General features: G+C 43.9%; 37 protein-coding genes and 1 riboswitch (1 of these 38 only partly in view). Of the genes, 22 read left to right on the forward strand and 15 right to left on the reverse strand.

Annotated elements, in window-relative coordinates; translation table 11 throughout:
- From hinT to umoD, 6 genes are all read left to right on the forward strand, one after another.
- Positions 1-166, forward strand: the 3' portion of a protein-coding gene (hinT, locus tag Xbed_RS10780) for a purine nucleoside phosphoramidase (protein ID WP_086112931.1). The gene continues 185 nt to the left of window position 1, outside the view; the window shows 166 of its 351 coding nt (coding positions 186-351); the start codon falls outside the window, past its left edge; it ends in the stop codon at positions 164-166.
- Between the two features lie 50 nt (positions 167-216).
- On the forward strand, positions 217-786 hold the full coding sequence (lpoB, locus tag Xbed_RS10785) for a penicillin-binding protein activator LpoB (protein ID WP_086112932.1): 570 nt from the start codon (positions 217-219) through the stop codon (positions 784-786).
- A complete protein-coding gene (locus tag Xbed_RS10790) occupies positions 749-1,636 on the forward strand; it encodes a phosphotransferase (protein ID WP_244182467.1) in 888 nt (295 codons plus the stop codon). Before lpoB ends, Xbed_RS10790 begins: the two co-directional genes overlap by 38 nt.
- Positions 1,637-1,725: 89 nt before the next feature.
- Positions 1,726-2,760: a beta-N-acetylhexosaminidase gene (gene nagZ, locus Xbed_RS10795; protein ID WP_086112934.1), complete on the forward strand. Its 1,035-nt coding sequence runs from the start codon at positions 1,726-1,728 to the stop codon at positions 2,758-2,760.
- 430 nt (positions 2,761-3,190) lie between these two features.
- Positions 3,191-4,495 (forward strand): NAD(P)/FAD-dependent oxidoreductase, encoded by a 1,305-nt coding sequence (locus tag Xbed_RS10800; protein WP_086112935.1) that lies wholly within the window; start codon positions 3,191-3,193, stop codon positions 4,493-4,495.
- A 1,041-nt stretch (positions 4,496-5,536) separates the two neighbouring features.
- A complete protein-coding gene (gene umoD, locus Xbed_RS10805) occupies positions 5,537-6,007 on the forward strand; it encodes a UmoD family flagellar biogenesis regulator (RefSeq protein WP_086112967.1) in 471 nt (156 codons plus the stop codon).
- Between the two features lie 161 nt (positions 6,008-6,168).
- Here the strand turns inward: umoD and mfd are convergent, their stop codons facing one another.
- Positions 6,169-9,615 (reverse strand): transcription-repair coupling factor, encoded by a 3,447-nt coding sequence (mfd, locus tag Xbed_RS10810; RefSeq protein WP_086112936.1) that lies wholly within the window; start codon positions 9,613-9,615, stop codon positions 6,169-6,171.
- Between the two features lie 398 nt (positions 9,616-10,013).
- Here mfd and lolC point away from each other — a divergent pair, with 398 nt between their 5' ends.
- The 5 genes from lolC (at position 10,014) to pepT (ending at position 15,307) form a co-directional block, all read left to right on the forward strand.
- Positions 10,014-11,216, forward strand: a complete 1,203-nt coding sequence (gene lolC, locus Xbed_RS10815; RefSeq protein WP_086112937.1) for a lipoprotein-releasing ABC transporter permease subunit LolC — start codon at positions 10,014-10,016, stop codon at positions 11,214-11,216.
- Positions 11,209-11,946 (forward strand): lipoprotein-releasing ABC transporter ATP-binding protein LolD, encoded by a 738-nt coding sequence (gene lolD / locus Xbed_RS10820; RefSeq protein ID WP_086112938.1) that lies wholly within the window; start codon positions 11,209-11,211, stop codon positions 11,944-11,946. Before lolC ends, lolD begins: the two co-directional genes overlap by 8 nt.
- Positions 11,946-13,193, forward strand: a complete 1,248-nt coding sequence (lolE, locus tag Xbed_RS10825) for a lipoprotein-releasing ABC transporter permease subunit LolE (RefSeq protein ID WP_086112939.1) — start codon at positions 11,946-11,948, stop codon at positions 13,191-13,193. Before lolD ends, lolE begins: the two co-directional genes overlap by 1 nt.
- A 76-nt stretch (positions 13,194-13,269) precedes the next feature.
- Positions 13,270-14,007, forward strand: coding sequence for a Sir2 family NAD+-dependent deacetylase (gene cobB, locus Xbed_RS10830; RefSeq protein ID WP_244182468.1), 738 nt, complete (start codon positions 13,270-13,272; stop codon positions 14,005-14,007).
- A gap of 64 nt (positions 14,008-14,071) precedes the next feature.
- Positions 14,072-15,307 carry a peptidase T gene (gene pepT, locus Xbed_RS10835; RefSeq protein WP_086112941.1) on the forward strand — a complete coding sequence of 412 codons (1,236 nt, stop codon included), beginning with the start codon at positions 14,072-14,074 and terminating at the stop codon, positions 15,305-15,307.
- Positions 15,308-15,348: 41 nt separating this feature from the next.
- Here the strand turns inward: pepT and Xbed_RS10840 are convergent, their stop codons facing one another.
- The 9 genes from Xbed_RS10840 to rluE all read right to left on the reverse strand — a co-directional run bounded on the left by Xbed_RS10840 (position 15,349) and on the right by rluE (position 25,879).
- A complete protein-coding gene (locus Xbed_RS10840) occupies positions 15,349-17,451 on the reverse strand; it encodes a family 20 glycosylhydrolase (RefSeq protein WP_167371898.1) in 2,103 nt (700 codons plus the stop codon).
- 135 nt (positions 17,452-17,586) lie between these two features.
- Positions 17,587-18,708, reverse strand: a complete 1,122-nt coding sequence (locus Xbed_RS10845; RefSeq protein WP_086112943.1) for a ribosomal protein uL16 3-hydroxylase — start codon at positions 18,706-18,708, stop codon at positions 17,587-17,589.
- Between the two features lie 104 nt (positions 18,709-18,812).
- Positions 18,813-20,276 (reverse strand): two-component system sensor histidine kinase PhoQ, encoded by a 1,464-nt coding sequence (gene phoQ, locus Xbed_RS10850; RefSeq protein WP_086112944.1) that lies wholly within the window; start codon positions 20,274-20,276, stop codon positions 18,813-18,815.
- A complete protein-coding gene (gene phoP, locus Xbed_RS10855; RefSeq protein ID WP_086112945.1) occupies positions 20,276-20,953 on the reverse strand; it encodes a two-component system response regulator PhoP in 678 nt (225 codons plus the stop codon). The genes phoQ and phoP overlap by 1 nt, the downstream gene beginning before the upstream one ends.
- 545 nt (positions 20,954-21,498) lie before the next feature.
- A complete protein-coding gene (gene purB / locus Xbed_RS10860) occupies positions 21,499-22,869 on the reverse strand; it encodes an adenylosuccinate lyase (protein WP_086112946.1) in 1,371 nt (456 codons plus the stop codon).
- A gap of 79 nt (positions 22,870-22,948) precedes the next feature.
- Positions 22,949-23,575, reverse strand: a complete 627-nt coding sequence (gene hflD, locus Xbed_RS10865) for a high frequency lysogenization protein HflD (RefSeq protein WP_086112947.1) — start codon at positions 23,573-23,575, stop codon at positions 22,949-22,951.
- Between the two features lie 2 nt (positions 23,576-23,577).
- Positions 23,578-24,681, reverse strand: a complete 1,104-nt coding sequence (gene mnmA / locus Xbed_RS10870; protein WP_086112948.1) for a tRNA 2-thiouridine(34) synthase MnmA — start codon at positions 24,679-24,681, stop codon at positions 23,578-23,580.
- Positions 24,682-24,777: 96 nt separating this feature from the next.
- The gene (locus Xbed_RS10875; RefSeq protein ID WP_086112949.1) at positions 24,778-25,257 is read right to left on the reverse strand and encodes an NUDIX hydrolase; all 480 of its coding nucleotides are present in this window, start codon (positions 25,255-25,257) and stop codon (positions 24,778-24,780) included.
- Complete coding sequence (gene rluE, locus Xbed_RS10880) at positions 25,250-25,879, reverse strand: 23S rRNA pseudouridine(2457) synthase RluE (protein WP_086112950.1); 630 nt, start codon at positions 25,877-25,879, stop codon at positions 25,250-25,252. The genes Xbed_RS10875 and rluE overlap by 8 nt, the downstream gene beginning before the upstream one ends.
- Positions 25,880-26,019: 140 nt before the next feature.
- Between rluE and icd the strand changes: the two genes are divergently transcribed.
- From icd to prfH, 5 genes are all read left to right on the forward strand, one after another.
- Complete coding sequence (gene icd, locus Xbed_RS10885) at positions 26,020-27,273, forward strand: NADP-dependent isocitrate dehydrogenase (protein ID WP_086112951.1); 1,254 nt, start codon at positions 26,020-26,022, stop codon at positions 27,271-27,273.
- A 112-nt stretch (positions 27,274-27,385) separates the two neighbouring features.
- A complete protein-coding gene (locus tag Xbed_RS10890; protein WP_086112952.1) occupies positions 27,386-27,730 on the forward strand; it encodes a hypothetical protein in 345 nt (114 codons plus the stop codon).
- A 279-nt stretch (positions 27,731-28,009) separates the two neighbouring features.
- Positions 28,010-28,411: a putative signal transducing protein gene (locus tag Xbed_RS10895; RefSeq protein WP_086112953.1), complete on the forward strand. Its 402-nt coding sequence runs from the start codon at positions 28,010-28,012 to the stop codon at positions 28,409-28,411.
- A 403-nt stretch (positions 28,412-28,814) separates the two neighbouring features.
- Positions 28,815-29,936: an RNA ligase RtcB family protein gene (locus Xbed_RS10900; protein WP_086112954.1), complete on the forward strand. Its 1,122-nt coding sequence runs from the start codon at positions 28,815-28,817 to the stop codon at positions 29,934-29,936.
- On the forward strand, positions 29,933-30,550 hold the full coding sequence (gene prfH / locus Xbed_RS10905; protein WP_086112955.1) for a peptide chain release factor H: 618 nt from the start codon (positions 29,933-29,935) through the stop codon (positions 30,548-30,550). The genes Xbed_RS10900 and prfH overlap by 4 nt, the downstream gene beginning before the upstream one ends.
- A 123-nt stretch (positions 30,551-30,673) precedes the next feature.
- On the opposite strand, the gene Xbed_RS10910 is transcribed toward prfH, so the two are convergent.
- Positions 30,674-31,045: a hypothetical protein gene (locus Xbed_RS10910; protein ID WP_086112956.1), complete on the reverse strand. Its 372-nt coding sequence runs from the start codon at positions 31,043-31,045 to the stop codon at positions 30,674-30,676.
- Between the two features lie 111 nt (positions 31,046-31,156).
- The gene (locus Xbed_RS10915; protein WP_086112957.1) at positions 31,157-31,639 is read right to left on the reverse strand and encodes a PliI family lysozyme inhibitor of I-type lysozyme; all 483 of its coding nucleotides are present in this window, start codon (positions 31,637-31,639) and stop codon (positions 31,157-31,159) included.
- A gap of 1,316 nt (positions 31,640-32,955) precedes the next feature.
- Here Xbed_RS10915 and Xbed_RS10920 point away from each other — a divergent pair.
- Both Xbed_RS10920 and Xbed_RS10925 read left to right on the forward strand, forming a co-directional pair.
- Entirely contained in the window at positions 32,956-34,410 is a 1,455-nt protein-coding gene (locus tag Xbed_RS10920) for an alanine/glycine:cation symporter family protein (protein WP_086112958.1), read from the forward strand.
- Positions 34,411-34,928: 518 nt separating this feature from the next.
- Positions 34,929-35,759, forward strand: coding sequence for an N-acetylmuramoyl-L-alanine amidase (locus Xbed_RS10925; RefSeq protein ID WP_244182470.1), 831 nt, complete (start codon positions 34,929-34,931; stop codon positions 35,757-35,759).
- A 125-nt stretch (positions 35,760-35,884) separates the two neighbouring features.
- On the opposite strand, the gene Xbed_RS10930 is transcribed toward Xbed_RS10925, so the two are convergent.
- Positions 35,885-36,271, reverse strand: coding sequence for a helix-turn-helix domain-containing protein (locus Xbed_RS10930; protein ID WP_086112968.1), 387 nt, complete (start codon positions 36,269-36,271; stop codon positions 35,885-35,887).
- A 187-nt stretch (positions 36,272-36,458) separates the two neighbouring features.
- Between Xbed_RS10930 and mgrB the strand changes: the two genes are divergently transcribed.
- The 4 genes from mgrB (at position 36,459) to thiD (ending at position 40,299) form a co-directional block, all read left to right on the forward strand.
- Positions 36,459-36,599 (forward strand): PhoP/PhoQ regulatory lipoprotein MgrB, encoded by a 141-nt coding sequence (mgrB, locus tag Xbed_RS10935; RefSeq protein WP_086112960.1) that lies wholly within the window; start codon positions 36,459-36,461, stop codon positions 36,597-36,599.
- Between the two features lie 288 nt (positions 36,600-36,887).
- Entirely contained in the window at positions 36,888-38,255 is a 1,368-nt protein-coding gene (locus Xbed_RS10940) for an amino acid permease (RefSeq protein WP_086112961.1), read from the forward strand.
- A gap of 716 nt (positions 38,256-38,971) precedes the next feature.
- Complete coding sequence (cspE, locus tag Xbed_RS10945) at positions 38,972-39,181, forward strand: transcription antiterminator/RNA stability regulator CspE (RefSeq protein WP_086112962.1); 210 nt, start codon at positions 38,972-38,974, stop codon at positions 39,179-39,181.
- 183 nt (positions 39,182-39,364) lie between these two features.
- Positions 39,365-39,457: riboswitch (TPP riboswitch) on the forward strand.
- Positions 39,458-39,498: 41 nt separating this feature from the next.
- Positions 39,499-40,299, forward strand: coding sequence for a bifunctional hydroxymethylpyrimidine kinase/phosphomethylpyrimidine kinase (gene thiD / locus Xbed_RS10950; protein WP_208612230.1), 801 nt, complete (start codon positions 39,499-39,501; stop codon positions 40,297-40,299).
- 112 nt (positions 40,300-40,411) lie between these two features.
- Here the strand turns inward: thiD and fbaB are convergent, their stop codons facing one another.
- Entirely contained in the window at positions 40,412-41,461 is a 1,050-nt protein-coding gene (fbaB, locus tag Xbed_RS10955) for a class I fructose-bisphosphate aldolase (RefSeq protein WP_086112964.1), read from the reverse strand.
- 598 nt (positions 41,462-42,059) lie between these two features.
- On the reverse strand, positions 42,060-43,454 hold the full coding sequence (gene trhP, locus Xbed_RS10960) for a prephenate-dependent tRNA uridine(34) hydroxylase TrhP (RefSeq protein ID WP_086112969.1): 1,395 nt from the start codon (positions 43,452-43,454) through the stop codon (positions 42,060-42,062).
- Between the last annotated feature and the right edge of the window lie 261 nt (positions 43,455-43,715).

Consider the following 43,715-nt stretch of genomic DNA (forward strand, 5'->3'; position numbering starts at 1 on the left):
GGGTCGTTTGTTTACGGTTGCCGCAAAGATAGCAAAAGATGAAGGCATTGCAGAAGAGGGCTATCGTTTGATTATGAACTGCAATCGCCACTCTGGGCAGGTCGTTTTCCATATTCATATGCATTTGGTGGGTGGACGTCCATTGGGTCCACTTTTGGTAAAATAATATTATTCATGCATATCGATATAAGATAACGATGTAACCGGAGTAGTTTAATGAAAAGAATTCTCTTTGTTATATTATCAGCCCTGTTGCTGGCAAGTTGTGTCACTGAAGAAACACAACAGCCTGCTCCTGTTACCCCCGTAGAACCAAAGAAAAAACAGGAACCGCCAGTGGAACCCTCGGAAAAAGTTCCCCAGCCTCCCAAGATCCAGTCTATTAATTGGAATAGTATCGTTCAGCCGCTGGTTGAACAGATGGCTACCGCCAATGGTGTGGAAACGGGAAAAGTATTACTGGTTGATTCTGTCAAAAATAACACGAATGGCTCATTGCGCACCCTGAAAGCGACAGATGCGATCACGGATGCCATCAGTCGCAAACAGATCTTTCAGGTTGTCGCGAAATCTCAGGTTCATACCGCCCGGCAGGCACTGGGGTTGTCATCGGAAGATAGCCTGGGGCTGCGCAGTAAATCTATTGGGCTGGCGCGTTATCTGAATGCCGATTATGTTCTTTATTCCGTGATTACTAACAATAATGGTCAGCGTGACATAGAAATGCAGTTAATGCTGGTCAAAACCGGTGAGATACTCTGGTCTGGTCGTGGTGACGTCAACTAACGATAGCCCTTTGTTAAGGATGCTGTGTCAGCAATGGCCTGACATTCCGGCAGGGTCTTGGGAAATCAGGCCATTAACGGGTCTGACACAGACCAGTTACTTTATCACGGATGGTGTGCGTCAGATGGTTGGGCGCGCACAAACATCATACAGTAAAACGTTGGGTGTCAACCGCCAGCGGGAAAATCAGATCTTACGTCGATTATCTTCCTCCCGCATTGCGCCTAACGTGATGGCGATGAACGGAACCTGGCTATTGCTGGAATGGCTAACGGGAACAAAAGTAGATGCGGATTCATTGGGCCAGCCAGCGCTACAGCAATCATTGGCTCAAACGTTGGCGACCCTTCACCGTCATTCCCCATTGGGCTACCCCCTTAAACTCAAACAGCAAATTGCATACCAGTGGCAACAAATCGATCGCAGACGTCTGTCTCCCCGCTGGTTGCGTCTGCATAAATCTTTTATGGCTGCCAGAATGCCCAGCGCCTTAAAAATCGCACCAGCTCATATGGATGTTCACCCCGATAATCTGCTAATGACAGAAGAAGGGCTAAAATTGATTGATTGGGAATATGCCGCTGATGTTGATATTGGTTTCTCATTGGCTGTTCTCTTTAAAGGAAATCAATGGGATGAGAGACAGCAACACACTTTTTTGGCTTATTATTGTCTCCAGGCATCGGGGTATTCCGATAGTCAATTATTACAGCGGCAGATAAAGCGATGGGAGCCGTGGGGGAGATACATGATGATGATGTGGTATGAAGTACGCTGGCAGCAGACAGGGGAAGCGCAATTTTTATCACTGGCGTGTCCTTTGCGCCACAGTTTTAACTTGTCAAAATAAATTTAAACTGGCGCAATGCGCCGGTGGAATGAACCTCAATTAACGATAAATAATTATATGGCAACCAATAAAAAGAAGTGGGGAATGCTATGGGTCCAGTAATGTTAGATGTTGTAGGCTATGAATTGGATAATGAAGAACGCGAAATTCTACAGCATCCATTTGTAGGTGGTTTAATTTTGTTTGCCCGCAATTTCCACGATACAAAGCAATTACGTGAATTAGTTCGCCAAATTCGTGCGGCTTCCCATCACCGTTTGGTGATTGCGGTTGATCAGGAAGGCGGGCGTGTCCAGCGGTTTCATGAAGGTTTCACCCGCTTACCTGCTGCGCAGTCTTTTGCTTGTGTGCACGATCTGCTTATGGGCGCCCATTTGGCAGAAGAATCGGGTTGGCTGATGGCATCAGAAATGATCGCCATGGATATTGATATCAGTTTTGCGCCGGTGTTGGATTTAGGGCATAAGTGTACAGCAATTGGCGAACGTTCATTCCACGAAAATCCTGAGCCTGCCATGGTAATGGCAGAAAAATTCATCAAGGGTATGCATTCCGCAGGAATGAGGTCAACAGGTAAACATTTTCCGGGACATGGGGCAGTAACGGCAGATTCTCATAAAGAAACACCGAGGGATAACCGTTCAATGGATGCCATTAGTTGTCATGATATGGTGATATTCCGCGATTTTATCCAACGTAATTTGCTGGATGCGATCATGCCGGCCCATGTTATTTATCTTCAGGTCGATCACCGTCCTGCCAGTGGTTCACCGTATTGGCTGAAATCTGTATTGCGTGAGCAACTGGGATTTGAAGGCGTCATTTTCTCTGATGATTTATCAATGGAAGGTGCCACCGTGATGGGAAGTTATGCCGAGCGTGCGAAAGCCTCACTGGATGCGGGTTGCGACATGATTTTGGTGTGCAATAATCGGAAAGGGGCGGTCAGTGTGCTGGATAACCTTCCGGCTATTGATCCAAATAAAGTCGATTCAAATAAAATCACCCGATTATATCATCAGGGCAAACAATTTAGTCTGGAAGAATTACAAAAATCCGACCGTTGGCAACAGGCGAACAGGGCCTTGCAGGGTCTGTGCGAACAATGGCTAAGATGTGAATAATGCTTGAATAATATAGGTGTTTCAATAAAGTCGGGAATAGGTTCATCACAACTGATCTTATTCCTTTTTCTCCTCAACTCGGCAGTCCTCTGTATTTTTCTCTGAACGGGGGATTTATTGCCTTTCGGGTCCTGCATTCACACAATATTAACATTGTAAATATTGATTACGCATAAATCTGACTTAAGTCAGATTTATGCGTAATCATCATGCAAATTTTGTGATTGTTGTCTAATTAATCAAAAGAATTTGATTGTGGCTATTTTTGGTATGACCAACTGGCCTGCCATGATATTCTGGCGATATTTGATATTTGCAGTATGAAACTTGTTTGGCATGGTGTTATTTAAGGGCGTTATTTAAGTTTTCATTCAAAAAATGCGTTTAATACTCTTACATAACATTATGGTGTATTTTCAGTGGGGTAGTCATGACAACGCCAAAGACAAGAATTGTCATCATTGGTGGGGGCGCGGGTGGTTTAGAGCTGGCAACGCGTTTGGGACATAAGCTGGGTCGTAAGCAAAAAGCCGAAGTTACTTTGGTGGATCGCAACAACAGCCACTTATGGAAGCCATTATTACATGAAGTCGCAACGGGTTCTCTTGATGATGGTGTTGACGCACTAAGCTATTTAGCTCATGCCAGTAATCATTATTTCAATTTTCAGCTAGGTACACTCACGAATATTAATCGTGAAGAAAAGAAAATCACTTTGGCTGCGATCTGTGATGAAAGCAGTGATTTGCTGGTACCAGAGCGTGAGCTGGCTTACGACATTCTTGTCATGGCATTGGGCAGTCAGTCAAATGATTTTGGGACGGCAGGTGTTAAGGACAACTGTATTTTCCTTGATAATCCTCAGCAGGCACATCGTTTCCACAATGAAATGTTAAATTTATTCCTGAAATATTCTGCAAATCAATGTGCGGGAGAAAAAGTGAATATCGCAATTGTTGGTGGCGGTGCAACAGGGGTGGAGCTTTCAGCGGAGCTGTATAATGCGGTTAAACAGCTTCACAGTTATGGTTTTGAAAGCCTGAATACAGAGGCTTTAAATGTGACTTTGGTTGAAGCGGGTGAACGGATTTTGCCAGCATTGCCAACCCGTATTTCCAGCGCAGCACATCAAGAATTGACTAAACTTGGCGTCAAAGTCTTAACCAAGACCATGGTGACCAGTGCTGATGAGCATGGACTGAATACTAAAGATGGAGAGCAGATCAAAGCCTCCCTGATGGTTTGGGCTGCGGGGATCAAGGCACCAGACTTTATGAAAGATATCGGTGGATTGGAAACAAACCGCATTAATCAATTAGTGGTGAAGCCAACGTTGCAAACGACACGGGATGATCGTGTTTTCGCTATCGGGGATTGCGCATCATGCCCGAAAAAAGAAGGGGGTTTTGTTCCTCCACGGGCCCAGTCCGCTCACCAAATGGCAAGCCGTTGTTATGACAATATCCTGGCATTACTGAATGAAAAACCATTAAAAGAATATGTGTATAAAGATCACGGTTCATTGGTTTCATTATCTAAATTCAGTACGGTGGGTAGCTTAATGGGGAACCTGATGCGTGGATCAATGATGGTGGAAGGCCGTATTGCGCGTGTGGTTTATATCTCTTTGTATCGTATGCACCAAGTCGCCCTGCATGGATATATTAAAACCGGCTTGATGATGTTGGTGGGCGGAATTAACCGTGTCATTCGCCCACGGTTGAAATTGCACTAATTGGCTAAAATAATTGGCTGAAAATGGCTCATCTGGGTGTGATTAACTCAGATGAGCGATTTACCCGCTTGCCCGCCTATTTATCCGTTTATCCGTCATACTTCAAGCGGCCTCTTTGTTGGTTACGCTCACTCACCCCGATCACTGTTCTTATAAACATCGCATTATCTATGCTCCCAGTTCACTCCCTTACCGCGCGATGTAACTCGAATTATTTTGGGTATATATTTGTTGTTATACATATAACAATTATTCTTCTCTAAACTTATTGAAATTATTTATTATAATAAATAAAACTGCATTCAATATAAATTCAGTCATCCGTTTTACTTAACTCATTATTGTTATATATAAAATATTCTTAAATAATGGAGTTGGCATCACGTTGATACGCCGAAAGAAAAAATCCAACGGATTTAGTGGCGCATATGTGACTTGCAGAGGAATTAAATAGTTTATCTGTATATTTAATTTATCGTTGTAATAAGGCCCGTTTTAGTTAGGTTACTATGGTATCACTACTTTGATCTGGCTGTTAGGATGAAGGGCATTCGAAATGATATATGTCCCTCATTTTTCGAGTGACTGCTTTATTGGTTTTATTGGCGAACGGCCATCGTATCGTTGTATAACCTATAGATATTAGGGGCATCTATTTTCTGGATTTTCTTGTTTCCTGCTATGTTACAGGGATCTTGAAACATAGGTATTGAAACAGAAGGTATTGAAACAGAAGGTTTTTAAACAGGGGAAAGAGAGGAGAATATAGAATTAAGGGTTATCTTATCGGAAAGTTTTATTTATCATTTTTAATTCAGGTTGTGAACAGATAAAAGTGATAGAGTTTGCACGTGCTTTAGTGTTTTTCTGAGGGAGAGCGTAGAGAATTAAATATCACTATTAGCTCTTAATAATATTAGATTAATGAAATAGGATTTTTCTTAAATAACAGATTCAGCGCATTTTTAGCTTACATCAAATATTGGGGAAATATTTTCCAACCAAAATGTTTGGAAAATGATTGATATATTAAGGTGTTATGTGGTTAAACTAAAGAGAAGACAGTATATAATTTGTTCCATAATTATTATTGCCATTATTGGTGCTGCCGCCACGTTTTTTTTTGAAACCCCACTCCCCAGCGTTGCGCAAGTCACATCTTCGAAGCCTATCAGATCAATTGTTGCTGTTCATCAACCCTATTGTCATATCGCAGTATTTCCCATTCCTGTTACGGTAGGATCTATTATGACTACGCGTTTTCCTCAACATGAATATCATATATTAACGCTTCTTGATAATCTAAAAATCAAGAGAGAATATCCTGCCTTGAACTCTTCGGTACTAAAAAATTGCATCATGGTTGATTTTAAACAAGTGCGTGTTGTGGGGTACGATGTCACTTATATGATTGGAAATAATCCGGGAAAAGTCAGAATGCCCTATAATCCAGAAGAAATTATTCCTTTAAATAAGAAAGGTAAATTAATTATACAGACACGGTCAGAATAATAAATTATTTATACTCTTTGGTGGCAAGCCGACTAGAGGATTACACTGTTTCGTCATTGATCCACATGAAATTACATTAGTTCACATGAAATTACAGGGGTGAACTCTATGAACAAAACAGTGCAATCATAAAATCAATTTCTCATCTTTCAGTTTACAGATTAGTGAGGATTCTGGTGTTGCTCAAAGGTTTCCAGTAGTTGCTGGATGAAAGACAAGCGAGTAGCCCGCTCTGTTAATTCAGTCATAAATTTCAGTTTAGACGAGCCATCCAGCCGATAAATATGGGGCTGGGTTTGTAATAAACCGATCAAATAATTAGGGTCAACTTTATTATCATGGCTGAAATCAATGAAGCCGCCTTTTTCATGTGCCTCAATACGTTTGATACCTAACTTACGGGCTATCAGGCGGATGGAGGCCGATTGTAACAACTGGCGTGCTGGATCTGGCAATAAACCAAACCGGTCAATAAGTTCGATTTTCAGTTCATCCAGTTCGGTATTGTCCTGTGCGCTGGCTATGCGTTTATAGAAAGACAGGCGTATGTTGACGTCCGGGATATAATCATCAGGTAAAAGTACCGGCATGCGCAGCTCTATGTCTGTCTGGTTATTGGTGAGATCTTCAAGTGAAGGCTCACGCCCATTTTTGAGAGCATCAACCGCACTTTCCAGCAATTCCATATAGAGGGTAAAACCGATGCTGGTCATCTGCCCGCTTTGATCTTCACCGAGTAATTCACCGGCTCCCCTGATTTCCAGATCGTGAGTCGCCAAGGCAAAACCCGCCCCTAAATCCTCAAGAGAGGCGATGGCCTCCAGCCGTTTTTTAGCATCACGGGTCATGGCCTTTGGCGGTGGTGTCAGCAAATAAGCATAGGCTTGATGATGAGAACGCCCGACACGCCCGCGTAATTGGTGTAATTGTGCCAATCCGAAATGGTCGGCGCGTTCAATGATAATGGTATTGGCACTGGGGATATCAATACCCGTTTCAATAATGGTGGTACACACCAAAACATTAAAACGTTGGTGATGGAAATCGGTCATGACACGTTCCAAATCACGTTCACGCATCTGGCCATGACCAACAACAATTCTGGCTTCGGGAACGAGTTCTTCCAGCCGGGCTTTTGTTTTCTCAATGTTTTCAACATCGTTATACAGATAATAAACCTGCCCGCCACGCAAGATTTCACGCAGGATGGACTCCCGAACCACGAGGCTGTCATATTCCCGCACAAAGGTTTTCACAGCCAAACGACGGGCGGGGGGCGTTGCGATAATGGACAGATCGCGCATACCACTCATCGCCATATTAAGGGTGCGGGGGATCGGGGTCGCGGTCAGGGTGAGGACATCAACATCCGCACGGATCGCTTTGATCCGTTCTTTATGGCGAACCCCGAAGCGATGTTCTTCATCAACGACCAATAACCCGAGGTCTTTCCAGCGCAGACCATTTTGCAGAAGTTTATGGGTGCCAATGATAATGTCCACTTTTCCTTCTGCTGCCATATCAATGACTTGCTGTTGTTCTTTTGCACTGCGAAAGCGTGACATCACTTCAATATGTACCGGCCAATTAGCAAAGCGATCACGAAAATTATCATAATGCTGCTGCGCCAGCAGGGTGGTCGGCACCAGTACGGCGACTTGTTTGTTATTGGTGATGGACAGAAATGCAGCCCGCATCGCGACTTCTGTTTTTCCAAATCCAACATCGCCACATACCAGTCGATCCATCGCAATGGGCTGGCACATATCACCAAGGACAGCGTTGATCGTTTGTTCCTGATCCGGCGTCGTATCAAATGGAAAACTTTGGCAGAATAGCTGGTATTGTTCGCGATCTTGCCTGAAGGCAAAACCCGGCTTCACGGTACGCTGGGCGTAAATATCCAATAATTCGGCGGCAACATCACGGACTTTTTCGGCTGCTTTCTGGCGCGCCTTGCTCCAGGCTTCTCCACCCAGTTTATGCAGCGGTGCACTTTCTTCTGCCCCACCGGCATAACGGCTGATAAGATGCAGGGAGGAGACGGGGACATACAATTTGTCTTCTCCTGCGTAGATAAGGATCAGATACTCCGTTTTAATACCGCCCGCTTCCAGCGTTGTCAGCCCCTGATAACGCCCAACCCCATGTTCAAGGTGTACGACAGGTTGACCATGCCGTAGCTCCGCAAGGTTGCGGATCAGTGTATCGGTATTGATAGTACGCCGATTATCCTGCCGGCGACGGCTGACCCGTTCGCCGAGCATGTCACTTTCACAGATCAGCGCGAGTTTATTGTCTTCATCAATAAAACCGTGCTCTGATGCGCCAATCATCAAGAAATGGCCGGGTTCATCGGCCTCTGTTAGCTGACTTATTTTTATCGGCTTGACCTTGATGCGCGATAACAGTTCTTGCACTGATTCCCGGCGTCCCTCACTTTCCACCGAGAACACGATCTTACCGCTAAACTGCTCCATAAAACGGCGTAATTTATCCAAAGGCGCTTTTTGTTGCGCCGCAACCGAGAGATCAGGCAGAGCCTGATAAGCCAGATTGGTATTTCCGGATTTTTGCGAAAGCGCTTCGTTATCAACCTGAATGCGAGGCCAGTTTTTTAATGCTGAGAATAGATGATTGACTGGCAGCCAGATCCGCTCAGGGGGGAGTAGCGGACGCATGGGGTCAACTTTGCGGCTTTCAAACCGATGCTGGGTATCTTGCCAGAAACGCTCCGCAGCACCGACCAAATTCTGCGTGATGAGCAGTGTGTTTTCGGGCAGATAGTCAAAGATAGTCGGCAAGGTTTGTTCAAAAAATAGCGGCTGCCAATATTCGATGCCGGCGGGTAACACTTTCTTACTGACTTGTTGATAAATATGTTCCGCATCGCGGCGGACTTCAAACTGTTCGCGCCATTGGCTGCGAAACAGTTCAATCGCATCCTGGTCAGTTGGGAACTCATGGGCTGGCAATAAACTGATGTTTTCCACTTCTGCCAGCGTTCGTTGGGTATCTACATCAAAGGTACGCAGACTATCGATCTCGTCATCAAAAAAATCAATACGATAAGGATACTCACTGCCCATGGGAAACAGGTCAAACAAGGCGCCACGCGTAGCAAATTCACCATGTTCAAGCACCTGTTCAACGCTGCGATAACCCGCCTGCTCCAATTCTGCCCGCAGTTTATCACGGGAAAAACGTTGCCCCTTGTGCATGACCAAAGCATGTCCCTTGAGATATTCATGTGGGCAGACACGTTGCATCAAGGTATTGACGGGCAGGATTAAAGCCCCTTTCGTCATGAAAGGTAAGTGATAAAGTGTGGACAGGCGATTGGAGATGATTTCTTGATGAGGAGAGAAACTGTCATAGGGCAAAGTTTCCCAATCTGACATCATATTTATCGGTGCGTGGGTGAATTGTTGAATTTCATCACGCAATCGAAAGGCATTCTGCATATCTTTTGTGACCAGCAGTATTGGCCCAGAGTGACGTTCAATGATCGCGGCGCACTCAACAGCACAGGCGGCACCAGTTAAATGACCCAGTTGGCGGGTATCCCCGCGACGTTCAGGAAGTTGATAACGGTATTTTGCGGACATAAGCGTTTGATGTGTTCTCTAAGATTCAGTCCATTCCCAACACATTTCTGACCCAATAAATACGCTGGCAGGTTGAGATAAAGTAAAAAAACAGAACCGAGATGTGAATGGCTCCATTCGTATTGCTACCCTTTATTATCCCTGAACACTTTGCTTTGGCAACAGGAGAGTCGCAGATGCAAAAGATTTAGTCGGCAAACAGGAATGACACTGTTTTTTATCTTCAACTTAAAGGGATGGCAAGCCAATTTCTATAAAACGGTGATAGTATGTCGTTAATGAAGTTAACTAAACCGATTTCAGCTTATACATAACGGGCGTTCATATATAGAGATAGAATATGGAATTTCTTACTAATCTATTGTTTCTAAATAAACTTCTTTGATACGGCGGATTTCATGTTCCAATCTGTCTCATTATTCATAGGATTGCGCTATATGCGCGGGCGAGCGGTCGATAAATTTGGCCGTTTTGTTTCATGGTTATCCGCGATCGGCATTACGTTGGGGGTCGCGGCACTGATTACCGTGCTGTCAGTGATGAATGGTTTTGAACGCTCACTGGAAAATAGCATTTTAGGCTTTATGCCACAGGCTATTGTGACATCGGAAAAAGGTTCTATTAATCCGGTTGAACATTCGAGTGAGCAACTGCAAGGACTAAAAGGGGTGAACCGCATTACTTCCCTTGTGCAAGGAGATGTCGTACTGCAAAGTCCCAGTAATGTTGGTGTGGGTGTCATGCTGGGCATTACCCAAGATGAGTATTCGCCACTGGTGAAACATATTGTCGATGCAGATCGCAGTCAGTTACAACCAGGGCAATATCTGGTCATTCTGGGAGAAAAACTGGCGGCACGGTTGAACGTTAAACGTGGCGATAAAATCCGCGTTATTGTGCCCAGTGCCAGTCAATTAACCCCGATGGGAAGGATACCTAGCCAGCGACTATTCACCGTCGCCGGCACATTTTTTGCCAATAGTGAAGTGGATGACACGGAAATTCTGGTTAACCAACAGGATGCGTCGAGGTTATTGCGTTACCCGATTGGCAATATCACCGGTTGGCGCCTGTATCTCAATCAACCTTTGTTGGTTGATGAACTGAGCCAGCAGGCTTTGCCGGAAGGTTTGATTTGGAAAGATTGGCGCGAACGCAAGGGCGAATTTTTTCAGGCAGTCCGCATGGAAAAAAACATGATGGGCTTATTATTGAGCCTGATTATCGCGGTCGCTGCCTTTAACATTATTACGTCTCTCTCCTTGTTAGTGATGGAAAAACAGGGGGAAATTGCTATTTTGCAGACACAAGGGCTGACCCGCCGTCAAGTCATGGCAATCTTCATGATCCAAGGTGCAGGCGCGGGCATCATTGGCGCTTTACTGGGAACGGGTTTGGGCGTGCTGCTCTCCAGCCAGTTAAATAGCCTAATGCCGGTTGTGGGGTTACTGACAGAAGACATTCAATTGCCGGTTGCTATTGATAGCCTGCAAGTCGTGACGATTGCTTTTAGTGCAATGCTGATATCCCTATTAGCCACTTTATATCCTTCCTGGCGCGCGGCTGCCATTCAACCTGCTGAGGCTTTACGTTATGAGTAATCACCCCTTATTACTATGTCATCATTTATGCAAAAAATATCAGGAAGGGAAGGTTTCTACAGAAGTGTTGAAAAATGTCACTTTTTCTCTACGACAAGGTGAAATGATGGCGATTGTGGGGAGTTCGGGTTCCGGTAAAAGTACACTTCTGCATTTATTGGGGGGGTTAGATTCTCCCACGTCTGGTGAAGTGCTTTTCAACGGGCGATCAATGAATGAAATGTCTGCCTCGGCACGGGCGGAACTGCGTAACAGTGAAATTGGTTTTATCTACCAGTTTCATCATCTATTGCCGGATTTCAATGCGCTGGAAAATGTCGCCATGCCATTGTTGATTGGTGGTAACAAGTTGATTGGTGGTCAAAAATTGATTGGCGGCAAAAAGCGTCAGGCTCAACAAAAAGCACTGGATATGCTGGCGGCGGTCGGGTTGGCACAGCGGGCACATCACCGGCCTTCTGAATTGTCAGGAGGAGAGCGTCAGCGGGTTGCCATTGCCCGGGCATTAGTGAATGAACCCTCATTGGTGCTGGCGGATGAACCGACAGGTAATCTTGACCAGCGCAATGCTGACAGTATTTTTGAACTCCTGAAAGACTTAAACCAGCGACAAGGAACCGCATTTCTGGTCGTTACTCATGATCTGAAACTCGCTAACCGACTGACACGTCAGGTAGAAATGCGTGATGGCTATTTACAGGATGAATCAACCCTGGCGGGGGGAATGTAATGGCGAATCTGCCTCTTGCATTGCTGACTGCATTACGGTTCAGCCGGGGTCGCCGCCGTTCAGGCATGGTATCGCTGGTTTCTGTTATTTCGACACTGGGCATTATGTTGGGTGTTGCCGTATTGATTATTGGTCTGAGTGCCATGAATGGTTTTGAACGGGAATTGAAAAACCGGGTACTTTCCGTGGTTCCGCATGGGCAGATTTATACGGTGGAGCAGCCTTTTCAGGATTGGGAACAGGCGCTTGAGCGAGTAAGACAGACATCGGGCATTGTGGGAGCGTCTCCGTATATTACGTTTACGGGTTTGATGGAACGTGGCGAGAAACTCCATGCAGTACAGGTGCGGGGCGTGGATTTGGCCACGGAATCGAAAGTCAGTACCTTACCTCAATTTGTGCGCGATGCCGCATGGAAAACCTTCAGGGCGGGTAAACATCAGGTGATTTTGGGGCAGGGCGTAGCCAATTCACTGAATGTAAAACAAGGTGACTGGCTGACAGTTATGCTCCCCAATACGGATCCGAGCCTGAAGCTCTTGCAGCCTAAACGAATTCGTTTACAGGTTGCCGGTATTTTCCAATTGGGAGGGATGCTGGATCACAGCTTTGCCCTGGTTCCCTTATCTGATGCCCAGCAATATTTAGATTATGGTGATGCCATCACAGGGATTGCCATCAAAGCCGACAATGTTTTTGCCGCAGAGCAGCGGGTCTTGGATGCAGGTAATGCGACTGAGAAATACGTTTATATCAGTAGCTGGTTAAAAGATTACGGCTATATGTACAACGATATTCAGATGATACGTGGCATTATGTATCTGGCTATGGTTCTGGTGATCGGTGTCGCTTGCTTTAATATTATTTCAACGCTGGTAATGGCCGTGAAAGATAAAAGCAGTGATATCGCGATCCTGCGCACATTGGGAGCCAAAGACAGTCATATCAGGGCGATCTTTTTGTGGTATGGATTATTGGCGGGTATGATTGGCAGCCTTATCGGCGTGGTGGTTGGAATTTTCACCTCATTAAATTTGACGGCAATCATTAAGGGATTGGAAACGCTGCTTGGGCACCCATTCTTGTCAGGAGATATCTATTTTATTGATTTTTTGCCGTCAGAGTTACATATCGTTGATGTTGTTTATGTTTTGATAACGACATTGGTATTGAGCCTGTTGGCGAGTTGGTATCCTGCTCGTCGGGCCAGTAAACTTGATCCAGCGCGGATTTTGAGCGGTCAGTAATATCCCAATGGATTTCAAGATGCCGCCAACAAAGCGGCAATGATGACATAGACAAAATTTTTACAGGGATATTCGATTGGCTAATAAAATAGAAAAACCCCATGTGGTGGTGCTGACGGGGGCAGGGATCTCTGCTGAGTCAGGCATTCAAACATTTCGTTCTTCCGATGGCCTGTGGGAAGAACATCGTGTTGAAGATGTTGCTACACCAGAAGGCTTCCAGCGTGATCCCGATTTGGTGCAAGCCTTTTACAATGCACGTCGGGAGCAACTCCAACAACCCAAAATTCAACCTAATGCAGCGCATTATGCCTTGGCAGAACTTGAGCAGGAACTTGGCGACCGTTTTCTGTTGGTGACGCAAAATATTGATAATCTGCATGAACGCGCAGGGAGCCAGCGCGTGTTGCATATGCATGGTGAATTGCTGAAAGTGCGTTGTTGCCAATCAGGGCAGGTGATTGAATGGAAGACCCATCTCATGATGGAAGATCGCTGCCATTGTTGCCAGTTTCCATCTCCGTTACGTCCCCATGTGGTGTGGTTTGGAGAAATGCCCTTGGGAATGGAGCAAATCTATTCTGCTCTGGCTGATGCCGACATCTTTATTGCCATCGGCACATCCGGCCACGTTTACCCCGCAGCCGGTTTTGTGCATGAAGCAAAATTATCCGGGGCACAGACTGTTGAACTGAACCTGGAACCCAGTCAGGTTGAAAGCCTGTTCGATGAAAAACATTATGGTCATGCCAGTGAAATTGTGACGCAATATGTCCGGTCTTTAATTCAGCAGATGAAGGCAGATGAAAGCTGATTTGACGCAATATTTATTCTGTTCATCTTCTTCATAATAAATTCACATGAATGAGGGGGAGAAGATGGATAGATTATTAGCGCGTTTCTTTAACTATGTTGCATTTAATACCCAATCAAAATCATCGGCTAAAACCATTCCCAGCAGTGACGGTCAACGGCAACTTGCCAGAGCCTTGTTTGATGAACTGAACCAACTCGGTTTTTCCGACACAGCCTTAACTGAGCACGGATGCGTGATGGCGACATTACCATCAAATATGACCCGGCCTGTGCCGGTGATTGGTTTTATCGCGCATCTTGATACCTCACCCGATTTTTCTGGCAAGCAGGTTAATCCTCAGATTCTGGAAAATTACCGTGGCGGTGATATCGCATTGGGAATGGGAGATGAGGTGTTGTCGCCAGTCATGTTTCCGGTATTGCATCATTTGCTGGGAAAAACATTGATTACGACGGATGGAAAAACCCTGTTAGGCGCCGATGATAAGGCGGGCATCGCTGAAATCATCACGGCAATGGTGCGTTTACAGCAGAACAATATTCCACATGGCGAAATTCGGATTGCATTCACCCCTGATGAAGAAATTGGTAAAGGAGCCGATTATTTCGATGTGGCGGCTTTTGGGGCGGCATGGGCCTACACCGTTGATGGCGGCGGGGTGGGGGAATTGGAGTTTGAAAATTTTAATGCTGCATCCGTGTTCATCAAGATAGCGGGTAATGTGTCTCATCCGGGCAGTGCCAAAGGCGTGATGGTTAATGCCTTGTCTTTGGCAATGCGTATTCACCATGAATTGCCTGCCGAAGAGACACCGGAGCATACAGCCGATCGCGCAGGTTTTTATCACCTAGAAAGCATGAAAGGCACGGTAGAGCGTGCTGACATGCACTATCTCATCCGGGATTTTGACCGGGCGAATTTTGAAAAGCGCAAAAAAACATTACTTGCCATTGCCGAAAAAATCGGAAAAGGGCTACATCCGGGTTGTTATATTGAACTGACGGTGGATGATGAATATTACAATATGCACAGTGAGATCATTAAACATCCGCATGTCATTGCACTGGCTAAACAGGCTATGTTGGATTGTGGTATTGAGCCGATCATCCAACCGATCCGTGGCGGTACTGATGGAGCACAGCTATCTTATCGTGGGTTGCCATGCCCCAATATTTTCACAGGTGGATATAACTATCACAGTAAGCACGAATTTATTTCGTTGGAAGGTATGGAGCAGGCAGTTAGCGTTATCATGCGGATTGCTGAATTGGCGGCAAGTCATGAGAATGATTTGTGATAGGGGCTAAGGCCACAAGGGAACGGCCCTGACCGCCGTCGCTACGGCTGCCGTATCGGTGTACCAATCCCCGCTATATTGCCCATCGCAGTCGTGCTGGAGAATTTGATGCTATTGGTGCCTGCCTGTAGGGTTACGAATGTTCCCATCTCCGCGACCTGATCGAGACTGCCACCAGTAGCAGGATAAGTTATGGTGACGGGGGCGGCGTTGTTGATTGTGAGCTGGCCGTTGAAGGGGTTATTGCTGCCGGAAACGTAGTAGACAGGTAGCAGGTAGCTGCCTGTGATCGCCACCGGAACCTTAATGGTTACGGTTCCACTGCCGTTATTGTAAGTGCCCAGACCGCCGACTTCTCCTGCGCCACAACTCTTGCAGTCGTACTTCGTCGCCAGTCCGGTTAACACGCCCTTTTGCGCGGGATAGGCGGGTGTGATGCTGTAGACGGGCGGGTTGGTGAACTTCGGCAGTGTGCCCGACAGAGGATATTGTGCGAACATCGGTACTTGGTCAGTACCCGGACCGAATTGGAATAGCGCCACGCTCGCTCTCAAAGTCGAATATGGCACCAGATTGCCGGATGCATCCTTCTTCTGGCCGTTCCACCAAATCTGACCCGCCGCAGGGATGGCATCCGAGAAAAGATAGTGCGATAACTCCTCGAACGTGTACGGATGGTGGAACAGCAGGTCATTCCAGAGTGAGATCTGCCCGCCAATCGGTGCATAGCCGTTTGATCCCTGAAGCCTCGCTACGTTACCGAACCAATCCCAGGTTTCGCCACCGGGATGGGAAATTCCCAGCGCGCTGTCATTTGCATAGAAGCTGTCGCCGGCAAAACCCTGCGATTCTTCATACGGCGCCCCATTATTTGGGTTGACGTAGAACGACCCACTCGAATTGATCCAAGCGAACTGGGGCGAGCTCCACGGGAGCGGGCCAGAGGTCCGCCAGTTTTGTATCACAATGTTTGCGTGGTAATTCGAGTTTCCGCTGACCGAGTCCTGCCACATCTGGACAGTCTTGCCCTTGCCCTGAAGATAGGTCGCGACGTTGTTCAGGAACGTCTGAGTCGTAACCGAATTGTCGCCCTCATCGCCGCCAATATGCACCCTGTTCGAGCGGAACCACGGAAGAAACTGATCCCATACGCGCTTTACATAAGGAAGGGTATCCGGATCCGACAAATCGAGGCTTTCGCTCGTGCTCTTGGGATCGATGGCACGCGCCATTGATTGGGAATGGGCGGGGACATTGATTTCCGGGACAATCGAAATGCCGTATGCCGCTGCCACATCCTCAAGCTCGTCCCAGTCCGCCCTTGAGTAATACAGCCCGTCCGTTGACAGTGGCGGATCTTTGAAGGTTGAATCGAAGAGCCGAAAGTTCGCATTGGCGACGGTATTCGGTCCGGGGGTACGATTCAGCAGGTCGCCGGTCAGTGCGAGGTGCAGCCTGTTGAGCTTATACCAGCCCATGAATTTCATATAAGCCTTCAGGGATTCTTTTTTTACAAATCCCCTGCCAACGTCGATCAGAACCGCGCGCTCCGCGTAGAGCGGGATGTCGATGGCGTCTCCCTGAGGGATCGATTTGTGTTGCCCCTTGGCCTGACCGTCCAGCTCCAGCATCTGGAGCAACGTTCGGGTGCCATAGAAAAGGCCGTTGGTGTTGTTGCCGATCCCCTGTGTCAGGTTGGCTCGCAGGATCACGTTATCCCGGGCGGACAACGTATAGCCTTCATTGCCGATCTGTTTTGCGATGGCAGGGTTGCAGGGGGTCAGGCTGAGCGCAATGTCGCCGGGTTGCACGGTCGAGTCCGCTACGATGGAAGCGCTGATGCCGGTGATTTCCTGCAAGTCGAGCTGTAACCGCTTCGCCACTGGCTGCAACACGGCCATATTGGCTTGCTCGACGACGATCCGGCTCGTGGGGACTATTTGGAATGAACCGGCTCCGCCTGTCCAGACATGCAGGCCGGGTACGACTGCTGGTGCGGCATTCCCGTTGGCGACGGTTGATATGGCGTTCCGGGTTCCGCACGAGAACGTCCGGTCGGTCGCGCTGTTAATCGGATTGCCTGACGCGGGGCTGGTAGCCGCCAGAGAAACGAACAACAATAACGGAATATTTCTTCTCGTCATGATGTGTTCTCCTAAAATATTTCGCCATACAACGACTGAATGACACATCCGTGACTTTCGTTATGAAACCGTCACTGAATCTTTCCTGTTCGGAGGCAGATGATTGAGTGACGGCTTACACAAGGCTCAGATTAATTAATCATTAAAATACCAATAGCCGCTATTGACCAACGCGGTAAGCAGGCTGATAAATTGAACATCGTCGATAGCATCAGCCAGAAGTTCAGCATCGACTTTATCATATTGGCAAAGCGCGTCAGCAGCATGCAGATGAGACGTTTCCATCAATTCCCCATTGACGAAACATTGATCACCGACACGCAGGACACGCAACCCACTCAATCGATTGAGCCCTTCACCCTGTTTCAGTAATTCATAAATCTCGTCACTTTCATAAGGCGGTTCAGGCGGTGCAAGATCCAGCTCATGGCGTGATTGTGAGATAAATTCGCCAAACCAACTTTGGAAAGTTTCAGGCTGTTCCAACAATTCACGCATCATCGAACGCAGTGACTCCAGTTCATTGGTCTGGATCAAGGCGGGATTATCACGGGATTTGAGGTCAGGATCACTGTAGCGATGGCTGCCTAATTCATTTGCCAAAATATAATCAGCAAATCCACTGAATAATTCACGGGCATTGGGCGCCCGGAATCCCACTGAATAATTCAGCGAATCTTCAATAGCATAGCCTTCATGTGGGAAACCGGGGGGAATATACAGGACATCGCCCGGTTGCATTTCTTCGTCAATAATTGCCTCAAAGGGATCAACCTGTAATAAATCAGGATGAGGGCAATGTTGTTTCATTGGTATTTTGTCGCCGACACGCCAGCGCCGACGGCCTTTTCCCTGAATGATAAAAACATCATATTGATCAAGATGAGGGCCAACACCACCACCGGGTACGGAGAAGGAGATCATCAAGTCATCCATGCGCCAATCAGATAGCACACGAAATGGTTTCATCAATGCAGAGGAAGGGTGGTGCCAATGATTAACGGCCTGTACCAGTAATGACCAGTCTTTTTCGCCTAAATGGTCGTAGGATCCAAATGGCCCATGAGAAACTTCCCAACGCCCATTTTTCTGGCTGACCAAACGGCTATCAATTTCATTTTCCATCGCCAATCCTGCCAGTTCATCGGGAGAAAGCGGATCAGTAAACTGATGGAAACCCTGTTTAATCAGCAATGGTCGTTTTTGCCAATGGTTTTGCAAAAACGCCTGCCAGTCCAGATTTAGCTGATAATCCATGGTGACATCCTGAAGTGAGAAGTGAATTTCACCCCATTATAACGAATTGTTAACGACGATATCAGATTTGGTTGAAATATTTCGCGATGGATTCTGGCAATTTTCTAGTCATCAGCACCGTTGATTTGTTGCACCCGAAATACCACGCTCACCCTGGCTCCACCCAGTGGGCTATCCTTGATGCTGATATTACCTGAATATTGCTCGACAATTTCAGTCGCTATCGATAGACCCAATCCTTGGCCTACCCGCAATGTATCGGCCCGCAAGCCACGTTGAAAAATCATTTCACGTTTGTCTGGCGGCACTCCGGGGCCATCATCATCGACAATGATGGTGACAGAATTTTCCCCCGTTGTGGCCGTCACCTTGACAAACTCCAGACAATATTTACAGGCGTTATCCAGAATATTCCCCATCACTTCCAGAAAGTCATTCTTTTCACCTAACCATGTGACTTCAGGGGAGACATCCAGCGTAATATGGATACCTTTATGTTGATATACCTTTGTCAGGGCACTGATCAGACTATCCAGCAACGTTGGAACGGAAGAAATTTGCCTAAGCAGCAGGGTATGGTCGTTGTGCATATTGGCTCGATGCAGATAGTAGCCAATTTGCTGGGATATGCGATCAATTTGTTCAAGCATGATAGGTTCAGCTTGTTTAATGGTCATCTTTTGCGGGGGACGCAGAGAGCGTAGAGTGGATTGCAGCACCGCCAACGGTGTTTTTAGGCTATGCGTTAAATCAGAAAGCGTTGTATGGTATTTCGCATAACGTTTACGCTCATTGCTTAATAAGGTATTTAAGTTTCTGACCAAGGTTTTTAATTCTGTGGGGGGATTCTCATCAAGTTTTTCCCGTTCTCCATTCTCTAAAGAGCTTATCTGCGTAATGAGCGATTTAATAGGGCGCAGGCTCCAATCAGCAGCAAGCCAAATGAGGGGAATGACAAGAAGTAGGTTGGCTATTAATACATAGCCAAACCATTCCCAGACCTTCGCCGATTCTTGCACATCCTGTGGAATGGTATCAATGATGACAATGGTCATTGCAGGCAGTCTGTCAGTTGCGGGATAAATATTAACCGCAACCGAATACGTTAATAACACATTATTATCGTCGACTGCCTTGTTGGTATTGCCTGGATCTGAAATTTCTGTTTGATTATAAAAAAAATTTCCTTTCTCTTTGAAATAGGTCTCTAATTCATATAAACCTTCTTTTTTCAACCAGCGGGGGTCGAGCATTTTTTCCAATTCAGGCACATTATTCTGACGCCAGAGCATATTTCCCTTATTGTCATAAATCAGAGCTAATGAGCGGGGATTCATGGAAAAGTTTTTTGGAACCAGGATCTCCAGCTTGTTGTTATCCCATTTAGCAAGGGTAAAAAATAAGTTACTTTGGCTCCTGAGTATAGAATAGTTTGTTTTATCAAAACTCACTAAGTACCCTACAATAGCCACAATTCCATATGATAGCGTCAGGGCGAAGATAATCGCCGCCGTTGCTATGAGGAACCGGGTTCTCAACGAAAGATGTTTTTCAGGGAACTTAAACATTATGGGGTCTTCACATCGAAACGGTATCCTTGACCACGGACAGTGACTATCACCTCTTTGGGCCATTCACTCAATATTTTTTTCCTCAATCGCCCCATTAATACATCAATGGTATGACTCTCGCGTAATTCAGCATCGGGATACAACTGACGCATCAACGATTCTTTACTGACAACCTTGCCATTATTGCGCATTAGGGTTTCGATAATTGTATATTCGAAAGCGGTCAACTTAATGTTGTGGCTATTGACAGAAAATTCTTTTCGTGAAAGATCAATTAAAAAAGGTGAAATTTCAACTAATTGTGACGCCAATCCGCTATTGCGCCGCATTAATGCTTGTATCCGGGCGTTGATTTCTTCCAGATGAAAAGGCTTGGTAACATAATCATCTGCTCCTGCGTTTAATACAGTCGCTTTTTCTTGCCAGCTATCCCGGGCCGTGAGGACAAGAATGGGCAAATTAATCTGCTCACTACGCCAACGGCGTAACATACTAAGCCCATCTTCACCCGGTAGGCCCAGATCAACGATAGCAATATCTGGATGGCTCTCTTTAAGGTAATAATCAGCTTCTTTGGCATTCTCCGCAGCATCGACTTGATGCCCAATATCCCGCAGTTGTACGGTTAAATGATGACGAAGTAATGCGTTATCTTCAACAATCAATATACGCATAATGATTCCTTATGCTAATCAGTAACGTTTACTAAATAAATTTAAAATAGCTAAGTAGTCAATTTCGTCAATAAAGATTAAATAAAATTATGGATGTGTTTTTATGAGTAACCTAAGTATAGTAACTATTTAGCCTTTATTGGTATGTTAATGAGTGAATCATTTAAAAACAAATATTTAGATAGGAATAACAAATAAATTTACAATCTATTTATAGATTATATAAGGTTAGATCGTACATTGGCTAGTGATTCACGATTTTTAACTCACTGTTCTGCGGTTTTTATTCACCTCTTAAACTCAGTGACTAACGGTACTTCAGCCACAATTCCCAATAGGGAACTATTTTGGCTCAGAGCTGTCTTAATACTGAATTTATAAGGTTTATAAGCAATTGGGGCAGGAAGTTTGGGGCAGGAAGTTCAATCAATCAGAAAAATTACCGGGCGGCAGTTGCAAGTCAACTTAAATGAGTTGCAAGCCGATTTGGATGATATGTATTGAAGATGGGCGGGATAAATTCCGCCCATTTACATGAATAAATTTTATTTTAACTTGTCAACCAGTGAAGTTGCATAACCCAGGTAGTTTGCTGGGGTCATTGCTTTGAGACGCTCTTTTTCCGCTTCAGGAAGTTCAAGACCCTCAATGAACGTTTTCATTCCTTCCGCGTCAACCCGTTTGCCGCGAGTCAATTCTTTCAATTTTTCATATGGTTTTTCAATCCCATAACGTCGCATGACGGTTTGAATAGGCTCTGCCAGTACTTCCCAGTTGTGATCCAATTCATCCAGTAGGTGCGGTTCATTAACTTCTAACTTGCTTAACCCTTTCATGGTGGATTGATAAGCAATCAGTGCATATCCCAGACCTACACCCAGATTGCGCAGTACGGTTGAATCCGTTAAGTCACGCTGCCAGCGAGAAACAGGAAGTTTACTGGCAAGATGCCCCAGAACGGCGTTTGCCAATCCCAGATTTCCTTCTGAGTTTTCGAAATCAATCGGATTGACTTTATGTGGCATAGTGGAAGAGCCAATTTCCCCGGCAATGGTTTTTTGTTTGAAATGATTCAGAGCGATGTAACCCCAGATATCGCGATCAAAATCCAGCAGGATAGTATTGAAACGGGCTACACAATCAAACAGTTCTGCAATGTAATCATGAGGTTCAATCTGAGTGGTATACGGGTTCCACTGAATGCCCAGAGAAGTCACAAAGGATTCGCTGAATTGAGGCCAGTCAACTTGTGGATAGGCTGACAGGTGCGCATTATAGTTACCGACGGCTCCGTTGATTTTACCCAGAATGTCTACTTGACTGAGCTGGCGGAACTGGCGCTCCATACGATAAGCCACATTAGCCAATTCCTTGCCAACGGTTGAGGGTGTGGCAGGTTGCCCGTGGGTACGTGACAGCAGGGGAAGATCGCGATAATCATGTGCCATACGTGTGATGATGTCGATCAACTGGCGCCATTGAGGTAATAAAACTTCCTCACGGGCGGTTTTGAGCATCAGTGCATGTGACAGGTTATTGATATCTTCTGATGTGCAGGCAAAGTGAATAAATTCTGCTACTTGATGCAAGGCAGGGACGTGGGCGACCTTTTCTTTCAGAAAATATTCAACCGCTTTCACATCATGGTTGGTTGTACGCTCAATTTCTTTGATGCGCAATGCGTCCTGTTCATTGAAGTTTGCAATAATTTCATCTAGGTAAGCGTTTGCGTCTGCGTCAAAAGCCGGAACTTCTTTGATTTCTGCTGTAGCGGCCAGTTTTTGCAGCCAACGTACTTCGACCTGCACACGAAATTTCAGTAAGCCGAACTCACTAAAAATAGCGCGCAGTGCGCTGACTTTATCGCCGTAACGGCCATCAATTGGAGAAACAGCGGTCAGTGAGGATAATTCCATTGGTAGCAACTCCCGGATTTTATTTAACGATTTGTGTTTAACAATTTGTGTTTAACGATTTATGCTTAATAACGTTGGTTTAACAACGAGAAAGAATGTCTTTTGCCTGTCGGATCAGGCGCTGACGAGAAAACATGATTTGCAGGCGGCTGCCGCCAACTTGTTGCCATAAAACCGCACTGCGGATACCTGCCAGTAAAACCGCTCTGACTTTCGCCTGAATCAATGTATTACGTAATACATCAGGTGAGCCGGTAACTTGAATGCGAGGCCCCAATGGACTGATAACGTCGATGTAAATTCCGGCAAGGGCATTGAGCATCCCTTCCGACATGGGTTCAAAATAGGCTTGTTGGCGCTCTAACTGGTTAATGCGATTTGCCAGTTCATTGGCGGCAGACTGGTTTTTTTTCAGATGGCGCTCCAAGGCTATCAGACCCAGCATATAGCGGGTCAGATCAGCAGAAACACCACTGTGTGAGCCGTTGAACATACCCAGCATGGCATCAAGGCCAATGCGAAGGTTACAGGCATCGTTGCCAAAAACATCCAAAGTGGATGCCGGGTCCATATTCAAGATACTGTTGAGCATTATTTCAAAAGCATCATTATCACACTGGCCTTTATGGGCAAGCTCTTGTACCAGACGACCTGACTGGCAGATACCTGCCAGTGCCAGTGTAATGTCATAATAATTTTTAGCCACAATTACTCCTGTATACGTTGTTCGATCACACCACCACCGAGACAGACTTCACCTTGATAAAACACGGCTGATTGACCGGGGGTGACAGCGGCAACAGGGCTATCAAAACGAACTTCAATTTTATCTTCGCTTAGGGGAACGACAGTGCAGGGGATATCGTGCTGACGGTAGCGCGTTTTTACCACGCAACGAATTTCTGTTTTCAACGGCTGGCGATCAACCCAATGAAGTTGTTGTGCAATCAAACCGACAGACATCAGGCGAGGATGATCATGACCCTGGGCGACAATCAGGATATTTTTTTCAACGTCTTTATCAACAACATACCATGGATCTTCCTTGCCATTTTTAGTTCCACCGATCCCCAAGCCCTTACGTTGACCCAGTGTATGGTACATCAAGCCAGTATGCTGGCCGATAGTCTGTCCATCCACTGTCATGATTGGGCCGGGTTGGGCAGGTAAATAGCGCCCCAGAAAATCACGGAATTTGCGTTCGCCAATAAAGCAGATACCCGTCGAATCTTTTTTCTTTGCGGTGATCAAACTAAGCTCTTCGGCGATGCGGCGTACTTCTGGTTTTTCCAGTTCGCCAACGGGAAACAGGCTCTTGGCAACTTGCTGGTGGCTTAAGGTATACAAGAAATAACTTTGATCTTTATTGCCATCCAGACCACGAAGCAATTGGCTGAGACCGTTTACATCCCGACGGCGGACATAGTGCCCGGTTGCAATGTAGTCAGCCCCTAAATCCTCAGCGGCAAACTCCAAAAATGCCTTGAATTTAATTTCTTTATTGCAAAGAATGTCCGGGTTTGGGGTTCTGCCGGCTTTATATTCGGCAAGAAAATGTTCGAATACATTGTCCCAATATTCGGCCGCAAAATTGATGGTATGCAGCTCAATGCCCAGTTTGTCACAAACGGCTTGTGCATCAGCAAGATCGTCCGCGGCTGAGCAATACTCTTCACCATCGTCTTCTTCCCAGTTTTTCATGAACAGGCCAGCTACCTGGTAGCCCTGCTGTTGCAGAAGGTAGGCGGAAACGGATGAATCAACACCGCCGGACATTCCGACAATGACTTTTTTCTGGCTGTTATCTGACATGGATATATCTCACTGCGGAAAAAAACAAACGCGATACTTTAGCACGTTGGCAGTTAAGGTGCATCAAACGTCTCACGTTCTTTCTATTGGATTTTTTTATTTATCGATTTTTTTATTTATGCCACCCTTTTCAAAAGGTGTGCCATAACTGCCCAGTATCGATAGAGGATAAGACTTTTTTTCTAAATAACAGCGAATACTTTCAGCGACCAGCGGTGAACGCAGTTGTGAACTGTTAAGGATTTCTTCTGCACTTAACCAGTGGCAGCAATGGATATCCCTATCTTGTGGATGGGTAGCCATGATTTTTTCCAGTTCAACTAAGAACAGAAAACGGATAAAGGGCGTTCCATCGGGAGCCACCCATTGATATAGCTTTAAAAATGCCTGTATTTGAGAACGAATACCGGTTTCTTCCCATAACTCCCGCTCTGCGGCTTCTTGTAACGTTTCGTCCGCTTCAAGATGACCCGCAGGCTGGTTCCAGAGAAATTTGCCATTGATCAGCTCTTCAACAACCAAAAATTTATTTTCTGCATGGACAAGACAAGCAACAGTGATGTGTGGACTAAACAAAATTAATTTCGCTCCATTCTCCGGGGGATAATGAGCCTAATTGTATTGAACCCATACTGAAACGGATTAGGCGCAGCGTAGGAAAACCCACATGGGCCGTCATTCTGCGGACTTGACGGTTACGGCCCTCATATAGCGTTATTTTCAGCCAGCTTACAGGAATACTTTTTCTTTCCCGAATCGGAGGTGTCCGTTCCCAGAGCCATTCCGGTTCTTCCACTAACTCTGCGCCAGCAGGCAGGGTCGGCCCATCTTTCAATGTGATGCCGTTGCGCAGCTTATTCAAGGCGGCGTCATCAGGAATGCCCTCTACCTGAACATAATAAACTTTCGCGGTTTTTTGATGGGGTTGGGTCAGCCTGGCTTGCAATTTACCGTCATTGGTCAACACGAGTAATCCTTCGCTATCGCGATCCAAACGACCTGCGGCATACACATCAGTCAACGGAATAAAATCTTTTAACGTGGTTCTTCCCATCTCATCGGTGAATTGGGGAAGGACATCATAAGGTTTGTTAAAGATTAATACCCGACGAGGACCCGTTAATTTTTTTATGGCATTGTTATTTTTTCTTTGGCTGAATCGGTTAAGTTGGCGTTTTTTAAAAGGTAAATTTGTCATGATAAGCCATGGTGAAAAATAAGGGTACGTATTATACCTTAAATCTGTGACCATTGGCGTTTGCAGAATATTCAAGTAGTATTGACACGTCCCTTACAAAAAATTAACAAGGCATTGCGCTTAGTTGAAAGGAGAGGTTAATGGAAAGCAAAGTAGTTGTTCCGGCGGAAGGTAAAAAGATTACTATTGATGCCAAAGGTAAATTAAATGTTCCGAATAACCCTGTAATCCCTTATATCGAAGGGGATGGCATTGGTGTTGATGTTACGCCGGTCATGCTGAAAGTTGTTGATGCTGCGGTTCAGAAGGCTTATAGCAATGAGCGCAAAATTTCTTGGATGGAAATCTATACGGGTGAAAAATCCACCCATATTTATGGTAAAGATGTCTGGCTGCCAGATGAAACCCTGGACCTGATCCGTGAATACCGCGTGGCGATCAAAGGCCCGCTGACAACACCAGTCGGTGGCGGCATCCGTTCGTTGAACGTCGCATTGCGCCAGCAATTGGATCTGTACGTTTGCCTGCGTCCGGTTCGTTATTATCAAGGTACGCCAAGCCCTGTTAAACAGCCTGAACTGACTGATATGGTCATTTTCCGCGAAAATGCTGAAGATATCTATGCAGGTATTGAATGGAAAGCGGGTTCAGCGGAAGCGGACAAAGTCATCAAATTCCTCCAGGATGAAATGGGCGTCAGCAAAATCCGTTTCCCTCAACAATGTGGTATCGGCGTGAAACCTTGTTCAGAAGAGGGCACCAAACGTTTGGTACGCGCAGCGATTGAATACGCTATTGATAATGACCGTGAGTCCGTGACGTTGGTTCATAAAGGCAACATCATGAAATTCACTGAAGGTGCCTTTAAAGACTGGGGCTATGAACTGGCTCGCACTGAGTTCGGTGGAGAACTGCTGGATGGTGGCCCTTGGGTTAAGATCAAAAATCCTAAGAACGGCAACGACATTATCATCAAGGATGTGATTGCAGATGCTTTCCTGCAACAGATCCTATTGCGTCCAGCGGAATACGATGTTATCGCCTGCATGAACCTGAATGGTGACTACATTTCTGATGCACTGGCTGCGCAAGTTGGTGGCATCGGTATTGCGCCAGGTGCAAACATTGGTGACGAATGTGCACTGTTCGAGGCAACACACGGTACTGCGCCTAAATACGCAGGTCAGGATAAAGTCAACCCAGGTTCTGTTATCCTCTCTGCTGAGATGATGTTGCGCCATATGGGATGGTTCGAAGCTGCCGACCTAATCGTTAAGGGAATGGAAGGTGCGATTGCTGCCAAGACCGTCACTTACGATTTCGAGCGCCTGATGGACGACGCTAAGCTGCTGAAATGTAGCGAATTCGGTGACGCAATGATCTCTCACATGTAATTGATTGCGTAACTGAATAGATAACGGGGACTTAATGGTTCCCGTTATCTTATTTACCTCATCTGTTCATGTATATATACTGCTGCCCCGTTTCCATGAACTTAAGAATTAAATGCTAAAAAAATTACTATTATTATCTACAATGACTATGTCTGGTTGCATGTTTAACCAAATACCAACAGATAATTTAGCCTCACTCAGCGATAATAAATTATGCTCGGCTCTCGGTGAAAACTCAGATAACGGCAATACGACTCTCAGAATTTTAGATGAAATAAAATCCAGAGAAAATGTTATTGATATGGATAAATGCCATGCAATTGAAATATCGGTAAAAGAACGAATCTCAAATTTTCGCAATTCTACTGCTTGGTCGCATGATTTAAACAGAATGAGAGAACTGAACAGAATAGATATAGAAATGCTCAAAACATTACAGAAAATGGGAAAAATTTAGTGATTGAGCGAAGGCACACTTATGTTTAGGGTGTGCCTTATTAAAACCTTTCCTAACGATATAATATATTTCCTTACTTCCTAAATAATATTTAAAATTTGTAGAGCACTTCTTTTAAAAATATGACCGCAATATATGTGGTCAATAAAATTGTCATTTGAACTCGATTAAATTTAACATGCGGACACTTATCAAAATCGCCAATCGATGGAAAAAACTGGAAGAAGTGTGTAATAATAGGTTATACTGGTTAATAAATAATCTAATCATGGTGTGCTTATGTGGAATCGTTATCTTCAAAGAGGAAATATGCAATTATTGGCAAATTTTATATCACCGATAGATGCCCGCATTGTCATGGGAAGAATGTTATCAGAAGATATTTATGCTGTAGTGATAGATGAAAATATTGTCTGGAATAACTATATGTATTCACAAGCATTTGGTGGAGTTAAACTTCTTGTCCATGACTCAGATGTAGAACAGGCGAAAGTGATACTTTCTGAAATTGAAGATAATAAATTTTTATTAGGAAAACCACAATATAATCAAGAAAGTAAGGAAAATCAACCACTTAAATATCGTTCATCTGTGTTAGCCAATACTTTTTTAGTCCTTTTGTTGTTTTTGATGTTTGGTATAGCATTACCATTAAAGTTCGAACCCCATTCTTCTATTTAGCCTGATTGTTGTAAGGTTAAATTTATTTGATTTTATATGCCTTATGATTTTTATGTCCTTGAATATCCAGCAGGGTAGAAATTTAAAACATGAAGAGTAGGAAAATCCCTCAATTGATTTCAATATGAAATTAAAATCAGAGGTGATTAATTTTTGTTAGGAGTGTTTTTTAAAAATACTGGCAATCTTTATATCACTTGGAGTATGATGCCGCGTCTGCAAAATGCAGCTATTCACTAACCCCCACATTAACGACTGCAAAGGAGGAATTTATCATGATGACAATAACAATCACTCTTTTCAGGCCAGCCCATAGCTAATTACTACATTAAATTTTTCAGTATTGCTTGGCTAGGAAGGCCTGACCACACCCTTATTTTTTCATTGATCATAAGGCTGATCTATGGGCAATACTTTGCATTTGGCTGTACCGAACGTACAGCTTATCGTAACAGAAAATACTTGGCTGGAAGGTAAGGCTATCCAGCAACTTGAAACCACAGCACAACTTCCTGATATGGTTCGCGTTGTCGGTTTACCTGATCTCCATCCTGGCAGAGGATATCCAGTTGGTGCTGCATTTTTCTCACAGTCGCGTTTCTATCCTGCGCTTATCGGTAACGATATCGGTTGTGGCATGGCGTTGTGGCGGACAGACCTGACCCTGAATAAATGGTCGTTGGATAAGTTGGAAAAACGGCTTGGCTCTATTGACACGCCTCTGGAAAAAGAAGCGTTACCCGACAATATACCTGAACATTTTTGTCATTCACCGGGAACGATTGGCGGTGGAAACCATTTTGCTGAGTTGCAGCAATTGGATGAAATTTATCAACCGGAACTGCTTGAAACGTGGCACTTAAGTAAACAGCAGCTTCTGCTATTGGTACACAGTGGTTCACGCGGTATGGGGCAAATGATCCTTGAACAACATGTTCGTCAGCATGGTCATGATGGATTGATAACATCAAGTTCATCGGCCCAGAATTATCTTGAGCAGCATCAACAAGCGTTGGATTATGCCTGCTTTAATCGTCAACTCATTGCTGAAAGAATGCTAAAACGCTGGCGAACCCGTGGAGAGCGTCTGCTTGATGTCTCACATAACTTACTTACGCCATGTACTGTTGATGGTATTGATGGCTGGTTGCACCGTAAGGGGGCAACACCCGCAGATCAGGGACCGGTCATTATTCCAGGGTCTCGTGGTGATTACAGCTATTTGGTGCAACCCTTGGTCAGTGAACGCAGTCTATTCTCTCTTGCTCATGGCGCAGGGCGGAAATGGATGCGTGGCGAGTGTAAGGAGCGCCTGAGTGGGCGCTACAATGCTGTACAGCTTTCTCGTACTGCGTTGGGTAGCCGAGTCATTTGTCTGGATAAGCAGCTAATTTTTCAGGAAGCACCAGAAGCCTATAAACCGATCAGTGGTGTGATGGATGCTATGTTACAGGCTGGATTAGTGAAGTTGATTGCGCGGCTTAAACCTGTTCTGACATATAAAACACGGGGAGGAAGCGAATGATATTGTTGCAGATTTCCTCAGCTCAAGGGCCGGCTGAATGTATGTTGGCTGTCAGAAAAGCGTTGGCGCGATTGATTAAGGAAGCAGAAGAACTTAACGTGAGAACGGATATTTTAGAGGAAGAAATAGGGCTGCGTATCGGTACATTGCGCTCAGTGCTCGTTGCCATTTATGGAAGCAATGAACAACAATTATTTACGCATTGGAACGGTACGATTAAATGGATTTGTGAAAGCCCTTGGCGAAAAGGCGCAGGCCGTAAAAACTGGTTTATTGGTGTGACACAGTTTGAACCGATGCAGGAAGTGATGGAAAGCGAGATCCGGTTTGAAACCTTGAAAGCGTCTGGTCCTGGTGGTCAGCATGTTAATAAAACAGAATCAGCGGTGCGGGTAGTGCATATTGCCAGTGGCATCAGCATTAAAGTACAGTCTGAACGCAGCCAACATGCTAATCGTCGACTTGCCCGCTCGTTGTTGGGACATCGGCTCCAACAACACCAAAATATGCATCAGGCGCAGGGCAAGGCAGACCGGCGTTTATTTCACCATCAGGTTGAAAGGGGAAATGCAGTGCGTACTTTTATAGGAATGAAATTTATTCCACAGCGGTGACATGTCTCTATCCCAATGGATTTCAAGATGCAGTACAGCCAACAAAGCTGCAATTTGAAGGATGCTGGATATAGATATTAATGAAATAGAGCGACGACGTGAGATGGTCGCTCTATAGGAGGTTTATTTAACACGTTGAGAGAGGATATGTTTTGTTTGCACTTTGCAGGCGTGGACGGATTTATCCAATGATTCATCAAAGTGATGGTGACTTGGGAATGCTTGTTTATTCTTTCTGATTTCTGTGACGGTTTGTTTGATAGATGCAATAAATTCATCCTTGTTGCTATGGATTTCTTTAAGATCAAATCCCTTATTGCTTAATTCACTGAAAGTTTTTTGAGCTATTGTATCGGGAGAATCACTGGTTTTGAATGCAGCTACAGAGGCTTCCCCAAACAAATCACAATAGGTTTCCACTGTTTTATCCACATTTGCCTGTGCGGCATAAGAGAAGAGTGGGGCAAGGAAAAGTGGCAGTAAAAGACGTTTCATAAATTCCTCTTGTTCGACTATATCATGATAGTAGTGACAACATTAACAATAGTACACTATTGCTTTTTTGTGCCGATTCCCTGGAGAAAATCGGATTTCCTGAAGCTGTGCCTATTGGTGTTTCTGCTCTACACACTGACCTCTTTTACATAGTGTACGTAGTACCTTAATGGGATCATTCTTACCGTTTATATTGATGCGGGTAAGAAGTTTAACGTTTTTATCAGTGACTTTGAGTGCATCAACCTCAAGATAGTTTCCCGATCCTACCGAGAGTTTGGTGACAATTAATTCTTTGGAACCATCATTGTTAATGTCTGCAAATGTAATCCTTGGTTTATTGTTATCATCAAACACGGAACCGTCGCGAGAAAAAACGGCACCAGTTTCAAATTCTAAGAGATCTTTATCCTTGAAAACAGCGATGGAATAGCTGCCAATTGATTCACTTTCCAGATCACCGACTGATAGTACGGCAAATCGTTTATCAGGTAAGTTAATCAATGCGCCATCTTTTGCAATGACGGGCGCTGATAAAAATAGGGTGATTAGGGCAGGAATAACAATATTTTTCAGGTTCTTACTTATACACATAAGCAATACTCCATTGTTTACTCTTTTGTTCAACATACTCACGGGATGAGATTTATAGAGTAGCACGAATTTTCAAAGACCCTATGCTGAATGGAAGGGGTAGTTAAAAATCTATTTGCTATCGACGTTATAATGCTTACTTATTGAAAATAAAATATAAGAGTCGCTTATTTTTTGCGGGGGTTTTTAGAATGCTATTCTTTACGATAGAGAATAGAAAAATATTTTGTAGTACAGATTGTTTTTGATGTGTTTCTGAATTTTATTCTAATGATCTTATGTTATCAGGTTCAACGGGAGTAACGACCCCCGTTTCTTTATTAACTTCAACATATATTAAGCTCTACGTGCTGTTTTTTTCTATTTTTTCGACAATCTTATTGTACTCTTTCCAAACAACGGAGACGGGTGAACTTAAACAGCAGATGGAGATTGAACCTCCTGTTGCTGGATGATATTCGTACTTTGATTTTCCTCTATAAACCCGCTTGGGCAATAGGTTGTCCGCAGGGTTTTTTCTTTTGCGCTCTAACATCAATTATAACCTCACTTGCAGATTATCTGATGGCCAGATAGTGGAATGTTAACATTTTATTAACTTGTTATTGTTGTTTCCTGCTGTAAAAATAACAACTGAAAATTTTAATATGAGATGGTGGCTTTTTCCAACTATCACTGTATTAAAATTTAATAATCTCACTTGAAGAAAAATATTGCTATATGTTTTCGAAAATATTAGAAATTTCAACATTAAATTTTGTAATTATTTAGTTGGTTTTAATGAATTGGGTTATTGCTATATGGGTGGTATCACGTTGAGTAACCGTCTCAATTTATCCGGTGCATTTCATACGATATGATATCCAGAACTTTTTATTAACACATACATTTTTCATGGTTATTGTGTGAGCGTTGTTTTATATTGGTTGCGCATTTGTTGTGCAAATGTTTCGTATTTTAGGTGAAACGGTTAACCAATCAATGTTGTTTGCTTATATATAAGAAAGAAATAACCCTCATGTCTATTGCCCGAAAAATGAGTTCAACAGGCTTGAAATGGGAAAAGATACCTTGATGAGCAGAAAAATAAATGTTCAATAACGCTAAAGTAAATGTAAAAAATTCATTAAAAGTTACCCATTGAAATAGATATTGTGTTACATTCTTTTCGTTTTTACTGGCTGGTATCTCTGTGTTTTTTTGTATACAGAATTGTGTTACTTGTTAATTAATAAAGGAAATTAAGCACAACAAAATTTCGCCGGATACTGCATTATGGTCAGCTAATGTTTGCTAATTAGTAAGGGGAAAATATCTTGACGGATCCAATTAACTTCATTAACAACATTCTTTGGGACTACGTACTAATATACTTGCTCCTTGGGGTTGGCCTCTACTTCACACTGCGTTCTGGTCTTATACAGCTTCGTCATTTTGGTCACATGTTTTCAGTTCTGAAAAATAGTAATAAATCAGATGCTTCTGGTATTTCATCTTTTCAGGCTTTATGTACCAGTCTTGCTGCTCGTGTAGGAACCGGTAACTTAGCCGGGGTCGCCATTGCAATTACTGCGGGTGGGCCAGGGGCTATTTTCTGGATGTGGGTAGTGGCATTTATTGGTATGGCAACTTCCTTTGTGGAAAGCACGCTTGCCCAGTTGTACAAGACGAAAGACGATCAGGGAAATTATCGCGGTGGTCCTGCCTACTATATGGAGAAAGGGCTGAAGAAGCGATGGATGGGGGTGCTATTTTCGTTCTTCCTTATTATCGCGTTTGGTCTTGTATTTAATGCTGTTCAAGCAAACTCAATTGCGAAAGCGGCTGCTGTTGCCTTTGATGTCAAACCACTTTATGTCGGTATTGTGTTGGTTATTATCAGCGGCATCATTATTTTCGGCGGAATGCGCTCTATCGCACGGGTGGCGGAATTAGTTGTACCGTTTATGGCGGGGGCTTATTTAATCCTGGCATTTTGGGTTGTTGGTCACAATATTGAACGTATTCCTGAAGTGTTTGCATTAATCATCAAGAGCGCCTTTGGTCTTCAGGAAGCGATTGCCGGAACGTTAGGCTACGGCATTTCTCAGGCAATGACTCAGGGTGTTCAGCGTGGGTTATTTTCGAATGAAGCCGGGATGGGTTCCGCCCCAAATGCTGCGGCTTCAGCCTCTCCGTATCCACCACATCCGGCTTCTCAGGGCTATGTGCAGATGTTGGGTGTCTTTATGGATACCATCGTTATCTGTAGTGCAACGGCTGTCATTATTCTCTCTTCTGGCGTTCTCAACGAAAACATCACGGCCATCAGCGGAATTGAGTTGACTCAGCGAGCATTGTCATCGGCTGTTGGGCATTGGGGAACAACATTCATTGCGATTGCTATTTTCTTCTTTGCCTTCACCTCAATTATTGCTAACTACGCTTATGCTGAAAGCAATATGATATTCCTGGAACGTAACCATACTGCTGGCTTATTTATCCTGCGATTGGCTGCGTTGGGTATGGTAATGTTTGGTACATTGGCAGAAGTGCCTCTGGTTTGGAGTATGGCTAACTTATCAATGGCTTGTATGGCTATTGTTAACTTAATTGCCATTCTTATGTTGTCTGGTATAGCGCTGAAATTGGCTAAGGACTATAACATGCAGAGAAAAGCCGGGCAGTTGCCAACGTTTAATATCAACTCTTACCCAGAGATTCAGCAGCAAGTTGAAAAAGGTATCTGGGATAATGATGCGGTGTATAACGCTGAGAAGAGTAATCGCTGATATAGCGGAAAATTTATACGCAATATGTGTTATACCCAAAATAATTCGAGTTGCATCGCGGCGGCAAGGGAACTCATCCCCGGGAGCATAGCTAACTATGTGACCGGGGTGGGTGAGCGTAGCCAACAAAGAGGCAACTTGAAGTATGACGGGTATATACCCAATAGATTGCCGGTTGCAGTAGCGTCAACAAAGCAGCAACTTGAAAGACGAAAGGTAAAGCAGTAACAAAGTACTATTTATAAAAGAGCTATTTATAAAAAAGCTATTTATAAAAGTACTATTCATATAAAAATAATGTCACATAAAATAATTTTATGTGACATAATCTTATCAGCCGAACATTCTGACCATTTTACGGATGTTCGGCTTTTATTTGCTCTCAAGATCATGACTGGAAGTCAAAAACATTACATTTATTTTAGTTTGATCTACTATTTAGTTATTAAAATGAGAGTCATTGACATGATAGTCATTAGAATATTCTCTTTTTCTTTCAACATAGCTGGTCAATCATGATAAGAAAATTAATAGCATGCGTGTTTATCATACTGTTGATTGGTTGTTCTTATTCTCCTGAGCATGAAGACAGAAATGGTTATATTGTTGATCATTCCTATCCTTATTCAACTGAACAGCATATTGATTCAGTTAGCTTTCTTGTTCTGCATTATACGGCTCTGGATGAAAGCAAGTCTTTACGGGCATTAACGGGAGGGAATGTCAGTGCGCATTATCTTATTCCCTCTCAACCACAGTATGAAAATAAAGAACCCTTTGTTTTTCAATTGGTTTCAGAAAAGGAAAGAGCGTGGCACGCGGGAAAGAGTGAATGGAATGGATACCAGAATCTAAACCGTTACTCTATTGGTATTGAAATTGTCAATTGTGGGTTTGAGCAAGATTTCATCAAGAAAGAGTGGTGCTTATATCATCCATCACAAATTGATGCAGTGGTCCGATTGGCGAAAGACATTATTCAACGTTATCAAATTAAAGCCATAAATGTTGTCGGTCACAGTGACATAGCGCCGCTCAGAAAACAAGATCCCGGCCCTGTTTTTCCGTGGCAGGCTCTTTATGAACAAGGGATTGGTGCTTGGCCTGATGATGTGATAGTCAATAAATATTTGGCGGGTAGGCCCCCCGGTATGCCTGCGTCAGTGATGTCGATACAGAAAGCGCTGGCCCGTTACGGGTACAATATTCCTCAAACGGGTTTATTGGATAATGCGACTCACAAAACTATTCAGGCATTTCAGATGCATTTCCGTTCGTCAGATATCAGCGGCATTCCCGATGCAGAAACAGAAGCGATAGCTTTGGCTTTGGTCGAAAAATATCGATAACCGTATGCTTAATGTATCGGAATAGAGAGATCAGGAAATAATAGGCTGATGTTATAGAGGGAATAAGCGGTGAATGATGTGATGCAGGAGCGGCCGCGTCGAATGGCCGCCCATGATATCAAGTTTCATGATTCACAGTTGTAGGTCAGATGTAATGGAAGTTTAACCTCAAGTTCAATATCTATACTTTGGCGAAAATCATAAGGGGTAATGCCATATTCTTTACGGAACATATAGGTGAAATGGGATTGAGAACCGAAGCCGAAATCCAGGGCAATATCAAAAATTGGCAATGCGCTGTTTCTCAATAAGAAAACCGCACCCGCCAGACGTCTCTGGCGAATGTACTTGCCAAGCGATATCCCCGTGATTTCTTTGAATATTTTCTGCATGTGCCAAAGCGAATAGCCAGAGTAAGCAGCAAGCTCTTCAAGATGAATGACACGGCCAAGATGGTTTTCTATCCATTTACTCAGTGCGCATACAAGTGCTAAGTGGTTATCTTGTGGCATTACAATTTTAAATTGGTTGAAGGTTGGGGAAGTATACACAACTTCTTTTCAAGATGAAAAAACCCTTCATTATGAGCAGCAGCAGCGATTAAACAAAAATTTTCGTGTGCTATCATATAAAACCCCCTATAATATTTGATTATAATATTAACTACAATAAATTTATTCTAAGGTATCTTAATTGCATATGAAAACAATGATCTTAATTTTTTGCTTGATATTGGTATGTCTGTTTTTGTATTTGCTGGCATTGGATGTACACTGTGATCAAGGCAGCGAACAATTCGAATTAGGCATTTGTTCTATTACTCGGTATTTACCCTTTTGATAATAACCCCTCAATCATTTTCCTGCTGGTATGTGTGTTAACATACATTCGTGGTATTCATTCTTTGTAAATGATGCTTTAATATCCACCTGTTTCGAATTAACAGACTAAATATCACGTTAAATCAGGGGATAATCCAATTGTTACAATCGTTGAGGTGATCTTAATTCGACAAATTTTGTGAAAATTGGGAGAGTAGTAGGATTTCTTACTCTATTCAGGTTTAAAAACAACAAATAAAATGGCTTTTAATGAGACAGGTTCTAAGCATCGTAAGAAGAGGACTAGATGGCAGGACAACAAGAACAACAAACGACGCTTAAGCGTGGTTTAAAAAACAGGCATATCCAGCTTATTGCTCTCGGGGGGGCAGTAGGAACGGGGTTATTTCTGGGCATTGCCCAGACCATAAAAATGGCTGGCCCTTCGGTACTTCTCGGGTATGCGATTGCTGGGTTTATTGCATTTTTGATTATGCGCCAACTAGGGGAGATGGTTGTTGAGGAACCTGTAGCCGGGTCATTTAGCCACTTTGCTTATAAATATTGGGGGAACTTTGCCGGTTTCTTATCAGGCTGGAATTACTGGGCAATGTTTATTCTGGTCGGAATGGCGGAGTTAACCGCTGTTGGTATGTATATTCAATATTGGTGGCCAGAAATTCCGACATGGGTTTCTGCTGCAATATTCTTTGTACTGATCAATCTTGTTAATCTGATTAATGTCCGCTTATATGGTGAAACTGAATTTTGGTTCTCTATTATCAAAGTGACTGCGATTATCGGCATGATTATCTTTGGTGCCTATTTGCTGATTAGCGGCAATGGTGGCCCACAGGCAAGTATCACCAATTTATGGCAGCAGGGCGGTTTTATGCCCAATGGGATTAACGGCCTGGTTATGGCGATGGCGGTGATCATGTTTTCGTTTGGTGGGCTGGAAACCGTGGGGATCACTGCGGCAGAAGCGGAAAATCCTGAGAGAAATATCCCGAAAGCAACCAATCAGGTTGTTTATCGAATTTTGCTGTTTTACATCGGTTCACTGGCGATCCTGCTTTCACTTTATCCGTGGAAAAACGTGGTTGAAGGCGGTAGCCCGTTCGTTTTAATTTTCCATAATCTGGATAGCTTTTGGGTAGCGAACGTCCTGAATGTGGTGGTACTCACAGCAGCATTATCTGTTTATAACAGCGGCGTGTATTGTAATAGCCGGATGCTGTATGGTTTGGCGAAACAGGGTAACGCCCCCCAGATCCTGACAAAAGTGAATAAACGGAGTGTACCTGTCCTGTCGATTGGATTATCGGCTTTAGCAACATCAATGGGTGTGTTGATTAACTATGTGATGCCCGGTAAAGCATTTGAGTTGCTGATGTCATTGGTGGTGACAACCTTGGTTATTAACTGGATCATGATTTGCTTTGCCCACCTGAAATTCCGCGCAGCCAAGAATAAAGAAGGCGTTAAGACTAAATTTCAGGCGTTATGGTATCCATTCGGGAATTATTTGTGTCTGGTCTTTTTGGCGTTTATTCTCGTCATTATTCTGATGATGCCACCTATTCGTATTTCAGTTATTCTGATGCCATTCTGGATTGGCGTATTATGGGTAGGTTACTTGTTTGCCAGAGCAAAAAAGCAAGCTAACGCATAAACGAGTCATTAATCCATTCAGCCTATTTTTCAGCCGGGTATCATATCCGGCTGATGATCATTGTCCGTCACTCAGTTAACGCTGTCACAGAAAAAATTCAACGAATTCTCAGAAGAAGAGTATTTGCCATCATTTTCTGATTTTGCGGCAGACTAATTCTGTCTTTTTGAATAGCACCTGTATAGATCATCCTTGATTATATGAATAATGTTATAGAATGGTAGAGCTTAATATTATAATTGAACAATATTTAATAAATGATAAACAAAAAGTAAGCGGGTTATATGTAAAATAATTATATTGTATGTTCAACAAGGTTGGATGGGATTAGCCATTATTTTTATAGTCATCTGAAATGAATCTTTTGAATAACGATAACTCTCTGTCCTAGTCCGTAACAGGTGTGAAAAACAGCATTATATATTAAATTAATTAAAGATGTTTCTTGGGGTAAAGTTTTCTTTTTGTGTTTATTCATATGGTTATCTAACTTAAAGATTGTTGAGCAATTTCAAATCGGTATGGTTGTTAAGAGTTTTAAATATGTGCGTTGGCTCCAGCACCTGAAAAAAATGGCTTGCGATTATATAAAGAGTATGTGATAAAACACATGGGTAAACGAAGTATTGTGTTGTTAATAAATAACAGCAACCAATACTGGTTTGTTTATTTTTATGCCAATCGGCGAATAAAGTGATTCAAAGGAAATTTTTGAAATGGCAAAAATCACTGGTACTGTGAAGTGGTTCAACGAATCTAAAGGTTTTGGTTTTATTACTCCGGCTAATGGTAGCAAAGATGTATTTGTACATTTTTCTGCGATTACGAAAGATGGATTTAAAACATTGTCTGAAGGCCAACAAGTTGAGTTTGAAATTCAGGATGGTCCTAAAGGCCCTGCTGCCGCAAACGTAACAGCTTTATAGTCATAAATTTATTTTAGCTGGTGCTTAACTATTGGCTGAATGTATTATCGTGAGTCTGGTTTTATTGTCTGACGATAAACTATACCCCATGGCTTTCAAGAAGCCGTCAACAAAGCGGCAACTTGAAAAACGCAGGGTAGATTGCAAATATCACTCTATTGGAATACTAATAGAGTGATTTTTTATTTTGGCTCGGGGCGTTCTTGATTGAACTGAGAAGTACCCGTATTACCTGATCTGGATAATGCCAGCGTAGGGAAGTCATGGTATCTCCTATTTTGATACCCGCTTTTCTTTGGCTGGTAATAGGAGTGACTATCATGAGAATTAATTCACTGACTATTGCAGGAACAGACCCTAGCGGTGGTGCCGGCATTCAAGCTGATTTGAAAACTTTTTCCGCCCTGGGTGCTTACGGCACCTCGGTGATTACTGCGCTGGTTGCCCAAAATACAACGGGCGTACAATCGGTCTATGATATCGATCCCCTCTTCGTCGCTTCCCAACTGGAATCTGTGCTTTCAGATGTCAGAATAGACAGTGCTAAAATTGGCATGTTATCGAATGCGGCTAATATCACGGTGGTTGCAGAGTCATTGCACCGTTATTCTATCCCTCATGTCGTATTGGATACTGTCATGTTGGCAAAAAGTGGTGATCCTTTACTATTGCCGGAATCGGTTACGGCAATGGTAGAGCAGCTCCTGCCGATGGTCTCTTTAATCACGCCAAACTTACCTGAAGCCGCCGCTATACTGAAATGTGATCTTGCCAGAACAGAAGATCAAATGTTGCAGCAGGGACGGGCATTACTGTCAATGGGATGTCAGGCGGTTTTATTGAAAGGCGGTCATTTGATCAATGAGGAAAGCCCTGATTGGCTTCTCACGCCCGATGGTGAGTGGCGTTTTACTGCACCCAGAGTGAAGACACGAAATACTCATGGTACAGGTTGTACTTTATCCGCCGCACTTGCCGCATTGCGTCCACGTTATCCTGATTGGCAAAGTACGCTGCCGGTTGCAAAAATGTATTTACAAAATGCGCTGGCACAGGCTGATACCCTTGAAGTGGGGCGGGGAAACGGGCCAGTGCACCATTTTCATCAATGGTGGTGAATGAGGATGATAGCCGTTAATTGAATGAAGCGTCTTGATTGAATAATGGGGATATTTGTATCCCCATTTTAAAATATGCTCAGTGGAAAAAGGGTCGCGGGAAAAAGCGGGATTACGCGATAGTCACTTTCTGGTCGAGATAAACATCCTGAACGGAATGGATTAACGCAACGCCTTCTTTCATTGATTTCTTGAACGCCTTGCGACCCAGAATCAATCCCATCCCTCCGGCACGTTTATTGATAACCGCCGTGCGGACAGAATCACTCAAGTCGTTATCGCCGGAAGCTCCACCAGAATTGATTAATCCAGCGCGTCCCATATAACAGTTGGCAAGTTGATAGCGAACGAGATCAATCGGATGTTCAGTGGTCAAACTGCTATAGACACGTTTATCAGTATGCCCAAATCCAATAGCCGTATAGCCGCCATTGGTTTCAGCCATTTTTTGCTTAATGATATCGGCTCCGATGGTTGCGGCCAGATGATTTGCCTGACCCGTTAAATCGGCACTGGTATGGTAATCCACGCCATCTTTCTTGAACGCCGGGTTACGCAGATAGGCCCATAATACCGTCACCATACCCAGTTCATGTGCCCGTTCAAAAGCAGCAGAAATTTCTTCTATTTGGCGGCGTGATTCAGGAGAACCATAATAAATGGTCGCACCGACCGCGACAGCTCCCATATTAAATGCCTGTTCAACGCTGGCATACAAGGTTTGGTCATATTCGGCGGGATAGGTCAACGTCTCATTATGATTGAGCTTGACCAGAAACGGAATTTTATGGGCATAACGACGAGAAACTGACGCGAGAACACCATAAGTTGAAGCGACACAGTTACAACCTGCTTCGATCGCCAATTCAACGATATTTTTGGGATCAAAATAGAGCGGGTTAGCGGCAAAAGATGCACTGGCAGAATGCTCGACACCCTGATCCACGGGCAAAATTGAGAGATAACCCGTGCCAGCCAGACGGCCATGATTCATTAAGGTCTGCATGGAGCGCAGGACAGTATTGGGGCGATTATTTTCGATCATTACTCTATCAACAAAATCGGTACCTGGAAGATAGAGATTCTCATGTGGGATGGTACTGCATTGGTGTTGCAATAAACTTTCAGCGTCTTTTCCTAACAATTTAGCGATATCAGTCATGATGAACTCCAATTTGCAAAAGGCGCTATTGATTGTTGTTGATATTCACCTTGATCACAAGGCAAGTAGGGAGAGAAGCCGCAGTGGATCGCTTCAGTGGATGCCAGAGGTGTTAAAATTTAACCATTTTGTAGGGTGGGAAAGTAAAATAATATTTATCTGGTAAGAGGATAAATAAATACCACGCCATTCTATCATTGAATAATTCGTGCGATGTTTCTTTAAAATTTCCTTCATTAAACTGAATGAATAACAATAATATTTATTTCCATATGGTTTCTCTGTTTATAATAAATATTGTTACCAATATTCGGTTAATACTTATCCAATAATGCCTTGATAAACATTAAATTAATTTATATTTTTGAAATGTGGGTTTTATTGCAACCTATTGAATTTATTGTTATTTATTTATTCTTGCACAAAAGAAAAGGCCAGCCCAAGGGAGATTGAGCTAGCCAAGGAGGTGGTTCCTAGTCTTAAAGTAAAACTTTTTTAGTTCTTCATTTTTCAGGGTCGATAATACGAGAAATAAAATAGTATTGATGTGATCTGTTTCTAAAAAAACAGAACAATTTCTTGAATGCCTTATTTAGAATTATTTCACTTGCAATCCCTGTGAATGTGGTGTTCTCGTATTACCTTCCTTTAAATGCCGGACAAGTAAGGCATAATTCAGATCCAATTCTTCAGGAATAGGGAGATAAACAATATGCCCATCACCGGGTGCGACTTCCACGGCCTGGCCTTTTTTATTTGTCATGGATGCTAACGTAAAGTTAATATTACCTGATGGTGTCATCAGTTCCAGATGATCCCCGACAAGAAACTTATTCTTCACGGCAACCTCAGCCAGCCCATTGATGCGGTTGCCGGTCAGTTCCCCTACGAATTGTTGAGTGTCTGATACCGAATAGCCATATTCATAAGTCTGGTAGGCATCATGGGTATGACGGCGCAGGAAACCTTCGGTATAACCACGGTGTGCCAAGCCTTCCAAAGTCGTCATTAACGTTGGGTCGAAAGGTTTTCCGGCAACGGCATCATCAATGGCCCGACGATATACCTGAGCTGTGCGGGCGCAATAATAGAAAGATTTTGTACGGCCTTCGATTTTCAGTGAATGAACCCCCATGCCGGTTAATTTTTCAACATGCTCAATCGCCCGTAAATCTTTAGAGTTCATGATATAAGTGCCATGTTCATCTTCAAATGCAGACATGTATTCGCCTGGGCGTTTGGCCTCTTCAATCATGAATACCTTATCCGTAGGTGTACCTTGTCCCAAGGTGGGTTCGGCGTTTTTGACAGGAATAACGTTTTTGACAGCAATAGGGTCATGCATATGGACGATATTACCGACAGTATCTTCCTTACCTTCCTGTACATTGTATTCCCAACGGCAGGCATTAGTGCAGGTTCCCTGATTCGGATCGCGTTTATTGATATATCCCGATAACAGGCAGCGACCAGAATAAGCCATACAGAGAGCGCCATGAACAAAAACTTCGAGTTCCATTTCAGGGACTTGCTGGCGGATTTCCGCAATTTCTTCCAGTGAGAGTTCACGGGAGAGAATGACACGTGTTAATCCCATTTGCTGCCAGAACTTGACTGTAGCCCAGTTAACCGCGTTGGCCTGAACGGAAAGGTGAATCTCGATTGCAGGAAACGCCTCGCGCACCATCATAATTAAACCCGGATCGGACATAATCAGCGCATCAGGTCCCATTTCCACAACCGGTTTCAAATCACGGATAAATGTTTTCAGCTTTGCATTATGTGGTGCGATATTGACAACCACGTAAAATCGTTTCCCTAATTCATGCGCTTCTTTAATGCCTTGAGCCAGTGTCTCGTGGTTAAATTCATTGTTGCGGACACGCAGGCTATAGCGGGGCTGCCCAGCATAGATAGCATCTGCGCCATAGGCAAATGCGTAGCGCATGTTTTTCAAGGAACCGGCAGGAGAAAGTAATTCTGGAGTAAACATATTGTTGGCATTCTCGGTCTGAGTTGAGTCAGCCCTTACCCTCATATATATCATTACCAAGGGTAGGGTTAAAGGGAAAGGAATTTTAGCGCTTATGCCATCATTAGCACAAATATATTATTGCCCCGGAGGGGTATGCAGGGCGCGAGCATGCTTTGGTTAATATCTATCCAAAGAACACTTGTGCACGATAATCATCACTCCAGCCTGCTTTTTTAAGTTTATTTCTTTGGCTGGGAGCACCACAGTCACATTGTTTGA

It is taken from the genome of Xenorhabdus beddingii, from assembly GCF_002127545.1.
GTDB lineage: Bacteria > Pseudomonadota > Gammaproteobacteria > Enterobacterales > Enterobacteriaceae > Xenorhabdus > Xenorhabdus beddingii.

Coding starts and splice junctions, on each gene's coding strand:
- lpoB (WP_086112932.1), top strand. CDS start 217: ATGAAAAGAATTCTCTTTGTTATATTATCAGCCCTGTTGCTGGCAAGT.
- nagZ (WP_086112934.1), top strand. CDS start 1,726: ATGGGTCCAGTAATGTTAGATGTTGTAGGCTATGAATTGGATAATGAA.
- Xbed_RS10800 (WP_086112935.1), top strand. CDS start 3,191: ATGACAACGCCAAAGACAAGAATTGTCATCATTGGTGGGGGCGCGGGT.
- mfd (WP_086112936.1), bottom strand. CDS start 9,615: ATGTCCGCAAAATACCGTTATCAACTTCCTGAACGTCGCGGGGATACC.
- lolC (WP_086112937.1), top strand. CDS start 10,014: ATGTTCCAATCTGTCTCATTATTCATAGGATTGCGCTATATGCGCGGG.
- lolD (WP_086112938.1), top strand. CDS start 11,209: ATGAGTAATCACCCCTTATTACTATGTCATCATTTATGCAAAAAATAT.
- lolE (WP_086112939.1), top strand. CDS start 11,946: ATGGCGAATCTGCCTCTTGCATTGCTGACTGCATTACGGTTCAGCCGG.
- pepT (WP_086112941.1), top strand. CDS start 14,072: ATGGATAGATTATTAGCGCGTTTCTTTAACTATGTTGCATTTAATACC.
- Xbed_RS10840 (WP_167371898.1), bottom strand. CDS start 17,451: ATGACGAGAAGAAATATTCCGTTATTGTTGTTCGTTTCTCTGGCGGCT.
- Xbed_RS10845 (WP_086112943.1), bottom strand. CDS start 18,708: ATGGATTATCAGCTAAATCTGGACTGGCAGGCGTTTTTGCAAAACCAT.
- phoQ (WP_086112944.1), bottom strand. CDS start 20,276: ATGTTTAAGTTCCCTGAAAAACATCTTTCGTTGAGAACCCGGTTCCTC.
- phoP (WP_086112945.1), bottom strand. CDS start 20,953: ATGCGTATATTGATTGTTGAAGATAACGCATTACTTCGTCATCATTTA.
- purB (WP_086112946.1), bottom strand. CDS start 22,869: ATGGAATTATCCTCACTGACCGCTGTTTCTCCAATTGATGGCCGTTAC.
- mnmA (WP_086112948.1), bottom strand. CDS start 24,681: ATGTCAGATAACAGCCAGAAAAAAGTCATTGTCGGAATGTCCGGCGGT.
- rluE (WP_086112950.1), bottom strand. CDS start 25,879: ATGACAAATTTACCTTTTAAAAAACGCCAACTTAACCGATTCAGCCAA.
- icd (WP_086112951.1), top strand. CDS start 26,020: ATGGAAAGCAAAGTAGTTGTTCCGGCGGAAGGTAAAAAGATTACTATT.
- Xbed_RS10890 (WP_086112952.1), top strand. CDS start 27,386: ATGCTAAAAAAATTACTATTATTATCTACAATGACTATGTCTGGTTGC.
- Xbed_RS10895 (WP_086112953.1), top strand. CDS start 28,010: ATGTGGAATCGTTATCTTCAAAGAGGAAATATGCAATTATTGGCAAAT.
- Xbed_RS10900 (WP_086112954.1), top strand. CDS start 28,815: ATGGGCAATACTTTGCATTTGGCTGTACCGAACGTACAGCTTATCGTA.
- prfH (WP_086112955.1), top strand. CDS start 29,933: ATGATATTGTTGCAGATTTCCTCAGCTCAAGGGCCGGCTGAATGTATG.
- Xbed_RS10910 (WP_086112956.1), bottom strand. CDS start 31,045: ATGAAACGTCTTTTACTGCCACTTTTCCTTGCCCCACTCTTCTCTTAT.
- Xbed_RS10915 (WP_086112957.1), bottom strand. CDS start 31,639: ATGTGTATAAGTAAGAACCTGAAAAATATTGTTATTCCTGCCCTAATC.
- Xbed_RS10930 (WP_086112968.1), bottom strand. CDS start 36,271: ATGCCACAAGATAACCACTTAGCACTTGTATGCGCACTGAGTAAATGG.
- mgrB (WP_086112960.1), top strand. CDS start 36,459: ATGAAAACAATGATCTTAATTTTTTGCTTGATATTGGTATGTCTGTTT.
- Xbed_RS10940 (WP_086112961.1), top strand. CDS start 36,888: ATGGCAGGACAACAAGAACAACAAACGACGCTTAAGCGTGGTTTAAAA.
- cspE (WP_086112962.1), top strand. CDS start 38,972: ATGGCAAAAATCACTGGTACTGTGAAGTGGTTCAACGAATCTAAAGGT.
- fbaB (WP_086112964.1), bottom strand. CDS start 41,461: ATGACTGATATCGCTAAATTGTTAGGAAAAGACGCTGAAAGTTTATTG.
- trhP (WP_086112969.1), bottom strand. CDS start 43,454: ATGTTTACTCCAGAATTACTTTCTCCTGCCGGTTCCTTGAAAAACATG.